A 57,363-nucleotide genomic window follows, 5' to 3' on the forward strand; every position below is an offset into this window, starting at 1 on the left:
TGAACTGGTCCCCGAAAGTTGGACTCGTAAATGTGCGAACTCCACGTTAGCGGCTAGTGTCGGCTTTTCACGGAAGTCCCCGTCCCACTCGGGACGGGGACTTCTTCGTCGTCAAAGTCATGCCCGCCGTGACTCAGGCAGAGTCATCACCGCTGAGGCGGACCAGGGCAGTTCTGGGACGACCTGTGGAGGCCCCAAAGTTGACGTCGAAATCCTTAGCGAGAGGCTTTAGCACCACGAGCACCGCAGCGCCCGACGAGTCATTGACCTGTTGAATAACAGCTGCAGATTCCGAGGGAGTTACGGAAAAGTCCGTGCCCTTTCGGCAGTCGTCAGTCAACAGGAGATAGACATTCCCCGACATGCTGGTGTGCTCCACAGGCTTGGTGCCCGGGAGCTCGGCATGGTGGATGGAGGGAACTGCTCGTCCTCTGCTGATGACCTCGCCACAAAGCCACACCTGCGCTTGTTGATCAGTGGAGACCTCAGGGGCATTTGATGGTGTCGTATCGACTAATGAGCACGAGACCAGCCCAAGGCCGCTCAGTGTTGTAACCAGTCCTGCAAGACCGAGGACGAGCTTTGACCTGTTCATCTAGCAGTAACCAGCGCAACGCGGACGTGCGGAATATCCATGTGCCCCTCCCCAGAAGGCCTCTATCCTGACACTGGTGCGATCCTCCTCCCTCCGAAGCCGTGACGCAAGGTCTCACTGTCGGAGAGAGTAGCCAGAGCAGGCTAAGCGTTTGCAGGGCTTAGCGATTCTGTCAGTGTCGGGTCAGCGATGGCTGCGAGTGGACCTATGACGCAAGCATCTGAGCCCGGTACTGAACCGGGCTCCTCCCTTTGAGCGTGGTGGAGATTCTTTCGGTGTTGTACCAGTGGATGTATTCGTTCAGCGCCGTGGTGAGTGCGTCGGTACTGAGGAAGCGGACACGGTGGAAGAGTTCCTCCTTGAGGTGCCCAAAGAAGTTTTCCATCACCGCGTTGTCGTAGCAGTTGGCTTTGCGGGACATGGATTGGACCGCACCGGCCTGCCCCAAGAGAGTGCGCCACGAGATGTGCTGGTACTGGAACCCCTGGTCGGAATGCACGAGCGGCTGCTGCCCAGGCTCCAGGCGTTCAAAGGCGCCACGCAACGAGTTGTTAGTCAGATCCAGGTTCGGGGATGTGCTGATGCTGTGGGAGATGATTTGCCGGTCGAAGAGGTCCATGACAGGCGAGAGGTAGAGCTTACGGTCTCCAACGCTGAACTCGGTCACGTCCGTGACCCACTTCTGGTTTGGGGCAGTGGCATCGAACTTCCTGTTCAGGAGGTTCGGCGCGATCATGCCCGCCTCGCCTTGGTATGAGTTGTAGCGTTTCCTGCGCCGCACCTTGCAGAGCAGGCCGAGTGTCCGCATCAACTTCAGCACGGTCTTTTTGGCAACCGTCCAGCCAAGATTGAGCAGTTCACTGTGCACCCGCCGGTGCCCGTACCGCCCATGGTTCTTCTTAAAGATGTCGCTGATGGACGCCTTGAGTTCCTCTTGCGGGTCAGCGGCTTGAAGGCGCGCCTGGTGGTAGAAAAACGTGGATCGTGCCAGGCCCGAGACCTGAAGAAGAAGCGGCAGCGGGAAGTCAGCCTTGAGGGCGATGAGGGCCTGGACCTTCACCTTTGTTTTGGAGCCCTCAAGGCTCGCAATTTTCCCAGATACGCGACTTGGGCCCGCAGGCGTTCGTTCTCCCGCCGTAGCCGTTCTAGCTCGGATACTTCGGCAGGCGGTGGGGAGTCAGGCTTCCGGGGTCTGCCCTTGGGCTTGGGGCGTAAGGCGTCCACGCCTTCACGACGGTAGGTACGCACCCACGACTTGAGTAGCAGGGCCGAAGATAAGCCGGCCTCTTCAGCCAAGGCCGGTGCAGTCTCACCCGCGAGGAACCGTTGCACCAGGGCGAGCTTGAATTCGAACGTGTACGACTGAGCAGGCTTCGTCACCAGCGCACCTTGACCATGGATCCTCCACCGCCGATACAGCCTCTTAACAGGCCCACGAGAGTCACGAGACACACCGAGCATGGTGGCGGTCGCCGTGTAAGCAAGGCCCTTCTCAAACCACGCTACAGCCGTTGCGCGCTGATCGGCTGACAAAGAACTACTTGAACGCAAAACTGCTCCCCGGAAGTCGAAACTGAATTTTCAGTCCAACTTTCGGGGAGCAGTTCACATGGCGCCCCGGGGCCCTGGTATCCGTTTCCGGATGCGGATCAGCTCTTGCGGGCGTAGCCCTCCCACTTGCTGGCTTGGTGCTCGCCATCCACGAAGCGGATGGTTCCCGACTTTGAACGCATCACGATGGACTGGGTCAGGACCTTGTCCTTGGAGTAGCGGACGCCCTTGAGCAGGTCTCCGTCGGTGATGCCCGTCGCGGCGAAGTAGCAGTTGTCGCTGGAGACGAGGTCATTGGTGGAAAGCACGCGCTCCAGGTCGTGGCCGGCGTCGATGGCCTTCTGCTTCTCTTCGTCGCTGGTGGGCCAGAGGCGGCCCTGGATGACGCCGCCGAGGGACTTGATGGCGCAGGCGGCCACGATGCCCTCAGGGGTACCGCCGATGCCCATCAGGGCGTCCACGCCGGTGCCGGAGCGGGCCGCCGCGATGGCCCCGGCAACGTCGCCGTCCATGATGAATTTGGTGCGCGCGCCGGCTTCGCGGATTTCCTCCACCAGCGGGCGGTGCCGGTCCCGGTCCAGGATCATGACGTTGAGCTGGTTCACCTTCACGCCCTTGGCCTTGGCGATCAGGTGCAGGTTCTGCTTGACCGGCAGGCGCAGGTCAACCATGTCCGCCGCTTCGGGACCGGTGACGAGCTTTTCCATGTAGAACACGGCGGAGGGGTCGAACATGGAGCCCCGCTCGGCGACGGCCAGGACGGCCAGCGCATTGTTGATGCCCAGGGCGGTCAGCCGTGTTCCATCAATGGGGTCCACGGCCACGTCTACCTCGGGGCCGGTGCCGTCGCCGACGCGTTCGCCGTTGAACAGCATGGGGGCTTCGTCTTTTTCACCTTCGCCGATGACCACAACGCCGTTGAAGTGAACCGTCTGCAGGAAGGAGCGCATGGCATCGACGGCCGCACCGTCAGCGGTGTTCTTGTCGCCGAAGCCAACCCAGTGGCCGCCGGCAATGGCCGCGGCCTCGGTGACGCGGACGAGTTCAAGGGCAAGGTTGCGGTCCGGCTCGTCGTGGCCCACCGCAAGGGACGGTGAAATCGTGGAGTACTTCTGGGTCATGGACGCTGGTGACACGTGAACCTCTTCTTCGAGTGGCGATCATTGAACCCGCTTGCCGGTGCAGCAGAGCGGTGATTCCTCTGGTACCGATCATAGTCGCGGCGCCGCTCGGCGGGCGGCCCATGACGCTGCGGCGCAATGTGCCCGGACATCCGCCTCCGCGGCCTGCTGACCCCCGAATGGAACTACGGCTCCGGGATGGGCGACTATAGAGAAGTGAATGACATGCAGGAAGCCACCAGCCCCAATTCCGGCCAGGCACAGCCCGAGGGCCGGCCCGAGGCAGCAAAGGCCGGTGCGGAAACCCCCGTAAAGCCCGTCATTCCGGCGGCGGCCGCCAAACGGGCCAACGCCTCGGTGATCGGAATGATCATTGCCCTGGTCCTCAGCATTGCCGCGTTCCTGCCCGTGGTCCTCATGAACCCGCAACCGAAAAGTGACGGCTACCGGCCGGACATCGACGTCGCGTCGGTGGCCCGGAACGCCGCGGATGTGGCCGGATTCACACCCGTCGCACCGGATACCGGCAACGCCTTCCGCGCCAACTACGCGCGGTGGGAGGCCGGGACGGGCAGCGGCGTGCCCACGTGGGAAGTCGGCTACCTGACGCCCAAGACCTCATTCATCGCCCTCGTACAGACCAAGAGTTCCAACCCCACCTGGCTCCTCCAGCAGACCAAGAACGCCCCCGTCACGGGTACCCGGAACGCCGGCGGCCAGGACTGGGAACTGCGTGACACCGGCAAGGGCGAAAAGTCGATGATCCTGAACTACCGTGGCAGCACCGTCATCCTCTCCGGCGCCGCCCAACTGGACGAATTCTCCACGCTGGCGGCCGCCGTCGTGACCTCCCTGGACAGCAGCCCGGCCGTCACAGTTTCACCCTTGGCGGCCCCCACGCCGTAAGGTGGGGCCGTGACGACTAACCTGACCCCTGCACTGGCCTGGCGCCGCCTGCGCGAAGGCAACGAACGTTTCGTAAACGGCGAGTCCTCCCATCCGAACCAGAACGCATCCCGCCGCTCATCGCTGGTGGAGACGCAGAATCCGTTCGCGGTGATCTTCGGCTGCTCCGACTCCCGGCTCGCGGCGGAAATCATCTTCGACGTCGGCCTGGGCGACGTCTTCGTGGTCCGCACCGCCGGCCAAGTGATCGACGACGCCGTCCTGGGCTCCCTGGAGTACAGCGTGGGAGTGCTCAACGTGCCCCTGATTGTCATCCTCGGCCACGACAGCTGCGGCGCCGTGACAGCCACCAAGGACGCCGTGGAGACCGGCGAGATGCCGGCAGGCTTCATCCGCGACCTCGTCGAGCGCATCACGCCCTCTGTCCTGACCTCGCTGCGCAACGACCAGCACGAGGTCAACGACATGGTGGTGGAGCACGTCAAGCAGACCTCGCAGCGCCTGGCGGACAGCTCCCGTGTGATTTCCGACGCAATCGAGGGCGGCCGCACCGCCGTCGTCGGCCTTTCCTACCGCTTGGCGGAAGGCCGCGCTGACCTGGTTTACGGAATCGGCGAGCTGTAGCCACACCGCCAAGGGGGCTGCACGGGACCTCCGTGCGGCCCCCTTAACGGTTTTCGATGGGGCCCCTGATCGCCATAAGCTAGCCCCATGACTTCCACTGAAGAGTTCCGCATTGAACATGACACGATGGGCGAAGTCCGCGTCCCCGTGAACGCACTGTACCGCGCGCAGACGCAGCGGGCAGTGGAGAACTTCCCCATTTCCGGCAAGACCCTGGAACGCACCCACATTGAGGCGCTGGCCCGGGTCAAGAAGGCTGCCGCCCAGGCCAACGCAGAACTGGGCGTGCTCGACGGCGAGCTGGCCAAGGCGATTGCAGACGCTGCCGACGAGGTGGCCGCCGGCAAGTACGACGGCGACTTCCCCATCGACGTTTTCCAGACCGGCTCCGGCACCTCCTCGAACATGAACACCAACGAGGTCCTGGCAGAGCTGGCCACCCGCGCCCTGAAGGCTGCCGGCAGTGACAAGGTGGTCCACCCGAACGACCACGTCAACGCTTCACAGTCCTCCAACGACGTGTTTCCCACCTCGGTCCACGTCGCCGCCACCTCCGCGCTGATCAACGACCTGATCCCCGCACTGGGCTACCTGGCCGAGTCGCTGGAGCGCAAGGCCGTCGAGTTCAAGGACGTGGTCAAGTCCGGCCGCACCCACCTCATGGACGCCACCCCGGTCACCCTGGGCCAGGAGTTCGGCGGCTACGCCGCGCAGGTGCGCTACGGCATCGAGCGGATCAACGCCTCGCTCCCACGCGTCGCCGAGGTTCCGCTGGGCGGTACCGCCGTGGGGACCGGCATCAACACCCCCGCAGGCTTCCCGGAGCGCGTCATCGAACTGCTCGCCACGGACACCGGCCTGCCGCTGACCGAGGCGCGCGACCACTTCGAAGCACAGGCAAACCGCGACGGCCTGATCGAAGCCTCCAGCCAGCTGCGCAACATCGCCATCTCCTTCATGAAGATCAACAACGACCTCCGCTGGATGGGCTCGGGCCCCAATACCGGCCTCGGCGAAATCGCCATCCCGGACCTGCAGCCGGGCTCCTCCATCATGCCGGGCAAGGTCAACCCGGTCATCTGCGAGGCGTCCATCATGGTGGCAGCCCAGGTCATCGGCAACGACACCGCCATCGCCTGGTCCGGTACCAACGGCGCGTTTGAACTCAACGTGGGCATCCCGGTCATGGCCGCCAACCTGCTTGAGTCCATCCGGCTGCTGGCCAACACCAGCCGGGTCATGGCGGACAAGATGATCGACGGCATCACCGCCAACGTGGAGCGCGCCCGCTTCCTCGCCGAGGCTTCCCCGTCCATCGTCACCCCGCTGAACAAGTACATCGGCTACGAGAACGCCGCCAAGATCGCCAAGACCGCCGTCAAGGAGGGCCTGACCATCCGCCAGGCCACCGAGCAGCTTGGCTTCGTCGGCGACGGCGACGGCAAGGTGTCAGAGGCAGACCTGGACAAGGCCCTGGACGTCACCACCATGACGGCTCCGGCGCACAAGGCATAACCCGCCGCAGCGTCCGACGGCGGCCGGCACCTTTCGCAGGAAAGGTACCGGCCGCCGTCGTCCGTTTAAGCCCCTGCCGGCTCCCAGAAAAACTTGCACTTGTTTTCACTTAGTGCAAAACTTTACTTTGTGAGTAACAGTGCAACTTCGGATCCCGGACTCCGCGAACGCAAACGGGCCGCCACTCGGCGCGCCATCACCGCCGCTGCCCGCAGCATGACCGCCGAACACGGGCTCAACGGTTACACCGTGGAGGAAGTCTGCGAGGCGGCGGATATCTCACGCCGGACTTTTTTCAACTACTTTCCCACCAAGGAAGACGCCATCATCGGCCACGCGGACGATGACGTCCCGTCGGCGGTTATCGACGAATTCGTGGCCGGCGGTTCGGATTCACCCGCCGGTGCCATCTCACCCACCCTCTTCCGGGACCTTGTCCGGCTCTCCCTGCGCCTGGCCGAGGACATGACGGAGTCCGAGGAAGATACCCGGCAACTGATAGGCGTGGTCCGCAAGGAACCGCAGCTCATCCTCCGCATCATCGGCGTCACCGAGCAGCGGGAAGCCCAGTTCGCCAAGGACGTGGCACGGCGCGAAGGCGTGGCCCCGGACCACCCGGTGGTGCAGATGGCCGTGGTCCTCCTGAGCACCATCGCCCGCAAGAGCAGCATGGCCTATTTCTCCGACGGCAACACACGCCCGTACCGGGACCTGCTCCTGGAGAACATCTCCGCTGCCAGCCTGCTCTTCTCCCAGCCATTCGACATTCCGGACCCCACCGCCGCGGAAGGACAATCATGAGTACCGCCACCACCAAGGCGCCGGCAGGCCCACTCCTGCTGACGCAAAAACGCATCTGGATCATCTTTTCCGCGCTGATCGCCGGAATGCTGTTGTCCAGCCTGGACCAAACCATCGTTTCCACCGCCATGCCCACCATCGTGGGCAAGCTGGGCGGCGTGGAGCACCAGGCCTGGATCACCACGGCCTACCTGCTGGCCACCACCATCGTCATGCCCATCTACGGCAAATTCGGGGACATCCTGGGCCGCCGCAACCTGTTTTTGGTGGCCATCGCACTCTTCACCCTCGCGTCCGTGGGCTGCGCACTGGCCACGGATTTCTGGGGCTTCGTCATCTTCCGCGCCATCCAGGGCCTGGGCGGCGGCGGCCTGATGATCCTGTCCCAGGCCATCATCGCCGACATCGTGCCCGCCAAGGAGCGCGGCAAGTACATGGGCCCGCTGGGCGCCATCTTCGGCCTGTCGGCCGTGGCCGGCCCGCTGCTGGGCGGCTTCTTCGTTGACCACCTCACCTGGGAGTGGGCCTTCTACATCAACATTCCGGTGGGCGTTGCCGCGTTCGCCATCGCCTGGTTCGCCCTGACGCTGCCCAACAAGAAGGCCGAGAAACGGATCGACATCCTGGGCGTGGTCCTGCTCTCCGCGGCCACCACCTGCCTGATCTTCTTCACCGACTTCGGCGGCAAGAAGGACGAAGGCTGGGATTCACCCCTCACCTGGGCATTCGGCGCCGGCCTGCTGGTCTCCGCCGCCGCGTTCGTGCTGGTGGAGCGGCGCGCCGAGGATCCGATCATCCCGCTGAGCCTGTTCCGGAACCGGATCTTCATCAACGCCACAGCCATCGGCTTCACCCTTGGCCTTGGCATGTTCTCCGCCATCGCCTTCGTCCCCACGTTCCTGCAGATGTCCTCGGGCACGTCGGCCGCAGAATCCGGGCTGCTGATGCTGCCCATGATGGCCGGCCTCATGGGCACGTCCATCTACTCAGGCATCCGGATCTCCAAGACCGGCAAATACAAGATGTTCCCCATCCTGGGCGCCGCCTTCACCATGGCCGCCATGCTGTGGATGACCACCCTTGCCGCCAGCACCCCCATCTGGGTCATCTGCCTCCAGCTGTTCGTGTTCGGCGCCGGGCTGGGCCTGATCATGCAGGTAGTGGTCCTGGTGGTCCAGAACTCCGTCCCTGCGGACCAGATCGGCACCGCCACCAGCACCAACAACTACTTCCGCGAGGTTGGCGCCGCCATGGGCGTCGCCGTCTTCGGGTCGATCTTCACCACGCGCCTCTCCGAGGCCTTGACCGCTGCCTTCACGGGGGCGGGAGCCTCCGCCGAGCAGGCCGGGCAGTCCACCCGGACGCTGGACCCGCAGGCGTTGAGCCAGCTTCCCTCACAGTTGCGCGACGCCATCGTGAACGCCTACGCGGATTCGCTGGCGCCCGTGTTCTGGTATCTGCTGCCGTTCATTGCCGTCGCACTGCTGCTGGCCCTGACGCTCAAGCAGATCCCGTTGTCGGATACCGCCGGTATGGTGGCACGCGGCGAGGCAGTCGGCGGGGAGGAAGCAGAACGGCTCGCTGCCGGGCTGCCCGCCAGCTCCGCGGCCCGCGCTGCAGACGAGCATGCCAAGGACGACGACGGCGAGCTGGTCGCCCCGGGCCGCTGACCGTCGTCGGACGCCTGGCGCAGCCGTGGCTGGCCGGGTGCCGGGCCTGGGCACCCAGGGCCGGCTGAGACCAACAGGGACGCCGCAATCTTGGGGGTTGCGGCGTCCCTGTTCCGTACCGCCAACCTGGCACCGGGCCCGGCCGGGAACGGGCAGGCCCCGAGCACCCCTACGGCTCGAAGTAGACGGCTCCTGCCGGCGTCAGCGCCTGACGGATGCTGGTCAGGTGGCCCGGCATGAGCTCGGGAAGCTCGTCCAGTCCGAACCAGCCAACCGCCAGGGACTCGTCATCGTTCACCCTGGCGTCGCCGGACATGTAACGGCACAAGAACACGACGTCGAGGAATTCGCAGACGTCGCCGTTCGGGTAGGTCACCGGACCCACCGCCCCCACGGATACCACGCGTTCGGCTTCCGCCACCACGGCCGTTTCCTCAAAGATCTCCCGGACCAGGCCCCGGGCAGGCTGCTCCCCCGGGTCCAGCATCCCGCTGATCAGGGCCCACTGCCGGTTGTCCGCCCGCTGGGCCAGCAGGATCCTGCCCCCGTCATCGACCACCACGCCCCGGACGCCGGGAACCCAGAGGGGGTCGTTGCCGATCTTCTTGCGCAGTTTCAGAACGTATTCAGGTGCAGGCATAATGCCAGCCTACCCAAGGCCAAAGACGTCCCAAGGCCTTAAACCTACGCCGGCAGCAGCATGGCGGCCGCGGCCCCGGCAAGCATGAACGGGCCAAACGGTATGGCGGACTTCAGCGTTCCCCTGCGGGCCGCCAGGATCGCCAGCGACCACAGGCCGCCGAGCAGGAACGCGAGGAAGGTGCCGGCGAAGAGATGTCCCCAACTGAGGTAGCCAAGGTACATGCCCAGCACGCCCGCCAGCTTCACATCGCCGAATCCCATCCCGGGCGGATAGGCAAGGCGAAGGACGAAGTAGAAAAGCCAGAGGATCGCGGCCCCCGCCAGCACCCTGACAACAGGCATGATGGGGTTGCCGTTCGGATCCCCCGCGGCCGTCACCGCCCCGCCCCAGCCCGTCGCCGCTGCGGCCAGGAGAAGGAGTCCTGCCACGGCATAGGAGGGAAACACGATTCGGTTGGGCAGGAGATGGTGCCGGACATCGATAACGGTGAGCCGCACAGCCATCACCACAAAGTAGAGGCAGGCGGCCAGCACCAGCCAGAAGGCCACGGGGGTGTACTGCCACAGGTCGCCCAGTCGTCCGATCACCCCTCGGATGCTACTGGATCCGGCCGTACCGGCCGTAGCGCCGCCGCGTAAACTGTGGATATGTCGACCTGGGAGTCCCGGCGCCGGACGGTTCCGGACCCTCCTGGCACGCCCGCGGATCCGGCTGCCGCGTTCCGGAACCTGTGCCGGTCATCCCCCTGGAAGTGGCAGTCCCTGAGGTTCGAGTACTGGGACCAGCCATTCGATGCGGCTCCCGGACCGGGGGCGCCGTTCGTCCGGGCATGGCTGCGGCGGCCCGGGGCGCTCCGGCTGGAGAGTCCGGATGGCCTGGTGCTGCACAGCACCACCGGAATCAACGATTCCCGTGGTGACTTCTACGTCAGCTCCACCCGCAAGTCCTGGCTCCTGCCGCCCCATCTGGTCACCCCCGTCTATGACGACGCCGGACAGGTCCGCCGCAGGCCTGAGGCAGCGTACGGCGAACCGGGTTTCGGCAACGGACGCTTCTCGGCCGCCCTGGACCCCGTTGAGCTCGCCGGCAACGCTCCGGTTCCCATCGAATTCCCGGGCAGCAACGCACTGGACATCAAGGACATCCACCATGTCGAGCACGAAGGCAGGGCCGCCCTGGAAGCGGTGGTGGTCGCCAACGCCGCCTACCGCCCGGGGGATGCCGCTGCTCCGCTGTGCCTTCCCGGGCGCACGTGCCTCCGCGTGGACGTGGGCACCGGGGTCTGCGTCGCCAGCCGGTCACTGGAACCGGGGACCGGTGATTACGGGCATTGGATCCGCATCATTGCCGTGGACGAATACATGCTTGATGACCTGTTCCTGGCCCAGTCCATGAACCTCACGGACGTCCGGCGGCACATCACCTGGGACCTCCCCGCCTGAGCGTGACAGGTACAGGCGGTGACGATCAGCTAGGCTTCGCGGATGACTTCCCTGAGCTCCATCTGGCCCCTGTTCGACCTTCGGCTGGCCACACCCCGGCTTGAGCTCCGGCCCATCACCGATCAGGACGTGCCCGCCGCCGTGGCAGCGGCCCGCAGCGGCATCCACGAGGCCGGCCGCAACCCGTTCAGTATGCCCTGGACGGAACTTTCGGACGACGAACTGGGCCCCAACATGGCCCGCTGGTACTGGCGGTGCAGGGCCGAATGCTCCCCGGAAAACTGGACGTTGCTGCTTGGCATCTGGCACGAGGGACGTTTTGTCGGCTGCCAGGACATTGGTGCCAAGGACTTCGCAAGCCTCAAGACCGTCAGCACCGGCTCCTGGCTTCAGCAGTCCGTCCAAGGGCGCGGACTGGGCACGGAGATGCGTGCCGCCGTCGTGCTCTGGGCCTTTGACTGGCTGGGCGCCGACGTGGCCGAATCCGAGGCCGCATCCTGGAACGACGCCTCCCTGGGCGTCTCGCGCTCCCTTGGCTACGAACTGAACGGGATCACCCGCAAAGCCTGGGGTACCAAGGTCGAAACGCTCCAGCACGTCCGCCTCACCCCCGAAACCTTCAATCGCCCCGAATGGAAGCTGAAGGTGGAGGGCCACGAAGCAGCGGCCAGGTTCCTGAAGGTCGCGTAAGTCCTGGCTGGGTTGGCCGGGCAGTGGCCGGGTTCGTCCGCTTCGAGCCCTTCGCCGTCGCTTAGACACCTCCCGGCGCGCCGCTACGGTCGCTGGGCGACCTGCGCAACGCTCTGGTCGGCGATGCGCTCCTACGCGAAGGACTCGAACCGGACATGTGCGCAGCTCGCCGAACGACCGCAGGTGCCCCTATGCGTCGTGTCTAAGCGACGGCGAAGGACCGTGGCCCGGCGAACCCGGCCACGGCCCCTTGCCAACTCAGGTACTAGCCTTCGAGCAGCTCTGTCACCAGCGCTGCGATGGGCGAGCGCTCTGAGCGGGTGAGGGTGACGTGGCCGAAGAGCGGGTGTCCCTTCAGGGTTTCGACGACGGCGGCGATTCCGTCGTGGCGCCCGACGCGGAGGTTGTCCCGCTGGGCGACGTCGTGGGTAAGGACGATCTTGGAGTTCTGGCCCATTCGGCTCATCACCGTCAGCAGCACGTTCTTCTCCAGTGACTGCGCCTCGTCCACGATCACGAAGGCGTCGTGCAGGGAGCGGCCGCGGATGTGCGTGAGCGGCATGACCTCGAGCATGCCGCGGTCCATGACTTCCTCCACCACTTCCTGGCTGACCAAGGCCCCGAGCGTGTCGAAGACCGCCTGCGCCCAGGGGTTCATCTTTTCGGATTCCGAACCGGGCAGGTAGCCAAGTTCCTGGCCGCCCACGGCGTAGAGCGGCCGGAACACAATCACCTTCCGGTGTTCGCGGCGTTCGAGTACGGCTTCGAGGCCCGCACAAAGGGCGAGCGCCGATTTTCCGGTGCCGGCGCGTCCGCCAATGGACACGATGCCGACGCCCGGATCCATCAGCATGTCGATGGCGAGCCGCTGCTCGGCGGACCGGCCGTGGAGGCCGAAGACATCTCGATCGCCCTTGACCAGGCGCACCTGCTTGTCCGCCCCCACCCGGCCCAGGGCCGAGCCGCGGTTGGAAAGCAGGACCAGGCCGGTGTTGACGGGCAGTTCCGCCGCGGCGGGGATGAACACGGGTTCGTGCCCGTACAGGGTAGAGATTTCCTGTTCGTCGGCTTCGATTTCGGCGACGCCGGTCCAGCCCGAGTCCTTGACGAGCTCGTTGCGGTATTCGTCGGCGGTGAGGCCCATGGCGGACGCTTTGACCCGCATGGGGAGGTCCTTGGAGACCACGGTGACACTGCGGCCCTCGTTGGCCAGGTTCTTGGCGACGGCAAGGATCCGGCTGTCGTTGTCACCGCTGCGGAAGCCCAGTGGCAGTACCTCCGCCGAAATGTGGTTGAGCTCCACCACCAGGGTGCCGCCGTCGTCACCAATGGGAATGGCCTGGTTCAGTCCGCCGTGCTTGACCCGGAGGTCGTCCAGGAGCCGCAGGGCCTTCCGGGCGAAGTAGCCCAGTTCGGGGTCGTGCCGTTTTGCCTCAAGTTCGGTGATCACAACGATTGGCACCACGACTTCATGCTCGGCGAACCGCAGGAGTGCCCGGGGGTCCGAGAGCAGGACTGACGTGTCGATGACGAAGGTGTGGATGTCGGCTTCCCTTCCGGAGACAGCGAAACCGGCCGCAGCATCAGTTGCTGCGCCGGTTTCAAAAGTGGCGCGCTCGGCGCGAGAGGTAGCTTTTCCGCCCTGTCCAGCCAGGACCTCGGGCAGTCGTTCAGAAGTAGCCACATCGACTCCAGCCCCGGGCACCAGCCCGGAATTGTTATTGGTGAGGCGGCTCGGCCACGAGGCCGGGTCCGGCCTCCCATACAACCGGTGCGATGTTTCGCTCCATGTATTGGCCTCCCCGATCAGCCGGCGGTTTTGCCTGCTGATGGATATACCGTAAATCCACCCGGCCAAGTTTCCGCAACCATTACGCGGCGATTCCCGTTGCGCGTCGATTAACTCGTGCTGAACCGGGGGTGTCAGGCGCCGAAGCGCCGCTGCCGGCCGGCGTAGTCACGCAGGGCACGGAGGAAATCGACTTTTCGGAAGGCAGGCCACAGGGCCTCGCAGAAATAGAACTCGCTGTAGGCGCTCTGCCACATGAGGAAGCCGGAGAGCCGCTGCTCCCCCGATGTCCTGATCACCAGGTCCGGGTCAGGCTGGCCGCGGGTGTAGAGGAAGCGCGAGATGTCATCGACGCACAGGTCGTCGGCGAGCTTGGAAATGTCCATGCCCTTGGCGACGGCGTCGTGCAGGAGTTCGCGGACGGCGTCGACAATTTCCCGCCTTCCCCCGTACCCGACGGCGACGTTGACGTGGATCTTTTCCCGCACCGGAGTCCGCGCAGTCAGCTTGTTGAGCCGCTCAGCCAAGTAGTCCGGAAGCAGTTCAGGGGCACCCATCGCGTGGACGGAAATATTGGCGTCGTCATCGAGCCGGTCCAGCGTGTTGGCGATGATGCCCATCAGGAGGTCCAATTCCTCGCTGGACCGGTTCATGTTGTCAGTGGACAGCATGTACAGCGTGACCACCTTGACGCCGAGTTCCTGGCACCAGCCGAGGAACTCATGGATCTTGTCCGCGCCCGCCTGGTGGCCCTGGCTGGTGGGGGCGTTGAACTGCTTGGCCCAGCGCCGGTTGCCGTCCACCATGACGCCAATGTGGCGGGGAATCCGGTCGCGCGGGAGATCCTTCAGCAGCCGGCGTTCGTAGTAGCCATAGAGGAACCCGGGCAACTCCACGCGTCCACTCACCTGACTTTCCTGCCGTACGTACATCCACATCCTAGGCTACCGCCAGCAGCGCTCCGGGACGCGCCGGGGTCCGGGAGGCGGATCCGACGCTAAGTTACCAACGAGTAACTTACCGATGCGTAAGTTATTCTGGACCAATGAACAGCGACGCTCCGCACAGTTCCCGGCCGTCCGGGCCGGAGGGCAGCAACCCCGGCGACGGGCCCGGGCCCAACGCAGTGGATGATGCTGCCGTCCGCCTGGCGGAACTGCTGATGATCAAACCGAAATGGCGGGGTTGGATCCACACCGTCACCGCCCCGCTGGCGCTTGCCGCGGGCATCGTCCTGGTTGTGCTGGCCCCTACCGCGGACCGGCGGATCACCTCTGCCGTCTTTGCGGCCACCGGCGTGCTGCTGTTCGGTGTTAGTGCCGTCTACCATCGCGGAAATTGGTCCCCACGGGTCAAGCTGGTCCTCAAGCGGCTGGACCACACCAACATCATGCTCGTCATCGCCGGCACCTACACGCCGCTGGCATGGACGCTCCTGGAACGCCCGCAGGCGGTGATCCTCCTGTGGGTCATCTGGTCCGGTGCCATCCTTGGCGTGCTGTTCCGGCTGTTGTGGACCGATGCGCCCCGCTGGCTGTACGTGCCCATCTACATCGCGCTGGGCTGTGGCGCCCTGTTCTACCTGCCGCAGTTCTTCCAGGCGAGCCCGGCTTCAGCGGTCCTGATCTGCGTGGGCGGAGTTCTCTACATCACCGGCGCCGTCTTCTACGCCCTGAAGAAGCCAAACTTCAGCTACCACCACTTCGGCTTCCACGAACTGTTCCATGCACTGACAGTGCTGGCTTTCGCAGCGCACTTCGTTGCCATCGCACTGGCCGTCCTGGCCTGACGCCGGTTTACTCCCCCGGCCGCTGGGGCCCGTTTCCGTTGGACTCCGGCGCTGCCGGGCGCGGGCCGTCGTCGAGCCCGTCCTGCGCGTCAGCCGCCTCCACGTCTGCCGCGGTTGCGGCCGCCATGCGTTCTTCCTCCACCTGGGCGCGGTAGCGCACCCGGCGGATCCGGCGCACCATATCGACGATCAGCAAGGCCGTGGCCACCACGAAGAAAGCCGTCATGACGAACCCCAGCAGGCCGGGGGTCACCTGGTCCTCGGAGATCCCGTCCCGAAGCGTTGGAGTGGGCAACGGGGTCGGCGTGGTGGCGAGGCGGAGGAGCAGTGAATGCACGATTGATACCTTTTGGTGGAACGGATGCAGCAGGAGGCGGACAGCACGGGCCTGGGACGCACCCGACTTCTACGCTTGATAGAAAAGGCCTGCTCTGACTATCTTAGCCCGGCGAACAGGTCCTTCTCCGGGAGCTCGGACGGCACCCTCGAATGGATCAGGGAGTAGTCCTCCCAAGGCCAGGTCCGGCGCTGCATGTCGGGTGAGACGGCGAAGAAGAACCCCAGCGGGTCCACCTGCGTCCGGTGGGCGCGCAGGGCGTCGTCACGAACTTCGAAGTAGTCGCCGCAGTCGATCTGTGTGGTGGTGGGGTGCGGCGCCGGCGGCGGGGTGTGGCCCTCGGCGTCGGATTCGAGCCACGCGGCCAAACGCTCGGCATACGGGGACTGGAGGCCCGCCTCTTCCAGCGCAAAGTGCAGTGCCCGGAACCGTTCGGGGCTGAAGGCGCGGTCGTAGTAGAGCTTGCTCGGCTCCCACGCCTCCCCCGCGTCCGGGTAGCGTCCCGGATCGCCGGCGGCTTCGAAAGCTTCCACAGCCACACGGTGGGCCATGATGTGGTCAGGGTGGGGGTAGCCGCCGTTTTCGTCGTAGCTGAGGATGACGTGCGGTTTGAACGAACGGACCAGCCGCACCAGCGGCGCCGCAGCCCGTTCCAGGGGCAAGGTGGCGAACGAACCGGCCGGAAGCGGCGGAAGGGGATCGCCTTCGGGAAGTCCGGAGTCGACAAATCCAAGCCACGCCTGCTTGATGCCAAGGATGGAGGCTGCGTTGGCCATTTCCAGCCTGCGGGCACCGGCCATGTCCCGCTTCGGGTGTGGTTCGCCTTCGACTGCCGGGTTCTGGATGTCGCCGCGCGACCCGTCCGTGCAGGTTGCCACCATGACATCCACGCCCGTGGCTGCGTACATGGCCATGGTCGCAGCGCCCTTGCTGGATTCGTCGTCCGGGTGGGCATGGACTGCGAGCAGCCGGAGCGGCACCTGGGAGTTGCTGGACGCTGTCATGGAAAGGACGGCTCCTTATTCTTGTTTCGCGGCTTGTGGCAGCCGAAGGATGTTGAAGCGGGGTCGTGCCCCACCGGCGGCCACGGCCGCCGCAGAGAGCCGGCGGAAAGGGCACTAAACTGGTCTGGTGACTTCCCCGGACCAGCCGGCCCAACCCGCGCCCGCAGACACTAGCCTAGCCAATCGGTATGGTGCTAAAAAGCGCCGGTTTACTCCCAAGGCCACCCGCACCGCCATCGGCATCGCCCTCGCGGCCGGAATCGGGTTCCTGGCATGGGTTTCGACGTCGAATTCCCTGTCCGGGGTGACGTACAAGGACATCGGCTACAGCACCACCGATTCCACCGTTGCCGAGGTCGACTTCCAGGTCACCCGCGAGCCCGGAAACGCCGTGAAGTGCGCCGTCAAGGCACTGGATTCCAAGTTCGCCGTCGTGGGCTGGAAGGTGGTTGACATCCCGCCGTCGGCGGCGGATGGAACGGCCGACGGCGGCAGGACAGTCGCCCAGCGCGTCACCGTGCTCACTGAGTCGGAGTCCGTGTCGGGCCTGGTGGACAGCTGCTGGATTCCCAGCCAGGCGCAACAAGGGATGTGACCGGCGACTCGTCCAGGTTGGGTTATCTCCAAGTGATTGACTACACTGGATAGATACCTTTACCCCGCTGAGCTGGTTGCTGCTCCACAAGTGGCCACCATGGCGGGGTCTTTTGCATGTAGGACCACCAGAGGAGAAGTCCGTGTCTACCACCAACAGCGCTTCTGCAGCCTGGCTCACCCAGGAAGCTTTTGACCGCCTGAAGGCAGAGCTGGACCACCTTTCCGGCGCAGGCCGGGCGGAGATCGTCCAGAAGATTGAAGCAGCGCGGCAAGAGGGCGACCTCAAGGAAAACGGCGGTTACCACGCAGCCAAGGAAGAGCAGGGCAAGATTGAAGCCCGCATCCGCCAGCTGACCGTGCTGCTTCGGGATGCCCACGTGGGCGAAGCACCTGCCGATGACGGCATCGTGGAACCGGGCATGATCGTGGTGGCCAAAATCGCCGGGGACGAAGAGACGTTCCTGCTGGGCTCCCGTGAAATCGCCGGCGACTCGGATCTGGATGTCTTCAGCGAAAAGTCGCCGCTGGGTGCCGCCATCGTGGGCCACAAGGAAGGGGACACCCTCAGCTACGTCGCTCCGAACGGCAAAGACATCAAGGTGGAGATCCTCTCCGCCAAGCCCTACGCAGCCTAGCCTTCGCCGGCCTGGCCGACGCCGGCACACTGCGGCGGCCGTCCCCCCAGGGGACGGCCGCCGCAGTGTTTTAAAGCCGACCCTGCCCGCACACAGGTGCTTTGCTCAGGGCCCCACGGTTGCCGGGACGCGGGGCCGGAGCAGGAGCGCAGCCACGACACCGCCGGCAGCACCGCCCAGGTGCGCTTGCCAGCTCACGTAACCGGCAACGAACGGCAGGGCGCCCAACAGGATGCTCCCGTAGCCCATGAACAGGACCACGGCGAGCAGGATCTGCCGCCAGCTCCGGTTGAAGAAGCCTCGCACCAGGAGGAACGAGAACAACCCGAAGACCAGGCCGGATGCCCCCACGGTAACGCCGTCGCCAATGAGCCACACGGTCAGGCCGCTGCCCAGCCAGCTGAAGGCAAGCGCGGTCAGGAAGACGCGCAGCCCGGACAGGAACACCAGGAACCCGAAGATAACCAGTGGAAAACTGTTGGAGAGCAGGTGGTTCAGGTTGGCGTGCAGCAGCGGGAAGGTGAAGATGTCCAGCAGCCCGTCGGCGCTCCTGGGCCGCAGCCCGAATGTCCTGACCAGCGCGCCCATCATCAGCGAGTTGGCCACCTCCAGGGCGAACAGCAGGGCAAGGAAGCCGCCCAGCACCGCCAGGCCGCCCTTCGCGCGCGACGCCAGGGTTTGGCGCCCGGGGCGGCGTCCGTTACCAGCAGGTCCGGCCATGCCCTGTCCTAATGGACCACGATCGGCTGGAAACCTTCAGCGCGGAGTGCGCTGAGGACCTGCTCACCGTGCTGGTGGCCCTTGGTCTCTAGGTTCACCGTGATGGATACGTCGCCCATGCTGATGGAACCACCCACGCGGGTGTGGTCCAGGCCGGTGACGTTCGCATCGTTTTCGGCGATGATGCGCGCAATGGTTGCCAGGGAGCCGGGACGGTCGTCCAGCATCATTCGCACGGTCATGTAGCGGCCGGCGGCGGACAGGCCGCGCTGGATGACCTTGAGCATCAGCATGGGATCGATGTTGCCGCCGGAGAGGACGGCCACAGTGGTTCCCGGGTTCTCGATCTTGCCGTCCATCAGGGCCGCGACGCCCACCGCACCTGCGGGCTCCACCACCATTTTGGCCCGTTCCAGCAGGAAGATCAGGGCACGGGCCAGGGAGTCCTCGCTGACGGTGACCACGTCATCGACCAGTTCGCGGATGATGCTGAAAGGCAACTGCCCCGGGCGGCCCACGGCAATGCCGTCAGCCATGGTGGAAACCTTTTTCAGTGGCACCAGGGCATCGGCGGCCAGCGAGGGCGGGTAGGCGGCGGCATTCTCCGCCTGGACGCCGATGATGCGGATCTCGCGGCCGAGTTCCCTGGCCCGGGCCTTGATGGCGACGGCGACCCCCGCAAGGAGCCCTCCGCCACCCACGCCCATAAGTATGGTGTCGACGGTGGGCACCTGCTCCAGGATTTCGAGGCCAACGGTCCCCTGCCCTGCCACGACGTCCACGTTGTCGAACGGGTGGACGAAGACCATTCCGGTCTCATTGCTGTAGCGCTGTGCTTCGGCCAGCGCCTCGTCAACGTTATGGCCATGCAGGATCACTTCGGCGCCATGGCTGCGGGTCGCGGCGAGCTTGGGCAGAGCCACTCCCAGGGGCATGTAGATGCGGGCCTTGATGCCCAGGCTCTTGGCGGCAACGGCTACACCCTGGGCGTGGTTGCCGGCGGACGCTGCCACCACGCCGCGCTTCTTCTCGTCCGCGGAGAGCCGCGCCATGCGGACGTAGGCACCGCGCACCTTGAATGACCCGGCCCGTTGCAGGTTTTCGCATTTGAAGTAGACGTCACCGCCCACCATGCCGCCCAGCGCGCGGGACGATTCCACGGGGGTGCGCGCAATAATCCCGTCAAGCAGCTTCTGCGCCTCAAGGACATCGTCCAGTGTGACGGGAAGGGTTTCAAGGATCTTCACGGACTACTCTCCTCTGGATTCGGCTCCGGTGCCCTCTCGGGAGGCGGTGCGGGCATCGCGGTTTTCGGCTGTTGCGCCGGCCGCCTCCAGCCCCGCATCGGATGCAGCCTGCGGTTCAACGTCCTCGATGGTGTTGTCCCCGCCCGCTCCTGCTGTGATGGGCTTTCCGGCGATGACCGGCACTTGTTCATGTTCCCACGTTCTTGCGGCAATGTAGCGAACGGCCGAGTTTGCTACGGCCAGGATGGGTACCGAAAAGAGCGCCCCGGGGATTCCGGCGAGGTACGAGCCCGCCGCAACGCTGAGGATTACCGCCACAGGGTGCAGCGAGACGGCCTTGCCCATGACCAGGGGTTGCAGGATGTGGCCCTCGAGTTGCTGGACCAGCAGGACGATGGCCAGCATGACCAGCGCGTTGACCGGGCCGTTGGCCACCAAGGCGAGCAGGATGGCGACGGCGCCCGTCACCAGGGCGCCCACCACCGGGATGAAGGAGCCGAGGAAGACCAGCACGCCGAGCGGAAGCGCCAGCGGGACACCGATTATGGCCGCGCCTACGCCGATACCGATCGCGTCGACGGCAGCGACGAACATCTGGATGCGCGCATAGCTGACCATTGACGCCCAGCCCTTGCGGCCTGCACCGAACGTCGCTGCCCGTGCCTTTCGGGGCAGCAGCCTGACCAGGAAAGCCCAGATCCGGTCTCCTTCCAGCAGGAAGAAGATAAGGATGAACAGTGACAGGAGCATCCCGGCCGCAAAGTGTCCGGCGGTGCTGCCGAAGGAGAGCGCACCGCTGAGGATGCTGCTGCTGTTGTTCTGCAGCGCGTCACTGGCGTCCTTGACGTACTGGTCCACCTGGGCGTCCGTGAGGTGCAGGGGGCCCGTGGACAGCCAGTCCTGGACCTGCCGTATGCCTTCGAGGGCCTGTGACCAGAGCTCTCCGAACCCGACCGCAAGCTGGCGGCCCACCAGGGCCAGCGCACCCGCGATGACCCCGATGAAGCCCAGGACCGTCACGGCCACGGCGAGGCCGGCGGGCAGGCGCCGGCGTTTCAACCAGTGCGTGACCGGACTCAGGAGTCCTGCAAGGAGCGCGGCCACCATGATCGGAATAATCAGGAGCGTGATCTTGCTCAGCAGCCACACGAGGGCTCCTGCCATCAGCAGGATCAGTCCCAGCCGCCACGACCAGGACGCCGCAATGCGGACGCCGTAGGGAATGTCCTTGTCGAGTTCACGATCCGTCAGCACCCTCAGCGGGGCAGCGGGGGCAGAAGGTTGGTTTGCCTGGGTTACGGCGTCCTCATGTGGCGTCATAACCCAATACTTTCGCAGCCTTGCGCTAATGGGAAACCAACGCCCCGGCCGGGGCCGGGACATAGTCAATCCCCCATTCGATGCTGAAGGATTCGCCCGGCGCCAGCCAGCGAAGGCCGTCTCCGGAGTTGAAAGCGTTCGCTGGTCCGGTCATCGGTTCCACGGCCACGGCGCGGGTCCGGCCGGGGTATTCGGTGCTGACGAAAACGTGGACATAGCGGCAGGCTTCGTCCTGCCAGAGCGACACCGCGGCGCCGTCGGCGGCGGCCAGGGTGTGCCGCGCCCTGCCCTCGTCGTAGCGCAGGTCGGTCAAGGCGACATCCACTGCGAGATTGGCAATCGCGCTGCCGGAGCGGAAGTCGGTATCTCCGTCCACCGGCGCCGTGCTGCGCGGGATCAGGCGGTCATCGGCCACCAGCCGGGTTTCGGCGGCGACTGTCAGCTTCAGGTCCTCGACCGGCGTGTCGCCGACCCGCAGGTAGGGGTGTGCGCCCAGGACGAAGGGAGCCGGAGCCGTGGAATCGTTGATGAGCGTCTGCCTGACGTGCAGTCCCAAGTCGTCGGTGAGCTGGTAGTGCACCCGGTGCCGGGCCAGGAAGGGGTATCCATGCTGCGGAAAGACGGTGGCTTCAAGTTCCACCGAATGTTCCGACCTCCCCACGAGGGAGTAGCCGGTGTTCCGGAGGAGTCCGTGGCTGGCGTTGTTGCGGGACACTTCCGTGATGTCCAGCTGTTGCTTCTTCCCGTCCAGGAACCAGGTCCCGTCCTCCACCCGATTGGCCCAGGGCGCCAGCGTAATCCCGGTGGCGCCGGGAGCGATCTGGTCATCGCCGTAGGTTTCCGTGAGCAGGACACCGCCCCGGTGGTACGAGCGCAGGCCTGCCGCCAGCTCGGTGACCACGGCCGCGGCATCGCCGCGGCGCAGCTCGTATTGGCGGCCGGTCGCGCAGGACGGGAGGGACGCGGCACCTTGGTTTTCGGGTTCGGAAGAGGCAGTCATGGGCCTACCGTACAACGGGCGGCGCCGCACCCGCATGAGCGTCACTGTTACTTTTTGTTGTTAACTATTCTTTATTGAGCGTTTATGAGAAACTTTTGCCATGACAGGGATGACCACCACCACGCTCTCCGACGGTCGGGAACTGATGTACTTCGACGATGCGGGCAGCACCACGCCCCGGACCGCGGAATTCACCACGGACCATCGCGGGCTGCCGCCCAGGGGCGAACCGGGCGAGATCCGGTTCGACGCCCTCACCGGGGAATGGGTGGCTGTGGCTGCCCACCGGCAGACACGGACACACCTGCCTCCGGCGGACCAATGCCCCATTTGCCCCACCACTGACTCGAACGCGTCAGAGATTCCGGCTTCCGACTACGACGTGGTGGTATTCGAGAACCGCTTCCCGTCCCTCGGCCCTGCGTTGGGGCCGGTTCCGGCGGATCCGGGATGGGGAACGAAAAGTCCCGCCTACGGCCGCTGCGAGGTTGTCTCCTTCACTCCTGAACACACCGGTTCGTTCAGCGGACTGACCCGGGAACGGTCCCGCACGGTGATCGAGGCGTGGGCACAGCGCACCGCTGCGCTCAGCGCCATGGCCGGCATCAAGCAGGTGTTCCCGTTTGAGAACCGGGGCGCCGATATCGGCGTGACGCTGCATCACCCACACGGACAGATCTACGCCTACCCTTACGTCACACCCCGCGCCGGCGTCCTGGGCGCTGCCGCCCGGAGGTACTACGACGCCAAGGACGGGAGCGAAACCCTGACCGGCTCCCTGCTGCGTGCAGAACGCGAAGACGGCAGCCGGATGGTGGTGGAGGGGACGTATTTCAGCGCCTATGTGCCCTTCGCCGCCCGGTGGCCCCTGGAGATCCACTTGGTGCCGCATCGCCACGTTCCCGACCTTGCCGCCTTGGACGGGGAGGAGAAGGACGAGCTGGCGGAGGTGTACCTCGACCTGCTCAAGCGGGTGGATGCCCTCTACCCCACGCCCACGCCCTACATCTCCGCGTGGCACCAGGCTCCCCTGGATGATGTCCTACGCCCGGCCGGCTACCTCCACCTGCAGCTGACCTCCCCGCGCAGGGCAGCGGATAAGCTGAAATACCTCGCCGGCTCGGAGGCAGCGATGGGCGCGTTCATCAACGACACCACGCCGGAAAGCGTGGCGGAGCGCCTGCGCAGTGTCTCTGTCCCGGCGTCCACAAAGCCGTCCGCCGTGGCGGCCGCACCAGAAGGAGCTTCCGCGTGAGCAGCCAGGACCAGGCCGGCACGGCCCAGGTTTCCGCCGTCGATCTCGCCGTCCGCTTCGCCGAAGCTTTCGGTGGCACTGCAGACGGCGTGTGGCAGGCGCCGGGCCGGGTCAACCTCATCGGCGAGCACACCGACTACAACGAAGGGTTCGTGCTTCCGTTCGCCATCGACCGCACCGCCCGGGTGGCCGTCGCGGTCCGCCCGGACCGGACCGTGCGGCTGCTGTCCACGTACGGTGACCAAGGCGTCGTTACCACCTCGCTGGAGTCCCTGCAGCCCGGAACAGCCAAGGGCTGGACCAAGTACCCCCTGGGTGTCATGTGGGCCCTCCGGGAGCGCGGCATCGACGTCCCCGGCCTGGACCTGCTCCTTGACTCCACGGTGCCGCTGGGCGCCGGCCTGTCGTCGTCGCACGCCATCGAATGCGCCGTGATCTCCGCACTCAACGACCTCACCGGCGCCGGGCTTACCGCCCAGGAGATGGTGCTGGCAACGCAGCGTGCGGAGAACGACTTCGTGGGCGCGCCCACGGGGATCATGGATCAGTCCGCGTCGCTGCGCGGCGCCAAGGGCCATGCGGTGTTCCTCGACTGCCGGGACCAGAAAGCCGCCCTGGTTCCGTTCGAGACAGAACCCGCCGGCCTGGTGCTGCTGGTCATCGACACCAAGGTGTCCCATTCCCATGCCGACGGCGGCTACGCCTCCCGGCGCGCGTCCTGCGAGCTCGGGGCGGAGGTCCTCGGGGTCAAGGCGCTGCGGGACGTCCAGGTGGGTGACCTTGAAGAGGCTGCCGGGCTGCTCGATGAGGTGACGTTCAGGCGGGTGAGGCACGTGGTGACTGAAAACGACAGGGTGCTCCAGACCGTCGAACTCCTGGACGGTGCCGGCCCGGTTGCCATCGGACCCCTGCTGGATGCCAGCCACGCCTCCATGCGGGATGATTTTGAAATTTCGTGCCCGGAGCTGGACCTGGCCGTGGACACGTCACGGGCGAACGGGGCCCTCGGTGCCCGCATGACCGGAGGCGGGTTCGGCGGGGCAGCGATCGCCCTGACCCCCGTGGATGCGGAGCAGAGGGTGCGGACCGCCGTCGCGAAGGCCTTCTCCGAGGCCGGCTTCACGGCACCGGACATCTTCACTGTGTCCCCTGCCGCCGGCGCCATGCGTATTGCCTAGGCGGGCTACCGCTCAGCTCTGACGGGCTGCGGACGCAAAAGGCCGTGGGCCCCACCGTTTGGTGGGGCCCACGGCCTTTGCTGACGACGGCGGCAGTTGCCGCCGGTGCCTAGTCGTCGCCGCGCAGGATGGCCAGCAGGCGGATGATTTCCACGTACAGCCAGACCAGCGTGACGGTGAGGCCGAAGGCCGCCGTCCAGGAGAAGCGCTGGGGAGCGCCACTGCGGACTCCGGCCTCGATGCTGGTGAAGTCCATGACCAGCGAGAAGGCGGCAAGCCCAATCGCCAGCAGGCCGATGACGACGCCGATCATGCCGCTGCGCAGGCCGAAGGGCTCCTGCGTCAGGCCGGTCATCATCATGACAAGGTTGACGATGGAGAACAGGGCGTAGCCGCCGAGTGCGATCATGAAGAAGCGCATGGCCTTGGGTGTTGCACGCACCTTGCCGCTCTTGAACAGCAGGAGGGTTACGGCGAAGACCGAAAGCGTGCCGACGACTGCCTGCAGGCCCACACCTGGGTACTGCGTGTCCAGGATCCGGGTCAGGCCGCCAAGGAAGAGTCCTTCCAGGGCGGCATAGGCGAGGATGAGTGCGGGCGAGGGCTGCTTCTTGAACGTGTTGACCAGGGCCAGCACGAAACCGCCCAGGGCTCCGACGATCATCAGCAGGGAGGCCAGCCCCAGGCCAACGGTCAGCGTGATGGCTGCGCCTACCAGCACGGCGCCGAGGCAGGCCGCGGTCTTCATGATGACGTCGTCGAACGTCATCCTGCCAGTGTCGGCGGGGCCGGCAGACGGCTGGTTGTACATCTGCTGGAGTTGTTCGTCCGTCATGCCCTGGGATTGGGTGCCCCACCCCTGCTGGCCGTAGGACGGCTGGCCGTACGGCTGCTGACCGTACGGCGCCTGGCCGTAAGGAGCACCGTACGGAGCCTGCGGGACAGGCGGTGCCTGGGTGGCGCCACGGAAACTCTTTCCGTTGAAGATCGGGTTGCCGCCAAGTGCCATTGCGGAATTCCTCCATGTGGGTGTGGGTAATGAGCTGATTGTTACGCTACCAAGTCCCACGTGGAGGCCGTGGTGAAAGTTCCCGCGGGGCCCGGTTGCAACCGAACCGTGACCGTTGCCTCCCGGACAACCGGGCCCCGCAGGGCAGCTATCCCACGCCCAGGTAGGCCTCTTTGATGGAGGGATCTTCCAGCAATTGCTTGCCGGTGCCACTGTGCGTGATCTCGCCGGTCTCCAGGACGAAGGCCCGGTGCGCTCCCGCCAGGGCCTGGTTGGCGTTCTGCTCCACCATCAGGACGGTGGTGCCTTGGTTGTTGATCTCCTTGATGATCTTGAAGATCTGCCGGATGAACTGCGGTGCCAGCCCCATGGACGGCTCGTCCAGCAGGAGCAGCTTCGGGTTGGACATCAGGGCCCGTCCGATGGCGAGCATCTGCTGCTCGCCCCCGGACATGGTCCCGCCGAACTGCTTTTCGCGTTCCTTCAACCGCGGGAACAAGTCGAAGACGCGGTCCAGGTCCTTGGATACGCCGCTTCTGTCCTTGCGCCCGAAGGTGCCCATGTCGAGGTTTTCCATCACCGTCATGCCCGGGAAGATCCCACGGCCCTCGGGCGCCTGCGAAATCCCGTGCACCACCCGGATGTGCGCCTTCATCTTGGTGATGTCCTGGCCCGCGAAGGTGATCTTTCCCTCGGAGCAGTTCAACAGGCCGGAGATGGTGCGCATGGTGGTGGTCTTGCCGGCGCCGTTGGCGCCGATCAGCGCCACCACTTCGCCTTCTTCCACCGTGAAGGAGATGTTCCGCAGCGCCTGGATGCGGCCGTAGTGGACGGAAACGTCCTCAAGTTCAAGCAACGTCATCTTCGGGCTCTCCTAGGTAGGCGGCAATGACCCTCGGGTCTTCGCGGATCTCGCGCGGCAGTCCGTCCGCGATCTTCTTCCCGAACTCCAGCACCACGATCCGGTCGGTCACACCCATCACGAGCTTCATGTCGTGCTCGATCAGCAGTACGGTGTAACCCTCGTCCCTGATGGTGCGGATGAGCGCCATCAGCTCCTCTTTCTCGGCCGGGTTGAAGCCGGCGGCCGGCTCGTCGAGGCAGAGTACCTTCGGATCGGTAGCCAGTGCCCGGGCGATCTCCAGCCGGCGCTGGAAACCGTAAGGCAGCTGGCGGGAAAGGACGTGGGCGTGGCTGCTGATGCCCACGAAGTCAAGCAGTGCCATGCCGCGCTCGATGGCGGACTTTTCCTCCTTGATGTGGGTGGGCAGTCGCAGCAGGGCCCCGCCAACGCTGGTCCGGTGCCGCGCGTCCAGGCCCACGACCACGTTTTCCAACGCCGTCATTTCGCCGAAGAGCCGGATGTTCTGGAAAGTGCGGGACAAGCCCAGGCGGGTGATCTTATGCTGCTTGATGCCGTTCAGGACCTGGCCCTCCAACACCACCTTCCCGCTGGTGGGCTTGTAGACCCCGGTCATGGCGTTGAAGCAGGTCGTCTTGCCGGCGCCGTTGGGACCGATAAGCCCCAGGATCTCGCCGCGCTTGATGTTGAAGCTGACGTTGTCCAATGCCACGAGGCCGCCGAACTTGATGGTGAGGTTCTGGACCTCCACGATGTTGTCGCCCACCGCAACCGCGATATCGCGGTCCGGTGCCACTTTCTCGGCCAGTTCCTGGTCCACCCCGGCTTCGGCCAGGGCTTCGATGTCCATTTCGGGGGCTGCAACTGCCGGGCTGCCCTTGTCCGGCTGCTCCTCGACGCTGCCGGAGCCGACCTGCCGTTCCTCGGAACTCATGCCTCCGCTCCCCTCTCTCCGGCCGTGCGGGTCCCGGGGCCGGCTGTTGGATTGTCCGTATCTTTGGTTTGCGTGTCCCGGGCCGCGACCTTATTGAAAGCTGTCCGGCCGTAGGCGAGCAGGCGCTGCCGTGCCGGGAGCAGCCCCTGCGAGCGGAAGATCATGATCAGGACCAGGGCGATGCCGAAGATCAGGTATTTGTACTCGGCGATAGCTGTGAACCTCAACGGAATGTAGCTGACCAGGGCCCCACCCAGGATGGCGCCGACCTTGTTGCCGGCCCCGCCGAGCACGACGGCAGCGAGGAACAGGATTGAGGTGGTGACGTCGAACTTCTGGTTATTGACGAACCCCACTTGCCCGGCAAAAAGCGCGCCGGAGAGGCCGCCGATCGCGGCGCCGATGGCAAATGCCCACACCTTGTACTTGAAGGTGGGAACACCCATGATTTCAGCTGCGTCCTCATCCTCGCGGATGGCGATCCAGGCGCGGCCAACCCGGCTGCGCTCCAGGTTGCCCACCAGGAGGGTGACGATGATGATGATGGTCAGGGTCAGCCAGTACCAGGGCACACCGTTCGAGTTGGAGAAGATGGGCGTACCGTCAGCTTCGGTACCGGGCGGATGGCCGACGTTCTGGAAACCGACCTGGCCCTTCATGGCGGGAATGATCGTGGCCAGGATGCGGACGATCTCACCAAATCCAAGCGTCACGATGGCCAAGTAGTCGCCCCGAAGCCGGAGGGTGGGGACACCCAGCACCACGCCGAAGAACATTGTCACGGCCATGGCCACCGGAATGGTCCACAGGTAAGGGATGTGCAGGAAGGGTGAATCGGGGCTCGTCAGCATCGCCGCGCAGTATGAGCCAACGGCGAAGAAGGCGACATACCCAAGGTCCAGCAGGCCTGCGTATCCCACCACCACGTTGAGGCCTACCGCGATGAGGGCAAACCGTGCCATATCGAAGCATGCCAGGGCGAAATTGTTGCCCGGCTCGGTGGTGATGATGGGCGGGTTGAGCAGCGGGAGCAGGTAGGCCAGGACAACGACGATGACCAGGAATGCCCACTGCTGCTGGCGCGACAGGGCGTGCCACCGGTCGGAGAAGTACCCGGACTTGCGTTTCCCGCGCTGGCGCAGATCGCTCCTGCCGGCCGCCTTGGACGAGGCTTCCCGGTCCTCAGCAGCCTGTGCGGCGGCCGCCGTCTGCAGCGGCGTGGGTCCATCCGTCATGCTCATGCTTTGCTCCTTCCAAGGGACGTGCCCAGGATGCCTTCGGGCCGCAGCAGCAGCACGAGCACCAGCACCACGAAGGCCACGACGTCGGTCCACTGCGAGTTTCCGAGCAGGATCTGGCCGTAGTTGCCGATCAAGCCGAGCAGCAGTCCACCCAGCAGGGCGCCGCGGACGTTGCCGATGCCCCCGAGCACGGCTGCGGCGAAGGCCTTGATGCCGAGGACGAATCCGCCGCTGTACTGGACACCGGAGGGGATTTTCATGACGTAGAACAATGCTGCGGCTCCTGCGAGCAGGCCCCCGATGATGAAGGTGGTAATAATGATGCGCTCTTTGTTGACACCCATCAACGTCGCGGTGTCCGGGTCCTGGGCGACTGCCCTGATGCCGCGGCCGGTGCGGGACTTGCTGATGAAACGGTCGATGCCGACCATCATGATGACGGCCGCGATGATGATCACCAGCTGCTGGGAATCGACGATGGTGCCGAAGACATCAAAGATGGGGGTGGGCCGGAACATTGTCAGCGCAAGTTCGGGGCTGGGACCGCGCCACAGGTAGATGAGGTACTGGATGGTGAACGAGGCGCCAATGGCGGTGATCAGGAAGACCAGGCGCGGGGCGTTGCGTTGCCGGAGCGGTTTATAGGCAATGCGCTCAAGCAGGAAGGCCGTGACTGCGGAGGCCAGCATGGCAAGGACCAAGGCCAGCAGCAGGTTCAGGATGATGGCCCAGATGTCGAGGCGGGGAACGGACGGGCCGAAGCCCAGGCTGCTCAGGGTGAAGAAGACGGCGTAGCAGCCAACGATGAACACTTCAGAGTGTGCGAAGTTAATCAGGTTCAGGACGCCGTACACGAGGGTGTAGCCAAGGGCGACCAGCGCGTAGATGGCGCCGAACGTCAGGCCGTCAAAGGTGGCACTCCAGAAATTCTGGGCCAGGGACGGTATATCGAAAGTGATCCAGTCATTTTCAGTCGGGAGCAGTGGGACGAGAGAGGGAAGCATGGGAACATCCTGATCCAGTTGCACGGGGCCTTGTGGGCCCGGCCGAGGGACTTATGTCTAGTGACGTAGCTTGGTCCTGGGTTTGTTGCCAAGCGAAGAAAAGGCTGTGGGGGCCTGCAGTGCTGGCCCCCACAGCCGATTCCCGCCGGTTTGCTACTCCCCGATGGGCCCGATCGGAACGATCTTCCCGTTTTCCACCTTGTAGCCGTAGACGGTCGGAGCCTGGAGCTCGCCCTTGGCATCCCACTTGTAGTGCTTGCTGAAGCCGTCCTTGTCGTAGGACTTCACCCACGACAGCAGATCTGCGCGGCTCTGCTTGCCCGCGTCGATGCCGGAAAGGAGCACCGTTGCGGCATCGTAGCCTTCGATGGAGTACGTACCGGGCTCGGCGCCCTTGGAGACGTCCTTGTAAGCGGATGCGAAGTCCGGGATCAGTTCACCCGGGAGGCAGGGGCAGGTGAAGTAGGCGTTGTTCGAGGCATCGCCTGCCTGCTTGATGAACTGGTCATCCTTGACACCGTCGGGTGCCACGAATGTTCCGGTGAATCCCTTTCCGACCAGCTGCTGGTCGAACGGTGCGCCTTCGGCGTAGTAGCCGGCGTAGAAGACGGCGTCGGCCTTGGCGTTCATGATCTTGGAAATGACTGCGGAGAAGTCCTTCTGCCCCGTGGTTACCTTCTCCGTGCCGGCCAGGGCGCTGCCCAGGCCTGCAGAGGTGGAGGTGCCCAGGCCGATGCCGTAGTCGGAGTCATCCTGGACCAGGTAGACCTTCTTGGCCCCGAGCTTGCCGGTGAGGAACTTCGCGGCGGCCGGGCCTTGGACGGCGTCGTTGCCGAGGCCGCGGAAGAAAGTGGTCCAGCCGTTTTCGGTCAGCGTGGGGTTGGTGGCCGACGGGGTGATGTGGACCAGGCCCTTCTGCTCGAAAATGTTGCCGGTTGCCTTGGACTCGCCGGAGAACGGCAGGCCGATGACACCAAGGATGTCGGGCTCGCTCACCAACTGGGTCACCGGACCGGTGGCCTTGTTCGGGTCACCTTCGGTGTCGAACTTCTTGAACTGGACCTGGCAGCCCGGGTTGGCCTTGTTGTGCTGGTCGATGGCGAGCTGGATGCCGTTGAAGATGTTGACGCCCAGCTGTGCGTTCGGGCCGGTCTGAGCGCCGGCATAGGCCAGCGTGGTGGTGGCCGGGCAGGTTGCCTTGCCGTCGCCGGCCGGCTTCACCGCGCCGGAAGGAACATCCACCTTCGAAATGGCGGGGATGTTCACTTTGCTGGAGGAGCCGGAGCTTTCGGTGGTGCCGGGGCCCGCCTGGTTGGCGCAGGCCGACAGCAGCATGCTGAATGTGGCTGCTGCTGCCAACGAGGTGAGGACTTTCTTTCGGTACATTTGTCTGCCTTCCGAAACAGGGCCATGCGATGCGCGTGCGGATCAATGGGGCGCTGCGGCGCCCGAAAATGGGACCAGGTATTCCTGATTTAGGTTCAAGCTAGTGCATGGAAGGCAGCGAATCTAAGTGACTGAGGTCACAGCCTTATAACAGTCGTTGCCTATGTGGAATTAAATGGCGAAAGCCGCCTGCAATGCAGGCGGCTTTCGATGGTGGGGGCGTCAGTTCCCCGTGCGTCGCAGTTGTACCCCAGGTGGGACTCGAACCCACAACACGCGGATTTTAAGTCCGCTGCCTCTGCCAATTGGGCTACTGGGGCGCCGGGTCAATGGTACCTGCCGGCGACGTATTGCCGGGAAACGCCGACGGCGGCCGTCCCCGGGAAAGGGGACAGCCGCCGTCGGCGTGCTGAAGCGCTACTTGGCGTTTGCCGCCACCGTTTCCTTCGGAGCGGTCGTGGCGGATGAACCGGAGCCGGACGCAGGAACGGCTGCGGGTGCAGCCGCAGGCTTGGGAGCCGGGGTGGCCGCCGCGACGAAGGCGCCGCGCGGGTTGTCCAGGTCCAGCAGCTGCGTGGTGTCGCGGCCGGCAAAGAAGCTGATGATCCAGTTCAGGATGACGCGGAACTTGCGCTCAACGGTGGGCATGGCCATGCCGTGGTAACCGCGGTGTGCCAGCCAGGCAAGGCCGCCCTTGAGGCCGATCCGGCCCAGGAGGTTGATGTTGGCAACACCCTTCCATTCGCCGAAGCCGGCCACGGCACCGAGGTTCTTGTGCTTGTAGTCCCCCAGCGGCTTTTCCCAGCGCGAGGCCCAGAGGTTCTTCGCGAGGCGCTTGGCTTGGCGGAGGGCGTGCTGGGCGTTCGGGACGCAGGTGCCGTCCGGGAGGCCCTTCCCGGTGAGGTCCGGAACAGCCGCGATGTCACCGGCTGCCCAGGCGTTCTCCACGATGCCTTCGTCGCCGGCGATGCGCAGGTCCGGCAGGACGCGGACGCGGCCGCGCGGCTCGAGCGGGAAGTCGGTGGAACGGACCATGGGGTTGGCCTGCACGCCTGCAGTCCACACCAGGGTGTCGGCCTCGAATTCCTGCGCGGGCGTCTTGTCCGGCAGGTTGATGAGTTTCAGGCTGCCCTCGGCGCTGTCCAGCGACGTGTTCAGCAGTACCTCGATGCCACGGCTGCGGAGGTGCTCCACGACCCAGTCGGCCTGCTTGGCGGTGACCTCGGGCATGATGCGGCCCATGGCTTCAACCAGGACGAAGCGGATTTCCTCTTGCTTGACGCGCGGGTTGTTGCGCACGGCGGCGCGGGCGAGGTCTTCCATTTCGGTAATGCACTCGATGCCGGCGAAGCCGCCGCCGACCACCACGAAGGTGAGGGCCTTGGCGCGAGCAGCGGGGTCCGTCATGGTGGAGGCAACTTCGATGCGCTCCAGCAACTTGTTGCGCAGGGCAACGGCTTCTTCGATGGTCTTCAGGCCGATGCCCTTGTCCGCCAGGCCCTTGATGGGGAACGTGCGGGTGATGGCGCCGGCTGCGAGGACGACGTCGAAATAGGGAACCTCAAAGTTTTCGCCGCCGTCGGCGGGTGCCACCACAGCCGTCCGGTTGACGTGGTCGATCGAGGTGACGCGGCCCTGGATCAGTTCCGTCTGCTTGAGGTGCTGGCGGTGGGACACCACCGCGTGGCGGGCTTCGATGTTGCCGCCGGCCACTTCGGGAAGGAAGGGCTGGTAAGTCATGTAGGGCAGGGGATCAACGACGGTGACGATGCCACCGGCATTCGCGATCTTCTTCTGCAGTTTCAGTGCTACGTACAGGCCGACGTACCCGCCGCCGACGACGAGTACCCTGGGACGGTCCTGGAGCTGTGGGGTGGTTGCCATAGTTTAAGGATAGCGCAGTTTGTGAAAATCTTCACTAACTTGGTCGCTGGTCCGTAACGTGACGTTCCCGGGGCAGATCCACCCGTTCCACCACTCCTGTGTCCGGGTCCTCCCTGGCCAGGGCCGGGTTGCGGGATGCCCGCCTGAGCTGGAAGGCCGCTGCCGCGATGATGGCCACGAACAGGGCGGCGAAACCAATCACGACGGCGGCGCCGATGGCACTGTCGCGCTGCGAGGGGGCCTTGGCGGCGGGGACGGTTGCCTCCGGCAGGGTTGGCGCGGCGCTGGGCACCGGTGTGGCGGAGGGAAGCGGGGTTGCCGGTGCTGCGTTGCCGCGCCGGTGGACCCGGATCCATTCGGCAATGGTGCCCAGCGGGTTCACCGACACTTCCGGGACCTCTGCCTTGAGGGCGGCCTCCGCGTTGAGGATGCCGTAGCCGTACAGCGGGTCCTTTCCGGGGGCCCCGGCATCCTTCGCCGTTGAGACGATCCTGTTAATGACCTGCTCGGCACTCATGTCCGGCCATTTGGACCGGATCAGGGCGGCCACCCCGGCAACGATCGGCGTGGACCCTGACGTTCCGGCCCACTCCGCGTAGCTCCCGCCGGGGAGCCCGCCCACCAGGTTCTCCGCAGGCGCGGCCACCCCGATGCTGATCCCCTGCGAGGAAGCATCCACGCTGGCGGTGTTCTTGCGGTCCAGGCCGGCGACGGTGAGGACACCGGGAATGGTTGCGGGAGCGCCCACCTGGGTGTTGCCGCCTACCCGGTTGCCGGCCGCGGCCACGATGACCACGTCCTTTTGTTCGGCATACAGGAACGCCGCATCCCAGCTTTGGGGCCATTGGGGTGTGGTGCTGCCGAGCGAAATGTTGATGACCTTGGCACCGTTGTCCACGGCCCAGCGGACGGCCTCTGGAATCTGGTCCTGGTCGCTCTTGCCGGAAGGGTTCGGCGAACCCAGCCAGGTGGACACGGAAAGGAGCTGCGCTTCCGGCGCCACGCCCATGATCCCGTCCGGCGGCGTGCCGGCGGGCCCGGGGCTGGGGCTGGGGCTGGGCGAGGGACTGGCCGGCTGGTGCCCGCGGCCTGCCAGCATGGTGGCCACCAAGGTGCCGTGTTCGGGCTTGGAACCGACGCTTTTCTGGCCGTCCGGCTGGCCGGATCCGGACGCGTCATAGCCGCCGGTGACCACACCTTTGAGGTCCGGGTGCTGGGCGTCTATGCCGCTGTCGATGACGGCTACCTTGACTCCGGCGCCCTTGGAGACCTCCCAGGCCTTGGTGATGCCGGAATCTGCCAGCCAATATTCCTTGTCGCGCCAATCGTCGGCCTTGGCGGCCGGGGCGGTAAAGAGGCCGGCGCACAGGCAACATGCTGCGAGCAGGACAGCGACAAGGGCCGCGGCGGCCCGGCGCGCAGGCGGGGTCGGAGCTGGGGTGGACTGCATGCGGCTAGCCGATGCCCAGGGCGATGCCGTCAAGGATGTCGTGCTCGCTCGCGGTGGCGGAGGTGATCCTGCCGCCGGTCAGCGTGCCCATCCGTTCCAGGATGCGGCGCCATACCAGTCCCCCGGCGCCAATCACATCCACCCGGCCCGGGTGCATGTACGGCAGGTCCGCGCGCCGGGCGCGGGTCATCTCGAGCAGGTCACCGGCCGCGGCCGTGACGACCTCGATGGGCAGCTCAGCGCCGTGGATGGCCTGCGGCGAATATTCGGGCAGGCGGAGGGCGTGCGCAGTGATGGTGGTGACGGACCCGGCCACACCGACGACGGCGGTGGCGCGTTCGAGCGGAACGTCGCGTCCGGCGCGGGCCAGGGCGGCGTCAACGTCGGCTTCGGCGGCCGCCACCTGTTCGGCGGTGGGCGGATCATCGCGCAGGTGCCGCTCCGTGAGGCGGACACAGCCAATGTCCACGGACTTGGCGGCCGTGACCCCGGCCGCGGTGCCGAGGACAAATTCGGTGCTTCCGCCGCCGAGGTCGACCACCAGGACTTCGCGGCCGTCGAGGATGGGCAGCACACTGCTGGCGCCGGCGAAGGACAGGGCCGCTTCCTCGTCACCGGAGATGACCTCAGGTTCGACTCCCAGCAGCTCCCGGATGCCGTCCACGAAGACGTCACGGTTGCGCGCGTCGCGGCTTGCCGAGGTCGCGACGAACCGGGTGCGTTCCGCCCCGTGCTCACGGATGAGGCGGGCATAGTCGGCGGCGGCGGCAAAGGTGCGTTCCAGCGCTTCCGGAGCCAGCTCGCCCGTGGCGTCCACCCCCTGGCCCAACCGGACCACGCGCATTTCCCGGACAACGTCGGTCAGGGCCGCGCTGCCGCTGCTGCGGTCGATATCCGCGATCAGGAGCCGGATGGAGTTGGTGCCGCAGTCGATGGCGGCCACGCGCGTCATTCCGCCACCCCGGCGTCGCGGGAAGGCTTGCGGACGGGCGCAGGGCGGCCGACGATGCCCGGCAGGCCCTGGGGGCCGTGGCGGCTGAGGTCCCTGGACGGGGCTTCCCCGGTGGTGTCCCAGGCGCCGTCGCAGTAGCACTTGTCCGCCGTCCACCACTCGCTGATCATTCCAAGGGCCTGGTCGCCGAGCGGGTTGACGCCGGGACCGGACGCCAGGGAGTGGCCCACCAGGACGTGCAGGCACTTGACGCGTACGGGCATACCCCCGGCCGAGACGCCGTCGATTTCCGGCACCGGGCCGATGCCGGAACGCTCGCCGATCGCATTCCGGGCGGCCAGGTATTCGTCATGGGCCGAACGGTAGGCCGCCGCGAGCGCGGGGTCCCCGGCGAGCTGGTCATTCATCTCATTCATGACGCCTGAGGCTTCCAGCCGGGACACTGCGGAGGTGATCACCGGGTGGGTCAGGTAGAACGTGGTGGGGAACGGGGTCCCGTTGCTGAGCCGGGGTGCGGTCGCGGCGACCAGCGGGTTGCCACAGACGCACCGCGCCGGAATTTCCACGACATCGCGGACAGGACGCCCCAGCTGCCTGCTCAGTACGTCAAGGTCGTGTGCTGTCGGTTGGCGGGATTCGTCCCGGGCGGCTTCCGTGCTGTGTTCCATTGTCGCGGGCCGTCCTTCCTGTGCGGTTCAGTCTGTGGCCGCACGCCTGATGGACTCCCACAGGGAATCCACCCACGGCAGATCGGCGGGGTCTTGTGCTGTTGCGCCGGCGGGGCTACTGCTTTCTCCAGCCGGTTCATCGCTGCCAAAAACCCAGTAGCCGGTTTCGCCCGGCATAACCATGTTAATGCGGTCGCGGGCCTGCTGCTTGACGTAGTTGGGGTCCTGCCACCGCGAAACCTGCTGCCGGAGGGCATCACCCTGGGCCTGGCGTGCGGCGATATCGGCGTTCAGCGCGTCGATTTCGGCCTTTTTGTCGAAGAAGATCTTCACCGTGGGCGCCAGCATGATGGTGATGGCCACCATCACCACGGCCAGGGCCAGCATGCGGCCGGAGAACGCCTTGGCGGGGACAGGGTGCTGATCGTCATCGCCGCCCCGGCCGTCCTTGCCGTCAACGGAGCTGCTGCCCTTGCGTCCGGCGGACGTCTTCGTCGTGGTTGCGTCCCCCGGTTTTCCGGCGGGCCGGGCTGCAGTTCCGCGGCTCCCGTAGCCGTGCCCCGGTGACGCGCCTGCTGTGCCGGCGTCCTTCGCCGGGCGGAAATCCGCCCGGATGACCTCGGCCCCGCCGGAGGTACCGTCGTCGGCCGTATCCTTTGCCGGACGTGCGGGGGCGACCTTGGGAACTTTGGGGCGGCGGGTAGCCATGACACTCCTGAAACGCAGCCTCCCTGGGCCGCCACTATCTGTGCTGGACAAACACTGCTGGGACCATTGCTGCGAAAAGCAACAGCGGTGGCTATGGTCTTCCAACCATAGCCACCGCCGATGGGTTTAGCCGGTTACTAGCCCTTGAAACGCGGGAACGCGCTGCGGCCGGCGTAGCGTGCGGCGTCGTCGAGTTCCTCTTCGATGCGCAGCAGCTGGTTGTACTTGGCAACGCGCTCGGAGCGGGCAGGTGCGCCGGTCTTGATCTGGCCTGCGTTGGTGGCCACCGCGATGTCGGCGATGGTGGTGTCCTCGGTTTCACCGGAGCGGTGCGAGGTGATGGTGGTGTAGCCGGCGCGCTGGGCCAGGCTGACGGCGTCCAGGGTCTCGGTCAGGGAACCGATCTGGTTGACCTTGACCAGCAGGGAGTTGGCCGTCTTGGTGTCGATGCCGCGCTGCAGGATGGACGGGTTGGTGACGAAAAGGTCATCGCCCACCAGCTGGACCTTGTCGCCGATGGCGTCGGTGAGGGTCTTCCAGCCTTCCCAGTCGTTCTCGTCCAGCGGGTCCTCGATGGACACCAGCGGGTAGTCGGCAACGAGTTCGGCGTAGTAGGCGCTCATCTCGCTGGCGGACAGGGCCTTGCCTTCGAACTGGTAGGCACCGTCCTTGAAGAACTCGGAGGAGGCGACGTCCAGGGCCAGGGCGATGTCCTTGCCCGGGGTGTAGCCGGCGTTCTTGATGGCTTCCTGGATCAGGTCCAGTGCCGCGCGGTTGGACGGCAGGTTCGGGGCGAAGCCGCCCTCGTCGCCCAGGCCGGTGGACAGGCCCTGTTCCTTCAGGACGGACTTGAGGTTGTGGTACACCTCAACGCCCCAGCGCAGGCCCTCGGAGAAGGTTTCGGCGCCGATGGGGGCGATCATGAATTCCTGGATGTCGACGTCGGAGTCGGCGTGGGACCCACCGTTGAGGATGTTCATCAGCGGCACGGGCAGGACGTGGGCGTTCGGGCCGCCCAGGTACTTGTAGAGGGGCAGGTCGGCGGATGCTGCGGCAGCGTTGGCGACGGCCAGGGAGACGCCCAGGATGGCGTTGGCGCCGAGTTTGCCCTTGTTGGGGGTGCCGTCCAGGTCCAGCATGGCCTGGTCGATGCTGCGCTGGTCGGTGGCGTCGAAGCCGGTCAGGGCGGGGGCGATCTGGTCGATCACGGCGTCGACGGCCTTCTGCACGCCCTTGCCGAGGTAGCGGCCCTTGTCGCCGTCGCGCAGTTCAACGGCTTCGTGCTCACCGGTGGAAGCACCTGAGGGAACTGCGGCGCGGCCGATCTGGCCGTCGGACAGCAGGACTTCAACTTCAACAGTGGGGTTGCCGCGGGAATCAAGGATCTCGCGGGCGTGGATGGCATCGATAAGCGCCATGAATTTGCTCCTTATGGGCGATTAACGGGGGGAATCAGGCAGAAAACTCGACGTACTCGTCAGGGACTAGCGTAGTCGAGAGTGCTCCGGGTTACTCAAACCGGTCAAGGCCCGGACGTCATGATGCCGCTTGGTCGCCGTGGTAGCGGCGTACGGCGGTACGGAGGGCGCGCTCGGCGTCCATGCCGCGGTCCCGGGCCGAACGCACGACGGCGAGCAGCAGGGTTCCCAGTTCTTCCTCGCTTTCGGGGACGGGAACCCCGTCGGGCAGCCCGAGCCCTGCCCGGGCCGCCCGGTCGAGCGATTTTTGAGCCTTGGCCAGCGCCGGGAGGGCAGCGGGGACTCCTTCGAAGGCATGGCGCCGCTCCGGGCGCTCCGCCCGTTTGACCGCATCCCACGTCTGCTCGATTTCCGCCACCGTTGCGGGGAAGGTGTCCTGCAGGGAACCGTCGGGCCGGAAGACGTGGGGGTTCCGGCGGACCATTTTGGCAGCCAGTCCACGCGCGACGTCGTCGAACGTGAACGCGCCTCGTTCCTCGGCAAGGCGGGCGTGCAGCACAACTTGGAGCAGGACGTCACCGAGCTCGCCCTGGAGTTCGGCGTCGGGGTGGCCCTCCTCGATGGTCTCAGCCACCTCGTAGGCCTCCTCGAGGAGGTATTCCACCAGCGAGGCGTGCGTCAGGGCACCCATCCAGGGGCAGTGCTCGCGCAGCTGGGCCATCTTTTCCAGCAGCTCCGCAGTGGCGGAGCTGCCGGGAGGAGGATCCTGGTCAGCCAAGGTTGGCGTAGGCGTCGTTGATGTATTCCACCAGTGCTTCCTTCTCCTCCAAGGGCAGGAAGGACGCCTCGGCCGCGTTCAGGGTCAGCTCCAGCAGGTCGTCAAGGTCGTAGTCGAACGTCTCCACCAGCAGGTTGAACTCGTCCGTCAGCGTGACGCCGCTCATCAGGCGGTTGTCGGTGTTGATGGTGACGTTGAAGCCCAGCTGGTACAGCATGTCCAGCGGGTGGCTTTCGATACCCTCGCCAAATTCGGCGATGGCTCCGGTCTGGAGGTTGGAGGACGGGCAGATTTCCAGGGCGATGCCGCGGTCACGAACCCAGCTGGAGAGGTCGCCGAGGGTGACCAGGCCGACGGTGTCGCCGGCCTCGTCGTCATCGTCGAATTCCACCATGATGTCCTCGGCGATCCGGACGCCGTGCCCCAGGCGGAGGGCGCGGCCGTCCACCAGTGCAGACTGGATGCTCTCCAGCCCCGCAGCCTCGCCGGCGTGCACCGTGGCGGGGAAGTTGTGCTGGGCCAGGTAGGTGAACGCGTCCTTGAAACGGCTGGGCAGGAAGCCGTCCTCCGCCCCTGCGATGTCAAAGCCAACTGCGCCCTGGTTGCGGTGGCGCACGGCCAGTTCGGCGATTTCCTGGCCGCGGTCCGCGTGGCGCATGGCGGTGATCAGCTGGCCCACCTGGATCTCCCGGCCGCTCTCCGACACGGCCTCGACGCCGGCTTCCAGGCCGTCCTGGACCGCTTCCACGGCTTCATCCAGGCTGAGCCCCTTCTGCAGGTGCTGCTCCGGCGCCCACCGGACCTCGCCGTAGACCACGCCGTCATCCGCCAGGTCTTCGACGAACTCCTTGGCCACGCGGAACAGGCCGTCGTAGGTCTGCATTACGGCCACGGTGTGGTCGAAGGTTTCCAGGTAGCGGACCAGGGACCCGGAGTCGGCGGATTCGCGGAACCACTCCCCCAGGGCAACCGGGTCCGTCGAGGGGAGGGTGTGCCCCACGGCTTCCGCCAGCTCGATAATCGTGGCCGGACGGAGTCCCCCGTCCAAGTGGTCGTGAAGGGAAACCTTGGGCAGGCTCTTCAGGTCGAAATCAATGGCAGGGGCAGCGTCAAGAATGGGCTCAGTCACGTTCCCACCTTAGGGTGGGGCGGGGTTCAAAGCCAGCCGCTACTTGGCTGCGGGACCGGCATCGGCCGATGGCACCGTTAGGGGCCGGGTGCCGGGCCGTCCTTCCTGGCCCGGGGTGTTTTCGGCCCATCCGTCCACGTCGGCGTCAGCCTCGGGCGCATCGTGGCGTCCAAGCCGTTTGTGCCACCAGCGCAGGGCGTGGTCGATCACGACGCCCAGGACTATCGCGAAGACGACGGCGATGCCGGCGCTCAGGAGCGGGTTGTGGTGCAGCCATGGGAAGGAGCTGGCCAGCACCCCGATGCCCAGGGAGTAGCCCACCCATGTGACGCAGGCAAAGGCGTCGAAGACGAAGAACCTGCGGTGTGAGAACCCGGTGCTGCCGGCCACGTAGTTGACAGCCACCCGGCCCCAAGGGATGTACCGGGCGGTGAAGATGAGGACCGCCCCGCGCTTCTCGAGCTCGTAGCGGGCCCAGGCGAAGACTTTCCGGACCTTGGGCCGGCGCATCCACGCCCACCGGTCCAGTCCGATCTTTCGGCCGAGCATATAGGCCATGTTGTCGCCGCAGATCGCGCCGATCAGGGCGGTCAGACCAAGGATCCAAAGATTGGGTTCGCCGCTGTGCCGCGAGAAAGCCGCCAAAGCCACAATGAGGGTCTCACTGGGCACCACCATGGCGAAGCCGTCCACGAAGAAGAACACCAGCAGTACGGGGTAGATCCACCACTGGCCCGCTGCATGGAGCACGGCCTCATTAATAAACTCCACGCGGTGTTGCTCCTGTAAAAAAATGGCACGGCCGAAGCGCCGCAGCCAAAGCGGAAATCGTTCCTAAGTGTCCCATGGCGGGGACGCAGTACGCTACGCCCCGGCGCCCGGAATTATCCGGTTAAACGCGGGGCTCAGGTCCCGGGTTCCCGGATCCGTTCCACCACGTTGGGTTTACCCCGGAATTTGTTGATCACAAGGTCCACCAGGATGCCCAGGGCTACGGCACAGACAATGGCGATCGCGGCGCCCAGGACATGGTTGTCCTCGAACCATTGGCCAAAGAACAGCCCGATCGTCACGGAGTATCCGGCCCACAGGCTTGCGGAAAGGACCGTCAGCCCCACGAACCGCAGGTGGGGATAGTGGGTGACTCCGGCGGTCAGGTTGACCGCCACGCGGCCGATCGGAACGAACCGGGCCACCAGGATCAGCGACGCCGGCCGCTTGCGCAGTTCCCGGCCCGCCCAGCGGAAGGCGGCCTGCATCCGCGGTCCGCGCATCCAGGCCCAGCGGGTGGTGCCCACCCGCCGGCCCAGGAGGTAGGCAATGTTGTCGCCCGCGAAGGCTCCGGCGGCAGCCACCCCTGCCAAGAGCAGGGGGTTGGGGACATCCGCGGTGGCGGCGACGGCGGCGAGGCCCACCACCACGGATTCACTGGGCACGGGCGGGAAGAAGCCGTCAATGACGCAGCACGCCAGCACCAGGACCAGCACCCAGGGCTGTCCGGCTGCGGTGAGGATGAAGTCGTTGATGGCCTGCATTGGTACCTATGCTATGCGGTCAATGATGAGCTGCTGGGCAGGCCGTGAACCATCCGGCGCGATGACCACCGCGTGTTCGAGGGCTTCCCGGGCGCGGGCAAACCGGTCCGGTGTGTCCGTGAGCAGGGTCATCAAGGGTTCCCCGGCCCTGACGGTGGCGCCCGGTTTGGCATGCATCCGCACCCCGGCCCCGGCTTGGACGGCATCCTCCTTGCGGGCACGGCCGGCCCCCAGCCGCCAGGCGGCAACCCCGACGGCCAGGGCGTCGAGTTCCACCAGCACTCCGTCTGCGGGGGCGTAGACGACGTCGGATTCCCTGGCTGCCGGGAGGGGGGCATGCGGATCGCCACCCTGGGCGGAGATCATCCGGTTCCAGACGTCCATGGCGCGGCCGTCCTTGAGCGCGGCGGCGGGGTCGGCGTCGTGCACTCCTGCAGCGGCGAGCATCTCTTCGGCGAGCCTGACGGTCAACTCCACCACGTCTTCCGGTCCGCCACCGGCGAGGACCTCCACGGACTCCTCGACTTCGATGGCGTTGCCGGCTGTGAGGCCCAGTGGCGTGTTCATGTTGGTCAGCAGCGCAACCGTGTTGACGCCGGCGTCCTTGCCCAGGGCCACCATGGTCTCGGCCAGTTCCCGGGCCCGGGACTCATCCTTCATGAACGCTCCGCTGCCCACTTTGACGTCCAGGACCAGCGAGCCCGTGCCCTCGGCGATCTTCTTGCTCATGATGGACGAGGCGATGAGCGGGATGGCTTCCACGGTGCCGGTCACGTCACGCAGCGCGTAAAGCTTCTTGTCCGCCGGGGCCAGGCCTGCGCCGGCGGCGCAGATCACTGCCCCGACGTCCTGGAGTTGGGCCAGGATCTCACCGTTGGTCAGGTTTGCGCGCCACCCGGGAATCGACTCAAGCTTGTCCAGGGTGCCGCCCGTGTGGCCCAGGCCGCGGCCGGAGAGCTGCGGGACGGCGACGCCGAACACTGCCACGAGCGGGGCCAACGGCAGGGTGATCTTGTCCCCTACCCCGCCGGTGGAGTGCTTGTCCGTGGTGTACTTCAGGCCGCCATCGGGGCGCCGAAGGCTGGAAAAGTCCATTCGCTCCCCGGACGCGATCATGGCGGCGGTCCAGCGGGCAATTTCCGCCCGGTCCATGCCGTTGAGCAGGATGGCCATGTTCAGGGCCGCCATCTGTTCATCGGCAATGGCTCCACGCGTGTAGGCGTCGATGGTCCAGTCGATCTGTTCGGGGCTCAGAGTGCCTTTGTCCCGCTTGATGCGGATGATGTCCACGGCATCGAATGCCTCGGCGTTGCTGGTGGTTTGGGTCACCGGATCTCCTCCAGATGTTGGGGGCCAAATGCGTCGGGCAGCACCTGGTCCATCGTCCTGATGCCTTGGGTGGTCATGACTTCCATCTCCGGGGCGCGGAATTCGTACAGCAGCTGGCGGCAGCGGCCGCACGGCATCAGGACCGTGCCGCCGGCGTCGACGCAGTAGAAGGCGCGCAATTGGCCGCCGCCGGTCATGTGCAGGTTGCCTACCAAGGCGCATTCGGCGCAGAGGGTGAGGCCGTAGCTGGCGTTCTCGACGTTGCAGCCGCTGACGATCCGGCCATCCGTGGTGAGGGCGGCCGCCCCCACCGCGAAATTCGAATACGGCGCGTAGGCATTTGCCATTGCGGCAACGGCGGCAGCCTCGAGGGCGGCCCAATCGACGCCGGTACCTCCGCCGGGCTTGCCTTGATTGCCGGGGGCTCCGGTTTCTGTCACCGTGGTCACCCCTTGACGTATGGGATGCCGTCGGCTGCGGGCGGCCGGGACCGCCCCACGAGGCCGGCCACGGCGATGACGGTCAGGGCGTAGGGGAGCATCGCCATGAACTGGCTGGGCACGGGCGAACCAATGATGGTGATGATGCTCTGCAGGTTGTCGGCGAACCCGAAGAGCAGGGCGGCCAGGAAGGCCCCGATGGGATTCCAGCGCCCGAAGATCATGGCGGCAAGGGCGATGTAGCCGCGACCGCCGGACATGTCCTTGCTGAAGGCGTCCACCGACACCAGGGTGAAGAAGGAACCGCCGATTCCAGCGATCGCGCCGCCCATCAGGACGTTGATGAAGCGGGTGCGGTTGACGTTGATGCCCACGGTGTCCGCCGCCTGGGGGTGTTCGCCGACGGCGCGCACCCGCAGGCCCCATTTGGTGTGGAACAGCCCGACGTAGACCACGATCACGGCCACGTACATGAGGTAGCCCACCAGGGACTGGCGGAACAGGATGGGTCCGATGATCGGGATGTCGGCAAGGAACGGGATATCCACTGCCTGGAGCCGGCCGGGCTTGTTGAGATTTTCCGGGTCCGCCGTGAGCAGGGTGGAGAACAGGAAGCTGGTGAGGCCGCTGATCAGGACGTTGAGGACCACGCCGACGATGATCTGGTTGACGAGGTACTTGATGCTCACCACGGCCAGGACCAGGGACACGAGTGCACCGGCGACGGCCGCCGAAATGAGTCCGACGTAGACATTGCCTGTCACGGTGGCTACGACGGCGGCGGAGAACGCACCGAGCAGGAGCTGTCCTTCGATGGCGATGTTGACCACGCCGGCCCGTTCGCACAGCACTCCGGACAGCGAGCCGAACACCAGTGGTACGGCCAGTGTCACCGCTCCTGCCATCAGGCCGCCCAGGGAAATGGACGGTTCGGGGTCACGGCCGCCGGCGACGATCCAGATCATGAACCCGACCAGGAAGACGACGGCGAAGAGACCGCCCAGCCATCCGGGGGTGCGCCGCCGCTGCAGGGTCAGCAGGATGGCGTACCCGGCCAGGCCGAGCAGCAAGAGGGCGCAAATCCAGCCGAAGACCATCGAGGGCACGGTGATCTTCTCCACCTGGGCAACGCCGAGGGCGGCGAGGCCCAGGACGACGACGGCAGCGATGGTGGTGGCGGGAATCCAGCGGTCCACTCCCCCGCCCTCGCGGCGCTGGCTGATCCAGCGGTAGCCGAGGTATCCGGCGGCAGCCAGCGCCACGACAAGGGTGACCCAGGCTGCGGTGGACGAGGCGTTTGGGTCGCGGGCTTCGGCGATCCGGAACCCGGCGGATTTTGTGTTGGCGAGGAATCCAAACAGCACGGTGCCCAGGATGGCGAGCAGGCCCAGGCCGACGCCGGCCTTCCAGCTCACCAGTTCCGTTGTCGCTGCCCGGCCTGCGGCACGGTTGGCTCCGGTGGTTTTCCCGGTTCCAGGTTGTTTGCTCGCGGGAGATTGTGTGGTGGCGCTCATGCTGCCGCTCCGCTCTTGACGCCGCCGGTATGCGAACCTGCGGTCCCACTTGTGGTGGTCTTCTTCTTACGGGGGTTGAGTCCGAATATCGCACGGACCAGCGGCGGTGCTGCGATGAACAACACGATCAGGGACTGGATGACGAGCACAATGTCGATGGGGGTTTGCGTCTGTGCCTGCATTGCCACGCCGCCGGCGCGGAAAGCGCCGAACAGCAGGCCCGCAAAGAAGGTTCCCCACGGCGTGGAGCGTCCCAGCAGAGCGACGGTGATGGCGTCAAAGCCGATGGAAGCGGCCACACCGCCGGAGAGGTACTTTTCCGTGCCGGACACCTGCGCCACCCCGGCCAGGCCGGCCAGCGCACCCGCGATCGCCATCACCAGGATGGTGCTGCGGGCAACGTTGATGCCGGCGGTACGGGCCGCGTTCGGGTTCGCCCCAACGGCGCGGAACTCAAAACCGACCGTGGAGCGGTTCAGCAGCCACCAGACGAAGGCGGTGGCCGCTATCGCAACCAGGAACCCGGCGTGCAGGCGGAACTGGGGTCCGAGCAGTTCGGGGAACAACGCGGTGGAGTCAAGGAACGGGGAGATCGGGTTGGTGGAACCCTTGCGCTGGAAAGCGGGGGTGGTGAGCAGGAAGAGCAGCAGGAAGTTGGCGATGTAGTTGAGCATGATGGTCACGATCACCTCGTGGGCGCCGGTCCGCGCCTTCAGCAGGCCCACGACGCCACCCCAGACCGCGCCGCCAACCAGGCCGGCGAGGATGACGACCAGCAGGTGCAGGCCGATGGGCAGGTGCCAGGCGAAGCCAACGTAGGCGCCGAAGAGCGCACCGAAGATGATCTGCCCCTGGGCGCCAATGTTGAACAGGCCGGCGCGGAACGCCAACGCGACGCCGAGCCCGGCACAAATAAGCGGAGTTGCGACCGTGAGGGTCTCGGTGATCGGGTACAGCTGGGCGGCCAGGTCGGCGCCGGCCCAGTTGAAGATGGACCCCTGCACCAGTGCGGTATAGGGACGGATGACCTCGGTCAGGAGGTCTCCGGGCTGGGCAAAAAAGTAACCGGCCGTGACGGCGACCTTGGGGTTGGTCACCGCCATCAGGATGCCGCCGAGCACGATGGCCAGCAGCACGGAGAGGAAGGAGACCATGGCGTTGCCGGTGAAGATCTGGTGCAGGACGGATCCGTCACCGTCCCGGTGGTCCCGGCCGCGCAGCTGGGTGGCCGCCGGAACGGCGGACGGCGGCATCTGGCCGCCGGCGGTGTCGAGCGCGACGTCGGAGGCGACGGCCTCGGAGGTGGTGCCGCCTGGCACCTGGGTCGGGGCGGGCTCCGGGGCGCTGTTATTGCCTGTGGCCAGCGGGTCCGGGGTTGTCTTCTCAGACATGGGTTTCTCCTTCGTGGCCGGCAGGCTCAGATACCGTCGGTGCGGCCGTTACGCCGGAAGCATGGGCGGAGGCGTTGGCTTCGGCTTCCGCGGCCGGGACACCGGCCATCATCAGGCCCAGGACGTCGCGGGACGTGGTGGCGGGGACGATTCCCACCAGCCGGCCGCGGTAGAGCACCGCGATCCGGTCTGCCAGCTGCAGTACTTCGTCAAGTTCCGTGGACACGATCATGACGGGTGTTCCGTGGTCGCGTTCGGCGATGACGCGCTTGTGGACGAATTCGATCGAGCCGACGTCAAGCCCGCGCGTGGGCTGCGAGGCAATAAACAGGCGGAGCGGGCGGGAGAGCTCACGGGCCAGGACGACCTTCTGCTGGTTGCCGCCGGAGAGGGTGCCCACCGCGGCGGATACGGAGGGCGTGCGGACATCGAATTCCTCGACCTTCTTGGCAGCGTTCTCCGCGATGAGGCCCGGTTTCATCCCCACGCCGCGGGCGAAGGGTGCCTTGTCGTAGAGGTCCAGGATCATGTTCTCGGCGATGGTGAACGTGCCTACCAGGCCGTCAAGGGTGCGGTCCTCGGGGACGAAGCCCACACCCGCACCGAGCACATGCTTAACGCTCTTGCCCAACAATTCCTCGCCGTCGAGCGTGATGGACCCGGCCACGTGCGGCTGCACGCCAAGGATCGCCTCGGTCAGCTCCGTCTGGCCGTTGCCTTGCACTCCGGCGATGGCGAGCACCTCGCCCTTGGCGATGTCGAATGACAGGTCATCGACCACGTGCTGTCCATTGTGGTCGGTGACGGTCAGGTTGCGGACCTTGAAGGTCACCTCACCCGTCTTGGCCGGCGCCTTGTCAAGCGTCAGGCTCACGGTGCGGCCCACCATGGCGGACGCCAGTTCGGTGGGGGAAGCTGTGGGGTCCGCCTGCCCCACCACCTTGCCGCGCCGGATGACCGTGATGGTGTCCGAGATGGCCTTGACTTCGCGCAGTTTGTGGGAGATGAAGACGATCGACTTCCCGTCGCGCTTCAGCTGCCGGATGATGTCCAGGAGTTCGTCGGTCTCCTGCGGCGTCAACACGGCGGTGGGTTCGTCGAGGATGAGCACCTCGGCATCTCGAACCAGTGCCTTGATGATCTCGACCCGCTGCTGGACGCCAACGGGCAGGTCCTCCACCATGGCGTCGGGGTCGACGTCGAAGCCGTACTGGTCCGAAATGCGGCGGATCTTCTCGCGCGTAGCTTCCAGGTTGAGCAGGCCGGCGGCCTTGGTGGTCTCATTGCCCAGCGCCACATTCTCGGCCACGCTGAAGACCGGGATGAGCATGAAGTGCTGGTGGACCATTCCGATGCCGGCCGCCATGGCCTCGCCGGGGTCTTTGAAGACGACAGGCTTGCCATCGACCAGGATTTCGCCTTCGGTCGGATCGTACAGGCCGTAGAGCACGTTCATCAGGGTGGATTTCCCTGCGCCGTTCTCGCCCAGGAGGCAGTGCACCTGCCCCGGTTCGACGACCAAATCGATGTGGTCATTGGCTACCAGGGACCCGAATCGCTTCGTGATCCCCTTCAGTTCGAGTTTCAAAACCCCAACCAATCTGTGTGTGTATGGATCTGCTCCGCCGCGCTGTCGGCGGCAAGGCAGCGGGTAGTCCCAGCCTAGTGTTACGGGTGGTTTCTGGGCAGGGCGGGCAGGCAGGAAAAGTAACGCCTGCGTGGCGCTGGCAAGCGTGCGTTGCCAGCAAAACAGAACGCGCTGCCCTCCGGCCGGGGTAACGGCGGAAGGGCAGCGCGCCCCGCTGTTCAGTGGTTACTTGGTGGGGCTGGACTTCGACTCGACCTTGACGGTGCCGGAGATGATGTCCTTCTTCAGCTGGTCCAGTTCGCTCTTGAGGTCCGCCGGCACGGCGGAATCGAGGTCGTGGAAGGGAGCCAGGGCAACGCCGCCGTTTGCAAGGGTTCCGATGTACGGCGAGGCGTCGAATTTGCCGTCCTTGTCGTCCTTTATGACCGTCTCCACAGCGGTGGCCATGGTCTTCTGGACAGAAGAAAGGATCACGGACTTGTAGTCGGGGGCCGTCAGGTAGCCATCGGAGTCAACCCAGATGAGCTTGGCATCCTTGCCCTTGGACTTGGCGTCGAGGATCGCGCTGCCCGCGCCGCTGCCGACGGGTCCGGCCACGGGAAGGACGATATCTGCGCCCTGGTCGAGGAAGCCCTGGGTGAGGACCTTGCCCTTGTCCACCTGCTTGAAGTCGCCGACGAAGGTGCCGTCCTGCTTGTCCTTGTCCCAGCCGATGAGCTGGACGCTCTTGCCCTTCTTTTCGTTGTAGTACTTCACGCCGTCGGCAAAACCGTCCATGAAGATGGTGACGGTGGGGATGTTGATGCCGCCGAAGGTTGCCACCTTGCCGGTCTTGGACGTGCCTGCTGCCAGGTAGCCGGCCAGGAACGCGGCCTGGGCCGTGTCATAGACGATCGGCTTGACGTTCTTGGGGAAGGTGGGGTCGTTGTAGTCGATGATCGCGAAGTGGCTGTTCGGGTTGGCCGTCGCGATGGACTTGGTGGCATCGCCGAGCAGGAACCCGACGGTCACGGTGAGCTTGCAGCCCTGCTGGACCATGGAGCGGAGGTTGGGGTCGTAGTCGGTGTCAGCCTTGGACTGGACGTGCTTCTCCTTGATGCCAAGGTCCTTCACGGCGGCCTGCAGTCCCTCGTAGCCGGACTGGTTGAACGACTTGTCGTCGAATCCACCGGAGTCGGACACCATGCAGGCGGTGTAGTCCGAGGCGGTGGCTGAACCCGAGGGGCCGGACGCGGACGGGGCGGCCCCGCAGCCGGTCAGCAGCAAGGCGGACGCACCGAGGGTGGCCACACCGGCCATTGAACCGCGCTTGAAGCCGGCACGCAGTGATTTCTTCAATTTTCCTCCAGGGATGATGCGAGTGGCACTACGGGCTGAGATTCAATGAGTGTCCGTTTCGGCGCTGAAATTCTGTTTTCACTGAAGGCACGCAGCACTGCGCCGGAGCGCACTGATGGCACTTACTTTAGTGGCCTGCGCCACGTCCCCATAGCACGTCGGAAGCTGACCCCGAAGATTGTTTACAAGTTGTTACCAAGCAGTAGAGGCGCCTCCAAAGGAGGCGCCCCTACTGCTGATTGTTCTTTAGTTGTGAGCGCCGGGCTACAGCCGGACGAGCATCTTTCCGGTGTTCGCACCGTCCAGGAGATCCATGAACGCCTGCGGCGCGTTCTCCAGTCCGTCCACGATCGTCTCGTCGTAGCGCACGGTGCCGTCGGCCAGCCAGGCGGACATCTTCTCGGCAAACTCCGCCGCGTGCTGCCGCTGACCGCCTACCAGGAAGCCGCGGAGCGTCAGTTGCTTGCCGATGGCCTGCATCAGGTTGTGGGGCGCCGGAGTCGGTTCGGTGGAGTTGTACTGCCGATGGCACCGCACATTGCCACCCGGCCGCCGACGTTGAGGACCGCCAGGGCCGCCTCGAGGTGTTCGCCGCCGACGTTGTCGAAGTAGACGTCGATGCCGGCTGGGCCGGCGGCCTTCTGCAGCTGGTCCAGCACGGGACCATCGTGGTAGTCGAAGGCTGCGTCGAAACCGAGCTCCAGCAGCCGGGCCACCTTGGCCGGCGAACCGGCGGAGCCGATCACGCGGGAGGCGCCCATGGCCTTGGCGATCTGGCCAACCAGGGAGCCCACCGCGCCGGCGGCACCGGAGACGAACACGGCGTCCCCCGGCTTGAATTCGGCGACCTTCAAGAGGCCGGAGTAGGCGGTCAGCCCGGTCATGCCCAGGGCGCCGAGGAAGGCGGAAGCCGGGGCCAGGTCAGTTCGGGCCGGGGTGGCTGCAGCGCCGTCAACCACGGCGTACTCCCGCCAGCCGAGGGAATGCAGGACGACGTCGCCCTCCTGGTGTGCCGACGAACGGGACGCGACCACCTCGCCTACCGCGCCGCCGTCGAGCGCCTTGCCCACGGCAAACGGCGCGGAGTAGGACTTCACGTCATTCATCCGGCCCCGCATGTAGGGGTCGACCGACATGAAGAGGTTCCGGACCAGGATCTGGCCGTCCTCGAGGGCGGGCAGCGGGGACTCGGCGAGCTCGAAGTTATCGCTGGCAGGACGGCCTACAGGGCGCGAGGCCAGGCGGATTTCACGGGTGCTGGTGGCAAGTGCGGTGCTCATGCTGCGTACTCCAAAATCTTGATGTCGACGATGATGTTGCCCCGGGTGGCGTTCGAGTAGGGGCACACTTCATGCGCCTTGGCCACCAGTTCCTCGGCGGTGGAAAGGTCCAGCGCCGGGAGGGCGATTTCCAGTTCGGCGGCAAGCCCGAAGCCCGTTCCGCCGTCCAGCTGTCCCAGGTGGACTTTCGCCGCAACGGCCGAATCGGTGAGGTCGGCGCCTGCCTTGCGGCCCACCAGGCGCAGTGCGGAGTGGAAGCAGGCGGCGTACCCGGCGGCGAAAAGCTGTTCAGGGTTGGTCCCGCGGCCGCTGCCGCCCAGCTCCACGGGGCTGGCCAGGTCCACGGCCAGCTTGCCGTCGTTGCTGCGTGCGGTGCCGTCACGGCCTTCGCCGGAGGCAAGCGCCTCGGCGGTGTAGAGAGTCTTCACGAAAAATGTCCGTCCTGTAGGTGGGATGGTGCAGGGTGGCGCGCCGCTTAGAGCGACTGGTGCAGTGCGGCCGTGAGCTTGCCCAGGGTGGCGCGCAGTTGTTCGAGCTCTCCGTGCGAGAGCCCTGCGGCGTCAGCCAGCCGCTGCGGGATGGCCCGGGCCGGGACGCTGAGTTCCCGGCCTGCCGTCGTGAGGTGAATGGCAACGCGCCGTTCGTCCTCGCCTGACCGGCGGCGTTCCACGAGCCCCAGTGCTTCCAGCCGCTTGAGAAGGGGCGACAGGGTCCCCGAGTCCAGCCCGAGCTCCCCGCCAAGTTCCTTGACCCCGCGGGGCTCGTCCTCCCACAGCACCAGCATCACCAAGTACTGCGGGTAAGTGAGCCCCAGTTCATCCAGCACTGGCCGGTACACGGCGGTGGCGGCCCGGGAAGCCGAATACAAAGCAAAACACACTTGGCGGTCCAGGCGGGGAGCTTCGGTCATGAGAAAACAATAGCCCACAATTAGATTGTGCACAACTCAACTGGACTCACGAGACCATCCCGTTGACCGTCGTCGTGATCCACCAGCGTTACCGGCGCCGGCGCAAACAAGCCGCCACGGCACGGACGCGGCGTGGACGGCGCGCCGGGCGGCTACAGCGCGGGCGGCTGCTCGATGTCCCTGATGGTCCTCAACGCTGCCGCGGTGAGCACGCGGATCCCCAGGCCCAGCGATCGCTCGTCCAGGATGTAATCGCCGCGGTGGAGGTCGTAGTCCTCCCCGCCCGGCGTCTTGGTGCCCAGGCGCATCATGGCTCCCGGAAGTTCCGCAAGGAACCAGGCAAAGTCCTCGCCACCCATGGATTGCGGGGTCAGCACCACGGCGCTTTCGCCGATCTCTGCGCGCGCAGCCGCCTCGATAATCGCCGTTTCGTGTTCCGAGTTCACCACGGGCGGCACTCCCCTGGTGTGCTCCAGGTGGACGTCCACCCCATACGGCGCGGCCACCTGGTGGACCACCTCGTCGAGGAGTTCGCCGGCGGCGTGCCAGGCGTCACGGTCCAGGCAGCGCATGGTTCCGGCCATGTAGCCCGAGCCGGGAATGGCATTGGGCGCCGATCCGGCGGTGATCTGGCCCCACACCACGGACACGCCACTGCGGACGTCCACCCGGCGGGACAGGACGGCCGGAACGTTGACGGCGATCTGGGCAAGCGCGAAGACGAGATCCTCGGTGAGGTGCGGTCGGGACGTGTGGCCGCCGCGGCCGGACAGTTCAATCCGGATGGTGTCCGAGGCCGAGGTGATGGCGCCAATCCGGGTTCCGACCTTGCCCACTTCGATGCGGGGGTCGCAGTGCAGCGCGAGGATCCTGGGAACTCCCTCCAGCACGCCCTGCTCAATGCACGCGTGCGCCCCGCCGGGCATGGTTTCCTCAGCGGGCTGGAAGATGATCCGCACCGTCGCGCCCAGGGGCGATTCCTCGTGCATGCGCTGCAACACCAGGGCAATACCCAGCATGGTGGTGGTGTGCACGTCGTGGCCGCAGGCGTGGGTGACGCCGTGGTTCTTGGACGCGAAAGCCAGGCCGGTTTCCTCGATGATGGGGAGGGCGTCGATGTCACCCCGCAGCGCGGTGGCGATGGGGCCTTCGCCGACGTCCACGGTCAGGCCGGTGCCTTCGAGCCGGCGGGGGCTCAGCCCGGCGGCCTCCAGCCTCTCCGCAAGCTTGTCGGTGGTTCGGAACTCCTTGAAGGAAAGCTCAGGGTGCGCATGGAGGTCCCGCCGGAATTCGATCAGTTCCGGCAGGAGCGGTTCAAGCCACGGCGCCACCAAGGCGGTGGGCTCGGCTTCAGTAGTGTAATTGCGCACTGTTTTACTCTAGCGATCACGGCCCCGATAAGGGCCATTCACTGACGCCCCGTTACAACGTGAACCTGCCGGCGCCGTGACGCGCCGGCAGGTAGGGCGATCAAAGGACGTCCGTGTCCCCGCTGGCCTTGAGGGCGTCGACCGCTGCCTTGACCCGCTGGGAGTTGGCCATGGTGGTGACCAGCAGCGCGTCCGGCGTATCCACGATGACCACATCCTGGATGCCGATCAGGGCGATGACCCGCTTGGTGTCTGTGACCACCACACCGCTTGAGTTCTCCGTGAATACCCGCGCTCCTTCGCCCAGGACGGTGACGTCGTCCACTTCCTTGGCGCTGTTGAGCCGCCCGACGGAGGCAAAGTCGCCAACGTCGTCCCAGCGGAAGGTCCCGGGCACGACGGCGACGTCCCCGGCTTCGGCGGCGGGCTCGGCCACTGCGTAGTCGATGGCGATCTTGGGCAGGGTGGGCCAGATCCGGGCAGTGACCTCGTCGCGTTCGGGGGTGTCCCAGGCCTGCGCGATTTCCTGCAGGCCCTTGAACAGCTCCGGCTGGTTGGCCTCGAGGTGCTTGAGCATCAGTGCCACGGGGGCTACGAACATGCCGGCGTTCCACACGTAGTCACCGCTGTCGACGTACTGCTGGGCCACCACTTCGTCGGGCTTTTCGACGAATTCCACCACATCGTGGGCGCTCGGAGCTCCGTCGATGTGCAATTCCTTGCCGGAGCGGATGTACCCGAACCCGGTGGACGGGTGCGTGGGCTTGATGCCGATGGTCACGATCTTGCCGGCCGCGGCGGTATGGATTGCCTCCCGGACGGCGTCCTGGAAGAGGTGGTCCGGGCTGATCACCTGGTCGGCGGCGAAGGACCCCATGATGGTGTCCGGGTCCCGCGCGTGCAGGATGGCCGCGGCGAGGCCGATCGCCGCTGCGGAGTCCTTGGGCTCCGATTCCAGGACAAGGTCCGCGTCCTGGACCTCGGGAAGCTGGCGGCACACGGCGTCGCGGTGCGCTTTTCCGGTGACCACCAGCACCCGGCTGCCCGCGAGCGGGTGGAGCCGGTCGTAGGTGGCACGCAGCAGGGTGCTGCCCGATCCTGTGAGATCGTGAAGGAACTTGGGAGCTGCTGCTCGTGACAGGGGCCAGAGGCGGGTCCCCACTCCGCCTGCCGGAATCACCGCAATGAAGCGGTCAAGGGGTGAGGCCGGGCTTGTCACTTTGTCTGTACTCATCACCGCTACTTTAGCTGACGGCCCACGGCCGGCGGCGGCGGCCCGCCACGGGCTGTCCACCGGCGCGCTCCGTCATCGCATGGCCCAAATCACCGCATCCGTGTGGCGTTCGTCTCATTCTCGCCGAAAAACCGCCCCAGCACTGGTCTCCAAGAATCTCCTAAATTGAATAAGCTGTAAGCGAAGCCTAGATTTAGGCCTGAGCTACGAGTGCTCTCGCAGCAGGCGTTCCCCCCGCATGGATCTCATGCCAGCGCCGCTGTGTTGCAGGGAGGTTTATCAGTGCCGACAAAACCAGCTGGCACCTTGTACCGCGGCCGTGAAGGCATGTGGTCCTGGGTAGGACACCGCATAACCGGTGTAGTGATCTTTTTCTTCTTGTTGGTCCACGTCCTGGACACCTCCTTGGTGCGTGTGTCGCCGGAGGCCTACACCGCTGTGATCGGCGCCTACAAGAACCCGCTGATGGCGCTGGGCGAGACCGGGCTTGTGGCCGCGATCGTGTTCCACGCCTTCAATGGCTTGCGGATCATCGCGGTCGACTTCTGGAAGAAGGGCGCCAAGTACCAGCGGCAGATGCTGTGGGCAGTCCTGGCCCTCTGGATCGTGACCATGCTTGCGTTCTCCATCCGCCACCTGTCCCTCGCCCTCGGAGGTCACTAAGCCATGACTGCAACCATCGAGAGCCCCCGCAGCGGCCGGGTAGCTCCCCAGTACCGCCGCAGCGGCGGTTCGCGCGGCAACTTCGAGATGATCGCCTGGCTGTTCATGCGCCTCTCCGGCGTGGTGCTGGTGGTCCTCATCTTCGGGCACCTGTTCGTGAACCTCATGGTCGGCGAAGGCATCCATGCCATTGACTTCGGTTTCGTCGCCGGCAAGTGGGCGGACCCGTTCTGGCAGTTCTGGGACCTGGCCATGCTGTGGCTGGCAATGCTGCACGGCACCAATGGCGTGCGGACCATCATTAACGACTACGCCGAAAAGACGGGGACGCGGCGCTGGTTGAAGACCGTCCTCTACGCAGCCGCCGTGGTCATCATCCTGCTGGGCACCCTGGTGATCTTCACCTTCAACCCCTGCCCCGTGGTGGACGGCGTGGCCCTTCCGGGCGGATTCTGCCCTGCCTAGTCCAGGCACAACCCCGGGCCCGCGGGCTTACCCGCGGGCCCTGTTTTGCGGAGCAGGCGAAGCCGCCCCGTTGTTTGATAGCGAATTTTGAGAGAAAGAGCGTCTGGTATGCAGGTCCATAAGTACGACGTCGTCATCGTCGGTGCCGGTGGCGCTGGCATGCGCGCCGCGATCGAGTCCGGTCAGCGCGCGCGCACAGCAGTACTGACCAAGCTCTACCCCACCCGCTCGCACACGGGTGCGGCGCAGGGTGGCATGTGTGCAGCCCTTGCCAATGTCGAGGAAGACAACTGGGAATGGCACACGTTCGACACCGTCAAGGGCGGCGACTACCTGGTTGACCAGGACGCTGCAGAGGTCATGGCGAAGGAAGCCATCGACGCCGTGCTGGACCTCGAGAAGATGGGCCTGCCGTTTAACCGCACGCCCGAGGGACGCATTGACCAGCGGCGCTTCGGCGGCCACACCCGCGACCACGGCAAGGCTCCCGTGCGCCGCGCCTGCTACGCCGCAGACCGCACCGGCCACATGATCCTGCAGACCCTGTACCAAAACTGTGTCAAGCACAACGTTGAGTTCTACAACGAGTACTACGTCCTGGACCTGCTGACGGTCGAAGAGGATGCTGTCCGCGAGGACGGCACGCCCTACAAGCAGAAGCGTGTGGCCGGCGTCGTGTCCTACGACCTCGCCTCCGGTGAACTGCACGTCTTCCAGGCCAAGTCCGTGGTGTTCGCCTCCGGCGGCGCCGGCAAGGTCTTCAAGACCACCTCGAACGCACACACCCTCACGGGTGACGGCATGGGCATCGCCTTCCGCCGCGGCATCCCGCTGGAGGACATGGAATTCTTCCAGTTCCACCCCACCGGCCTTGCCGGCCTCGGCATCCTGCTCTCCGAAGCAGCCCGTGGTGAAGGTGCCATCCTGCGCAACTCCGAGGGTGAGCGCTTCATGGAGCGCTACGCTCCCACCATCAAGGACCTGGCGCCCCGCGACATCGTGGCCCGCTCCATGGCCAACGAAGTCCGTGAAGGCCGCGGCTGCGGTCCGAACAAGGATTACGTGCTCCTGGACCTGACCCACCTGGAACCGGCGCACATTGACGCCAAGCTCCCGGACATCACCGAGTTCGCCCGGACCTACCTGGGCGTGGAACCGTACACCGAGCCCGTACCGGTGTTCCCCACGGCCCACTACGCCATGGGCGGTATTCCGACGAACATTCAAACCGAGGTACTGCAGGACAACGACACCGTGGTGCCGGGCCTCTACGCCGCCGGTGAAGTGGCATGCGTGTCCGTCCACGGCTCCAACCGCCTGGGCACCAACTCCCTGCTGGACATCAACGTCTTCGGCAAGCGGGCCGGCGTGGCCGCCGCCGAGTACGCGAAGACTGCCGACTTCGTGGAGCTGCCGGAGAACCCGTTGGCTTACACCACCGAGCTTCTGGACATTGCCCGCAACGGCACCGGTGACGAAAAGGTTGCCCAGATCCGCAAGGAACTGCAGGACACCATGGACGCCAACATGCAGGTGTTCCGTACCGCCGATACCCTGAACCAGGTGCTGCGCGACATCGCCTCCTTCGAGGAGCGGTACAAGCGCATCAACGTCCAGGACAAGGGCAAGCGGTTCAACCTGGACCTGCTCGAGGCCGTTGAGCTCGGCTTCCTGCTGGAACTGGCCAAGGTGATGACCGTGGCTGCCCTGCACCGTGAGGAATCCCGCGGCGGCCACTTCCGCGAGGACTTCCCCGAGCGTGACGACGAGAAATTCATGAAGCACTCCATGGCGTACAAGGATGACCATGCGCCGGCCGACGGATCGGCGGAATCAATCGCCGGCATCCGCCTCGCCACCAAGCCGGTTGTCTTTACCCGCTACGAGCCGATGGTGAGGAAGTACTAAGATGACCGCTGAAATCGCTGAGCCAGCCTCAAAGGTTGAACTGCCTGCCGGCGTTGGCGGGGGCGGGGAAATCCCCACGTTCGATGTCCACCTGCGGGTCCGCCGGTACAACCCGGAGGTCTCCGAGGAAGCCACCTGGGACGACTTCCACCTCACCATGTACGGCACGGACCGTGTCCTGGACGCCCTGCACAAGGTGAAGTGGGAGACGGACGGAACCCTCTCCTTCCGGCGCTCCTGTGCCCACGGCGTGTGCGGTTCCGATGCCATGCGCATTAACGGCCGCAACCGCCTCGCGTGCAAGACCCTCCTGAAGGACCTGGATACGTCCAAGCCCATCACGGTGGAGCCCATCAAGGGCCTGCCGGTGGAGAAGGACTTGATCGTGGACATGGAGCCGTTCTTCCAGTCATACCGCGAAGTCATGCCCTTCCTGATCAACAAGGGCCACGAGCCCACCCGGGAGCGCCTGCAGTCCGCCGAGGACCGTGAACGCTTCGACGACACCACCAAGTGCATCCTGTGTGCTGCGTGCACGTCCTCCTG

At 65.7% G+C, this 57,363-nt stretch carries 55 protein-coding genes, 1 tRNA gene and 1 pseudogene (1 of these 57 only partly in view); 16 read left to right on the forward strand and 41 right to left on the reverse strand.

Annotated features, from left to right (window positions below; all coding sequences use genetic code 11):
* Positions 1-800 precede the first annotated feature (800 nt).
* The 3 genes from C563_RS22550 to glpX form a co-directional block, all read right to left on the reverse strand.
* A complete protein-coding gene (locus C563_RS22550) occupies positions 801-1,655 on the reverse strand; it encodes an IS3 family transposase (protein WP_018761876.1) in 855 nt (284 codons plus the stop codon).
* Positions 1,652-2,056 carry a helix-turn-helix domain-containing protein gene (locus C563_RS23000; protein WP_442852938.1) on the reverse strand — a complete coding sequence of 135 codons (405 nt, stop codon included), beginning with the start codon at positions 2,054-2,056 and terminating at the stop codon, positions 1,652-1,654. The genes C563_RS22550 and C563_RS23000 overlap by 4 nt, the downstream gene beginning before the upstream one ends.
* A gap of 188 nt (positions 2,057-2,244) precedes the next feature.
* Positions 2,245-3,267 (reverse strand): class II fructose-bisphosphatase, encoded by a 1,023-nt coding sequence (gene glpX, locus C563_RS0109825; protein ID WP_018761877.1) that lies wholly within the window; start codon positions 3,265-3,267, stop codon positions 2,245-2,247.
* A gap of 138 nt (positions 3,268-3,405) precedes the next feature.
* On the opposite strand from glpX, the gene C563_RS0109830 reads away from it, so the two are divergent.
* The 5 genes from C563_RS0109830 (at position 3,406) to C563_RS0109850 (ending at position 8,783) form a co-directional block, all read left to right on the forward strand.
* A complete protein-coding gene (locus C563_RS0109830; RefSeq protein ID WP_018761878.1) occupies positions 3,406-4,173 on the forward strand; it encodes a DUF4245 domain-containing protein in 768 nt (255 codons plus the stop codon).
* 9 nt (positions 4,174-4,182) lie between these two features.
* A complete protein-coding gene (locus C563_RS0109835) occupies positions 4,183-4,797 on the forward strand; it encodes a carbonic anhydrase (protein ID WP_018761879.1) in 615 nt (204 codons plus the stop codon).
* Positions 4,798-4,884: 87 nt separating this feature from the next.
* Positions 4,885-6,312 (forward strand): class II fumarate hydratase, encoded by a 1,428-nt coding sequence (locus C563_RS0109840; protein WP_018761880.1) that lies wholly within the window; start codon positions 4,885-4,887, stop codon positions 6,310-6,312.
* Between the two features lie 129 nt (positions 6,313-6,441).
* Entirely contained in the window at positions 6,442-7,113 is a 672-nt protein-coding gene (locus C563_RS0109845) for a TetR/AcrR family transcriptional regulator (RefSeq protein WP_043424020.1), read from the forward strand.
* Positions 7,110-8,783: an MDR family MFS transporter gene (locus C563_RS0109850; RefSeq protein WP_018761882.1), complete on the forward strand. Its 1,674-nt coding sequence runs from the start codon at positions 7,110-7,112 to the stop codon at positions 8,781-8,783. The genes C563_RS0109845 and C563_RS0109850 overlap by 4 nt, the downstream gene beginning before the upstream one ends.
* Before the next feature lie 169 nt (positions 8,784-8,952).
* Here the strand turns inward: C563_RS0109850 and C563_RS0109855 are convergent, their stop codons facing one another.
* Positions 8,953-9,423 (reverse strand): NUDIX hydrolase, encoded by a 471-nt coding sequence (locus tag C563_RS0109855; RefSeq protein ID WP_018761883.1) that lies wholly within the window; start codon positions 9,421-9,423, stop codon positions 8,953-8,955.
* Positions 9,424-9,467: 44 nt separating this feature from the next.
* Positions 9,468-10,013 (reverse strand): prepilin peptidase, encoded by a 546-nt coding sequence (locus tag C563_RS0109860; RefSeq protein ID WP_018761884.1) that lies wholly within the window; start codon positions 10,011-10,013, stop codon positions 9,468-9,470.
* Between the two features lie 60 nt (positions 10,014-10,073).
* Between C563_RS0109860 and C563_RS0109865 the strand changes: the two genes are divergently transcribed.
* Together C563_RS0109865 and C563_RS0109870 are read left to right on the forward strand one after the other, a co-directional pair.
* Entirely contained in the window at positions 10,074-10,868 is a 795-nt protein-coding gene (locus C563_RS0109865; protein ID WP_018761885.1) for a hypothetical protein, read from the forward strand.
* A 42-nt stretch (positions 10,869-10,910) separates the two neighbouring features.
* A complete protein-coding gene (locus C563_RS0109870) occupies positions 10,911-11,558 on the forward strand; it encodes a GNAT family N-acetyltransferase (protein WP_018761886.1) in 648 nt (215 codons plus the stop codon).
* A gap of 265 nt (positions 11,559-11,823) precedes the next feature.
* On the opposite strand, the gene C563_RS0109875 is transcribed toward C563_RS0109870, so the two are convergent.
* Positions 11,824-13,242, reverse strand: a complete 1,419-nt coding sequence (locus tag C563_RS0109875) for a PhoH family protein (RefSeq protein WP_018761887.1) — start codon at positions 13,240-13,242, stop codon at positions 11,824-11,826.
* Between the two features lie 239 nt (positions 13,243-13,481).
* Positions 13,482-14,243: an isoprenyl transferase gene (locus tag C563_RS0109880; protein ID WP_018761888.1), complete on the reverse strand. Its 762-nt coding sequence runs from the start codon at positions 14,241-14,243 to the stop codon at positions 13,482-13,484.
* A gap of 149 nt (positions 14,244-14,392) precedes the next feature.
* Between C563_RS0109880 and trhA the strand changes: the two genes are divergently transcribed.
* A complete protein-coding gene (gene trhA / locus C563_RS0109885; protein ID WP_018761889.1) occupies positions 14,393-15,136 on the forward strand; it encodes a PAQR family membrane homeostasis protein TrhA in 744 nt (247 codons plus the stop codon).
* A 7-nt stretch (positions 15,137-15,143) separates the two neighbouring features.
* Here the strand turns inward: trhA and C563_RS0109890 are convergent, their stop codons facing one another.
* On the reverse strand, positions 15,144-15,473 hold the full coding sequence (locus C563_RS0109890) for a hypothetical protein (protein WP_018761890.1): 330 nt from the start codon (positions 15,471-15,473) through the stop codon (positions 15,144-15,146).
* 98 nt (positions 15,474-15,571) lie between these two features.
* Positions 15,572-16,477 carry a mycothiol conjugate amidase Mca gene (gene mca, locus C563_RS0109895; RefSeq protein WP_018761891.1) on the reverse strand — a complete coding sequence of 302 codons (906 nt, stop codon included), beginning with the start codon at positions 16,475-16,477 and terminating at the stop codon, positions 15,572-15,574.
* Positions 16,478-16,604: 127 nt separating this feature from the next.
* Between mca and C563_RS0109900 the strand changes: the two genes are divergently transcribed.
* Entirely contained in the window at positions 16,605-17,072 is a 468-nt protein-coding gene (locus C563_RS0109900; RefSeq protein ID WP_018761892.1) for a DUF4307 domain-containing protein, read from the forward strand.
* A gap of 142 nt (positions 17,073-17,214) precedes the next feature.
* The gene (gene greA / locus C563_RS0109905) at positions 17,215-17,709 is read left to right on the forward strand and encodes a transcription elongation factor GreA (RefSeq protein WP_018761893.1); all 495 of its coding nucleotides are present in this window, start codon (positions 17,215-17,217) and stop codon (positions 17,707-17,709) included.
* Positions 17,710-17,814: 105 nt separating this feature from the next.
* Here the strand turns inward: greA and C563_RS0109910 are convergent, their stop codons facing one another.
* The 4 genes from C563_RS0109910 to C563_RS0109925 are packed head-to-tail and all read right to left on the reverse strand — an operon-like array spanning position 17,815 to position 21,996.
* Positions 17,815-18,429 (reverse strand): rhomboid family intramembrane serine protease, encoded by a 615-nt coding sequence (locus tag C563_RS0109910; protein WP_018761894.1) that lies wholly within the window; start codon positions 18,427-18,429, stop codon positions 17,815-17,817.
* A gap of 8 nt (positions 18,430-18,437) precedes the next feature.
* A complete protein-coding gene (ilvA, locus tag C563_RS0109915) occupies positions 18,438-19,676 on the reverse strand; it encodes a threonine ammonia-lyase (RefSeq protein WP_018761895.1) in 1,239 nt (412 codons plus the stop codon).
* Between the two features lie 3 nt (positions 19,677-19,679).
* Complete coding sequence (locus tag C563_RS0109920) at positions 19,680-20,996, reverse strand: AI-2E family transporter (protein ID WP_026264619.1); 1,317 nt, start codon at positions 20,994-20,996, stop codon at positions 19,680-19,682.
* A 25-nt stretch (positions 20,997-21,021) separates the two neighbouring features.
* The gene (locus tag C563_RS0109925) at positions 21,022-21,996 is read right to left on the reverse strand and encodes an aldose 1-epimerase family protein (protein ID WP_018761897.1); all 975 of its coding nucleotides are present in this window, start codon (positions 21,994-21,996) and stop codon (positions 21,022-21,024) included.
* A gap of 100 nt (positions 21,997-22,096) precedes the next feature.
* Here C563_RS0109925 and galT point away from each other — a divergent pair, with 100 nt between their 5' ends.
* Entirely contained in the window at positions 22,097-23,251 is a 1,155-nt protein-coding gene (galT, locus tag C563_RS0109930; RefSeq protein WP_026264621.1) for a galactose-1-phosphate uridylyltransferase, read from the forward strand.
* Positions 23,248-24,429 (forward strand): galactokinase, encoded by a 1,182-nt coding sequence (gene galK, locus C563_RS0109935; RefSeq protein WP_018761899.1) that lies wholly within the window; start codon positions 23,248-23,250, stop codon positions 24,427-24,429. Before galT ends, galK begins: the two co-directional genes overlap by 4 nt.
* A 109-nt stretch (positions 24,430-24,538) precedes the next feature.
* Here galK and C563_RS0109940 read toward each other — a convergent pair whose 3' ends face one another.
* The 28 genes and pseudogenes from C563_RS0109940 to C563_RS0110075 form a co-directional block, all read right to left on the reverse strand.
* Positions 24,539-25,438 carry a Bax inhibitor-1/YccA family protein gene (locus C563_RS0109940; protein ID WP_018761900.1) on the reverse strand — a complete coding sequence of 300 codons (900 nt, stop codon included), beginning with the start codon at positions 25,436-25,438 and terminating at the stop codon, positions 24,539-24,541.
* Between the two features lie 148 nt (positions 25,439-25,586).
* Positions 25,587-26,300, reverse strand: coding sequence for an ABC transporter ATP-binding protein (locus C563_RS0109945; RefSeq protein WP_018761901.1), 714 nt, complete (start codon positions 26,298-26,300; stop codon positions 25,587-25,589).
* Positions 26,287-27,234, reverse strand: coding sequence for an ABC transporter ATP-binding protein (locus tag C563_RS0109950; protein ID WP_018761902.1), 948 nt, complete (start codon positions 27,232-27,234; stop codon positions 26,287-26,289). The genes C563_RS0109945 and C563_RS0109950 overlap by 14 nt, the downstream gene beginning before the upstream one ends.
* Positions 27,231-28,475 carry a branched-chain amino acid ABC transporter permease gene (locus C563_RS0109955; RefSeq protein ID WP_018761903.1) on the reverse strand — a complete coding sequence of 415 codons (1,245 nt, stop codon included), beginning with the start codon at positions 28,473-28,475 and terminating at the stop codon, positions 27,231-27,233. Before C563_RS0109955 ends, C563_RS0109950 begins: the two co-directional genes overlap by 4 nt.
* The gene (locus tag C563_RS0109960) at positions 28,472-29,479 is read right to left on the reverse strand and encodes a branched-chain amino acid ABC transporter permease (RefSeq protein ID WP_018761904.1); all 1,008 of its coding nucleotides are present in this window, start codon (positions 29,477-29,479) and stop codon (positions 28,472-28,474) included. Before C563_RS0109960 ends, C563_RS0109955 begins: the two co-directional genes overlap by 4 nt.
* Before the next feature lie 153 nt (positions 29,480-29,632).
* Entirely contained in the window at positions 29,633-30,865 is a 1,233-nt protein-coding gene (locus tag C563_RS0109965; RefSeq protein WP_018761905.1) for a branched-chain amino acid ABC transporter substrate-binding protein, read from the reverse strand.
* 246 nt (positions 30,866-31,111) lie between these two features.
* A tRNA-Leu gene (locus C563_RS0109970) sits at positions 31,112-31,185 on the reverse strand.
* A gap of 97 nt (positions 31,186-31,282) precedes the next feature.
* Positions 31,283-32,749, reverse strand: a complete 1,467-nt coding sequence (locus C563_RS0109975; RefSeq protein ID WP_018761906.1) for an NAD(P)/FAD-dependent oxidoreductase — start codon at positions 32,747-32,749, stop codon at positions 31,283-31,285.
* A 34-nt stretch (positions 32,750-32,783) separates the two neighbouring features.
* A complete protein-coding gene (locus C563_RS0109980; protein ID WP_018761907.1) occupies positions 32,784-34,199 on the reverse strand; it encodes a S8 family serine peptidase in 1,416 nt (471 codons plus the stop codon).
* A gap of 4 nt (positions 34,200-34,203) precedes the next feature.
* The gene (locus C563_RS0109985; protein ID WP_026264623.1) at positions 34,204-35,151 is read right to left on the reverse strand and encodes a Ppx/GppA phosphatase family protein; all 948 of its coding nucleotides are present in this window, start codon (positions 35,149-35,151) and stop codon (positions 34,204-34,206) included.
* Positions 35,148-35,819: a DUF501 domain-containing protein gene (locus C563_RS0109990; protein WP_018761909.1), complete on the reverse strand. Its 672-nt coding sequence runs from the start codon at positions 35,817-35,819 to the stop codon at positions 35,148-35,150. The genes C563_RS0109985 and C563_RS0109990 overlap by 4 nt, the downstream gene beginning before the upstream one ends.
* Positions 35,820-35,846: 27 nt before the next feature.
* Positions 35,847-36,527: an FtsB family cell division protein gene (locus C563_RS0109995; RefSeq protein WP_018761910.1), complete on the reverse strand. Its 681-nt coding sequence runs from the start codon at positions 36,525-36,527 to the stop codon at positions 35,847-35,849.
* Between the two features lie 137 nt (positions 36,528-36,664).
* The gene (gene eno, locus C563_RS0110000; RefSeq protein WP_018761911.1) at positions 36,665-37,945 is read right to left on the reverse strand and encodes a phosphopyruvate hydratase; all 1,281 of its coding nucleotides are present in this window, start codon (positions 37,943-37,945) and stop codon (positions 36,665-36,667) included.
* 118 nt (positions 37,946-38,063) lie between these two features.
* Positions 38,064-38,636, reverse strand: coding sequence for a MazG nucleotide pyrophosphohydrolase domain-containing protein (locus C563_RS0110005; protein ID WP_081624148.1), 573 nt, complete (start codon positions 38,634-38,636; stop codon positions 38,064-38,066).
* A gap of 79 nt (positions 38,637-38,715) precedes the next feature.
* On the reverse strand, positions 38,716-39,852 hold the full coding sequence (locus C563_RS0110010) for an adenosine deaminase (protein ID WP_018761913.1): 1,137 nt from the start codon (positions 39,850-39,852) through the stop codon (positions 38,716-38,718).
* A gap of 39 nt (positions 39,853-39,891) precedes the next feature.
* Positions 39,892-40,623, reverse strand: coding sequence for a DedA family protein (locus C563_RS0110015; protein WP_018761914.1), 732 nt, complete (start codon positions 40,621-40,623; stop codon positions 39,892-39,894).
* Between the two features lie 134 nt (positions 40,624-40,757).
* Positions 40,758-41,387 (reverse strand): DedA family protein, encoded by a 630-nt coding sequence (locus C563_RS0110020; protein WP_018761915.1) that lies wholly within the window; start codon positions 41,385-41,387, stop codon positions 40,758-40,760.
* A gap of 6 nt (positions 41,388-41,393) precedes the next feature.
* Positions 41,394-42,716 (reverse strand): thymidine phosphorylase, encoded by a 1,323-nt coding sequence (locus tag C563_RS0110025; protein ID WP_018761916.1) that lies wholly within the window; start codon positions 42,714-42,716, stop codon positions 41,394-41,396.
* Positions 42,713-43,156: a cytidine deaminase gene (locus C563_RS0110030; RefSeq protein ID WP_155845133.1), complete on the reverse strand. Its 444-nt coding sequence runs from the start codon at positions 43,154-43,156 to the stop codon at positions 42,713-42,715. Before C563_RS0110030 ends, C563_RS0110025 begins: the two co-directional genes overlap by 4 nt.
* A 5-nt stretch (positions 43,157-43,161) precedes the next feature.
* Complete coding sequence (locus C563_RS0110035; RefSeq protein WP_018761918.1) at positions 43,162-44,670, reverse strand: ABC transporter permease; 1,509 nt, start codon at positions 44,668-44,670, stop codon at positions 43,162-43,164.
* A complete protein-coding gene (locus tag C563_RS0110040; RefSeq protein ID WP_018761919.1) occupies positions 44,667-46,061 on the reverse strand; it encodes an ABC transporter permease in 1,395 nt (464 codons plus the stop codon). The genes C563_RS0110035 and C563_RS0110040 overlap by 4 nt, the downstream gene beginning before the upstream one ends.
* Entirely contained in the window at positions 46,054-47,649 is a 1,596-nt protein-coding gene (locus C563_RS0110045; RefSeq protein WP_018761920.1) for an ABC transporter ATP-binding protein, read from the reverse strand. The genes C563_RS0110040 and C563_RS0110045 overlap by 8 nt, the downstream gene beginning before the upstream one ends.
* Before the next feature lie 225 nt (positions 47,650-47,874).
* Positions 47,875-48,987: a BMP family ABC transporter substrate-binding protein gene (locus C563_RS0110050; protein WP_018761921.1), complete on the reverse strand. Its 1,113-nt coding sequence runs from the start codon at positions 48,985-48,987 to the stop codon at positions 47,875-47,877.
* A gap of 264 nt (positions 48,988-49,251) precedes the next feature.
* Positions 49,252-50,267: pseudogene (locus tag C563_RS21050) on the reverse strand (NADP-dependent oxidoreductase).
* A complete protein-coding gene (locus C563_RS0110060; RefSeq protein ID WP_018761922.1) occupies positions 50,264-50,695 on the reverse strand; it encodes an organic hydroperoxide resistance protein in 432 nt (143 codons plus the stop codon). The pseudogene C563_RS21050 and the gene C563_RS0110060 overlap by 4 nt, the downstream one beginning before the upstream one ends.
* 47 nt (positions 50,696-50,742) lie before the next feature.
* Positions 50,743-51,177, reverse strand: a complete 435-nt coding sequence (locus C563_RS0110065) for a MarR family winged helix-turn-helix transcriptional regulator (RefSeq protein ID WP_018761923.1) — start codon at positions 51,175-51,177, stop codon at positions 50,743-50,745.
* A 152-nt stretch (positions 51,178-51,329) separates the two neighbouring features.
* Entirely contained in the window at positions 51,330-52,547 is a 1,218-nt protein-coding gene (locus C563_RS0110070) for an amidohydrolase (RefSeq protein ID WP_026264624.1), read from the reverse strand.
* Between the two features lie 100 nt (positions 52,548-52,647).
* Positions 52,648-53,781 (reverse strand): mannose-1-phosphate guanylyltransferase, encoded by a 1,134-nt coding sequence (locus tag C563_RS0110075; RefSeq protein ID WP_026264626.1) that lies wholly within the window; start codon positions 53,779-53,781, stop codon positions 52,648-52,650.
* A gap of 282 nt (positions 53,782-54,063) precedes the next feature.
* Here C563_RS0110075 and sdhC point away from each other — a divergent pair, with 282 nt between their 5' ends.
* The 4 genes from sdhC to C563_RS0110095 form a co-directional block, all read left to right on the forward strand.
* Positions 54,064-54,444 carry a succinate dehydrogenase, cytochrome b556 subunit gene (sdhC, locus tag C563_RS0110080; RefSeq protein ID WP_081624141.1) on the forward strand — a complete coding sequence of 127 codons (381 nt, stop codon included), beginning with the start codon at positions 54,064-54,066 and terminating at the stop codon, positions 54,442-54,444.
* Positions 54,445-54,447: 3 nt separating this feature from the next.
* Positions 54,448-54,909, forward strand: coding sequence for a succinate dehydrogenase hydrophobic membrane anchor subunit (locus tag C563_RS0110085; protein WP_018761927.1), 462 nt, complete (start codon positions 54,448-54,450; stop codon positions 54,907-54,909).
* Between the two features lie 108 nt (positions 54,910-55,017).
* On the forward strand, positions 55,018-56,817 hold the full coding sequence (sdhA, locus tag C563_RS0110090) for a succinate dehydrogenase flavoprotein subunit (RefSeq protein WP_018761928.1): 1,800 nt from the start codon (positions 55,018-55,020) through the stop codon (positions 56,815-56,817).
* Position 56,818: 1 nt separating this feature from the next.
* On the forward strand, positions 56,819-57,363 hold the 5' portion of the coding sequence (locus C563_RS0110095; protein ID WP_018761929.1) for a succinate dehydrogenase iron-sulfur subunit. 238 nt of this gene lie beyond the right edge of the window; 545 of the gene's 783 nt are visible here — the first part of the coding sequence; the start codon lies at positions 56,819-56,821; its stop codon lies off the right edge, out of view.

The organism is Arthrobacter sp. 135MFCol5.1, from assembly GCF_000374865.1.
GTDB lineage: Bacteria > Actinomycetota > Actinomycetes > Actinomycetales > Micrococcaceae > Arthrobacter.

Coding starts and splice junctions, on each gene's coding strand:
- trhA (WP_018761889.1), top strand. CDS start 14,393: ATGAACAGCGACGCTCCGCACAGTTCCCGGCCGTCCGGGCCGGAGGGC.
- C563_RS0110085 (WP_018761927.1), top strand. CDS start 54,448: ATGACTGCAACCATCGAGAGCCCCCGCAGCGGCCGGGTAGCTCCCCAG.
- C563_RS0109990 (WP_018761909.1), bottom strand. CDS start 35,819: ATGGAACACAGCACGGAAGCCGCCCGGGACGAATCCCGCCAACCGACA.
- C563_RS0109940 (WP_018761900.1), bottom strand. CDS start 25,438: ATGGCACTTGGCGGCAACCCGATCTTCAACGGAAAGAGTTTCCGTGGC.
- C563_RS0109910 (WP_018761894.1), bottom strand. CDS start 18,429: ATGGCCGGACCTGCTGGTAACGGACGCCGCCCCGGGCGCCAAACCCTG.
- C563_RS0109945 (WP_018761901.1), bottom strand. CDS start 26,300: ATGACGTTGCTTGAACTTGAGGACGTTTCCGTCCACTACGGCCGCATC.
- C563_RS23000 (WP_442852938.1), bottom strand. CDS start 2,056: ATGCTCGGTGTGTCTCGTGACTCTCGTGGGCCTGTTAAGAGGCTGTAT.
- C563_RS0109965 (WP_018761905.1), bottom strand. CDS start 30,865: ATGTACCGAAAGAAAGTCCTCACCTCGTTGGCAGCAGCAGCCACATTC.
- C563_RS0110035 (WP_018761918.1), bottom strand. CDS start 44,670: ATGAGCGCCACCACACAATCTCCCGCGAGCAAACAACCTGGAACCGGG.
- galT (WP_026264621.1), top strand. CDS start 22,097: ATGACAGGGATGACCACCACCACGCTCTCCGACGGTCGGGAACTGATG.
- C563_RS0109925 (WP_018761897.1), bottom strand. CDS start 21,996: ATGACTGCCTCTTCCGAACCCGAAAACCAAGGTGCCGCGTCCCTCCCG.
- C563_RS0110020 (WP_018761915.1), bottom strand. CDS start 41,387: ATGCAGGCCATCAACGACTTCATCCTCACCGCAGCCGGACAGCCCTGG.
- C563_RS0109840 (WP_018761880.1), top strand. CDS start 4,885: ATGACTTCCACTGAAGAGTTCCGCATTGAACATGACACGATGGGCGAA.
- C563_RS0110040 (WP_018761919.1), bottom strand. CDS start 46,061: ATGTCTGAGAAGACAACCCCGGACCCGCTGGCCACAGGCAATAACAGC.
- C563_RS0109850 (WP_018761882.1), top strand. CDS start 7,110: ATGAGTACCGCCACCACCAAGGCGCCGGCAGGCCCACTCCTGCTGACG.
- C563_RS0109950 (WP_018761902.1), bottom strand. CDS start 27,234: ATGAGTTCCGAGGAACGGCAGGTCGGCTCCGGCAGCGTCGAGGAGCAG.
- C563_RS0110065 (WP_018761923.1), bottom strand. CDS start 51,177: ATGACCGAAGCTCCCCGCCTGGACCGCCAAGTGTGTTTTGCTTTGTAT.
- C563_RS0109960 (WP_018761904.1), bottom strand. CDS start 29,479: ATGCTTCCCTCTCTCGTCCCACTGCTCCCGACTGAAAATGACTGGATC.
- sdhA (WP_018761928.1), top strand. CDS start 55,018: ATGCAGGTCCATAAGTACGACGTCGTCATCGTCGGTGCCGGTGGCGCT.
- C563_RS0109830 (WP_018761878.1), top strand. CDS start 3,406: ATGTGCCCGGACATCCGCCTCCGCGGCCTGCTGACCCCCGAATGGAAC.
- mca (WP_018761891.1), bottom strand. CDS start 16,477: ATGACAGCGTCCAGCAACTCCCAGGTGCCGCTCCGGCTGCTCGCAGTC.
- C563_RS0109975 (WP_018761906.1), bottom strand. CDS start 32,749: ATGGCAACCACCCCACAGCTCCAGGACCGTCCCAGGGTACTCGTCGTC.
- glpX (WP_018761877.1), bottom strand. CDS start 3,267: ATGACCCAGAAGTACTCCACGATTTCACCGTCCCTTGCGGTGGGCCAC.
- C563_RS0109995 (WP_018761910.1), bottom strand. CDS start 36,527: ATGGCTACCCGCCGCCCCAAAGTTCCCAAGGTCGCCCCCGCACGTCCG.
- C563_RS0109920 (WP_026264619.1), bottom strand. CDS start 20,996: ATGACGCCACATGAGGACGCCGTAACCCAGGCAAACCAACCTTCTGCC.
- C563_RS0109870 (WP_018761886.1), top strand. CDS start 10,911: ATGACTTCCCTGAGCTCCATCTGGCCCCTGTTCGACCTTCGGCTGGCC.
- C563_RS0110005 (WP_081624148.1), bottom strand. CDS start 38,636: ATGGGTGCCCTGACGCACGCCTCGCTGGTGGAATACCTCCTCGAGGAG.
- C563_RS0110075 (WP_026264626.1), bottom strand. CDS start 53,781: ATGAGTACAGACAAAGTGACAAGCCCGGCCTCACCCCTTGACCGCTTC.
- C563_RS0109980 (WP_018761907.1), bottom strand. CDS start 34,199: ATGCAGTCCACCCCAGCTCCGACCCCGCCTGCGCGCCGGGCCGCCGCG.
- C563_RS0109985 (WP_026264623.1), bottom strand. CDS start 35,151: ATGACGCGCGTGGCCGCCATCGACTGCGGCACCAACTCCATCCGGCTC.
- C563_RS0109855 (WP_018761883.1), bottom strand. CDS start 9,423: ATGCCTGCACCTGAATACGTTCTGAAACTGCGCAAGAAGATCGGCAAC.
- C563_RS0109865 (WP_018761885.1), top strand. CDS start 10,074: ATGTCGACCTGGGAGTCCCGGCGCCGGACGGTTCCGGACCCTCCTGGC.
- C563_RS0109955 (WP_018761903.1), bottom strand. CDS start 28,475: ATGAGCATGACGGATGGACCCACGCCGCTGCAGACGGCGGCCGCCGCA.
- eno (WP_018761911.1), bottom strand. CDS start 37,945: ATGGCGCTTATCGATGCCATCCACGCCCGCGAGATCCTTGATTCCCGC.